The organism is Nocardia sp. NPDC051570, assembly GCF_044454005.1.
Taxonomy (GTDB): Bacteria; Actinomycetota; Actinomycetes; order Mycobacteriales; family Mycobacteriaceae; genus Nocardia.
Map to the genome: position 1 here is coordinate 1 of NZ_JBITDI010000027.1, position 57,492 is coordinate 57,492.

Genomic DNA, 57,492 nt, shown 5'->3' on the forward strand with positions numbered 1-57,492 from the left:
AATCCACCGCCTTGCGGATACCTCATCCAACAGGTGTACTCCACCCAGCCCGCAACAGCGTCAAGCCCGGCGACATCACGAATTCAGTCTCTGTAGTCACACTCATCCCAAGGGGCAGTGATCCAGCGCGTCTCGCTGGGGTATTCCCCCACTGCCTGATCAACGCGTACACTCGCATCTATCACGCGAGTGATGCTGGCGGTGGGACGCCGCTCCAACGACGCCCCACCTGATGGGTTACTTAGCCCGCATCAACCAGCGGACCAGCAAAAGCGCTCCGGCGACTACAGCAGCAGCTGCCAGGCAGATGCCGTAGTCGACCGGGGCCTTGCTCTTTTCCCGGCGATGATTCGCCATCCCCACCACCTCCTTCCTGGGCGCGGTGTGTGGACCAAGTCCACCGCCCCTCGGCCGGAGGTGTCACCACCTTACGCCAGGCCACCGACCGAAATCGTTGAACCGCAACCGATTCCGACGCACCGCGCAAGCAGGACGGCCGCTTCAATGAGCAGGCCTCCTCAGCAGCGCCGTCCCCGACTTCCAGCCATGCCCCACGAACAGCGCGGACCATTGCCGAATTCAGCCATACAGGATCAAGAGCGCCGCCTTGCGGCGGCGCGTGCGCGCCGCCGCCGCGCGGCGACACGCAACCGCAGCTGAAGGGGCGTCGCCGCGGCGCGTCGGCACGTCGGCACCGCGCACGCGCCACACGCAGGAAACGCCTGGATACTGATCGGCTCACCTCTGCAACGACCGAGCAGTGCTGGGCACGGCTGTAGTCGTGCCCAACCTGCTCTCCCGCAGCCTGATCACGAATCGGCCAGCCACAGCCAGTCGACTGGCTGTGGTCCCGGTCGGCGAAGGCGAGCATGCGATGGAAGCCCCGGTGAGGTAGTGGGCCTTTGGGTTGCGTAGATCCCTGCCTCCTCGTGGCCCAATTGTCTGACCTCACTCGGACGAGTCAAGGGAAAGAACGCCCTTGACACGCCCTCCCTCTGCTCAGGGATGGCCAGGACGAGGAAGCAGGGGGACGGAAGTCCCCAGACATGCGTAAGCGGCGGCTAGTGTGTCTCCCAATGATTCCGGGTCACATATAGCAACATGACACGTCTGTAGTTTCGGGCGGTTCGGACCGGTGGGGTCTAACAACCGAGACTGGCAATCCGAGCCAACTCCCTCGCTCGTCTGCACTGTTCCTGGACCAATCCGTACCGATCAGTAGAAACGAATATTCGTGGGTGTGTCCGCTGCTTTTGCCCGTCCGAGGCGGAACCGACGACCATAACTTCTGACAAGTAAGGAACACGACCATGGTGCACAGGTACAGCGGGGCGGTACTTCTTCCGTTCGCAACGGCGGTGCCAGCTGGTGCCACTCAAGCCCTGCCCGGCGGCAGCGGCCGACGTCGGCCCACCATCTCTATCCTGGCCACCGGATTCGCGGCGTTGACAGCAGTAGCATCCCTCACTCTCATCCCACCCCAGCGTGCCGCAGCTGAAACACCAACTTGTCGCCCAGGGGAATCACTTGCCAGGACCGAAGGCACGAACAAGACCGAGTGCATCGATACACAGAAACAACTTGACAGTTGCGGTGGCGTCCTTCTCCCGCCTCCCGGCAGCAACACGCCCTCCCAAGGCGTCGATGCAACGGCCATCCCCCATGTCAGCAGAGTCAGTTGTCGCAAGGGGAAGCCTTACGTCTCGGCATGCAAGGACGGGTACGTGGTATCCACAGACCACCAATCCTGCGTTTCGAAGACTGCCGCCCGCAGCAAGGAGAAGTGATCCCTGCGCCCGAGATCCACATAACGTCAAGTCATCGATCTTCCGAACGCCCCGAATGAGCGGGACCAGAACGGGACCACACGCTATACCCGCCGCCAAACAACCCCAGTCCACTTGACCGAACCGCACACAACGGAATGCCTCCTGACCTGCGATTACCCTTTCGTGCCCGTACTGGGGGTCAAGGGGTCGCAGGTTCGAATCCTGTCAGCCCGACCAGGTCAGAGGGGGTTTTACCCCTCTGCTGGTCACGTTTTGTGGACCAAATGTGGACCACGGGCGAGAGCCCGGGTCTGACGGGTCCTTCAGCTAGAGCGGTCGCAGTCGAGCACAGCGGGCGATCGGCTCTTCCTTCTCATCACCGCGTACTGCCGGTGCCGCCGCGTCGGTGCGGCGTTGACCGATTCCACGAGGACATACCGGGCGGTTGCGGGCACGCTGGGACCGCGGTTACCGTGGGGGAGCGCCCGCTTTGCCGGGCATTCCCGATAACCGCGCTGGCGGAGCCGGATGACGCCGCCAGCGGCGAACAACAATCGCGTTCAGCCGCAGCGGATTCCGCACACACCGTCGCGCACTCTCGGGCCCGATCGTTTCGGTTCCCTTGGCGCGACGGGTGTTCCGGACGGAAGGTTCGTCGTGCAACCAACCACCAGCACACACCAGCTACTCGATCAACGCATGTACACCACCGGCGAGGTAGCGAAAATCCTCGGCGTCGACCCCTCGACGGTGCGCAGATGGCGGCGAGCTACCCCCGCTCAGGGACCCGGTTTCATTCGCTTGTCCGACCGTGTCGCGCTGTATCCGCAGAGCGATCTGGAAGCGTTCCTGCAGTCGCGACATGTGGTCCCCGAAGCCTGAGCGGTATCTCGATGTTGTTGCTCCCGATTGTCCGGGGGGCGCGATGACCACGGCGTTGGATGTTCCGGTCGGGTTGAAGGTGACCTTCGATATCGAGGAGATCTCCCGGTGCCGATCTGGCAAGCCTTTTCGGTCTCGCGCACGATGGACCAATCCGCACACGCACACGCGTGACTCGAAGTCGGTCACGTTCGAGACGCGAGAACTGGCACAGGACTGGGTCGACCGACTGAGGCGGCTCGCCGACCGCGGAATCGACCCGGTGCGAGCCAATCTCACGCTGCTCGAGTACGCCGAGCTCGTTCCGCTGGACTCGGAGAAGTCCACGCTGGATCTCGCACTGCGCGGGCTCGAAGCCAAGACCCTGGATCCCTATCTGGCCGGGTGGCGCAGACGGGTCGTCCCCACGTTGGGACACGTCGCGATCACCTCGATCACCTACGGGATGATCGACCGGGCCGTGGTGAAGTGGATCGAAGAGCACGGCGGCCGCAGCAAGTCGACGGTCAAGAACACTCTCGCCGTTCTGGTCCGGGTCATGGAACAAGCCCGGCGCGACGGGCTCCGCGATGACAATCCGGCCCGGATCCGTGGCTGGCAAGATCTCTACAAAGAAATCGAAGACGAGCTGAAAGACCCCCGGGCACTGGCGATCCCGAACTGGGACGCACTGGTCGAGTTGTGCGACGCATTGGTCGAAGCATCGTTCGACCAGTATCGGGTCTGGGGCGATGTGGTGATGTTCGCCGCCTGCACCGCCGCGCGAATCGGAGAAGTGTCCGGTTGTCGGCTCCGTGACATCGATACCGAGTCCTGGGTCTGGACGGTGCGGCGCCAGACCACCATGGCTCGCGGCGGCCTCATCGACAAGGGCACCAAGGGCAACCGGGCCCGCAAAGTTCCCATCATCGAAGAGATCCGCCCGATGATCCTGGCCCGTATCGCCGCGTGTCGAGGAAATCCCGATGCCCGGTTGTTCCTGGGCCGGCGTGGCGGACGCATCGCGACCGCGAGTCTGCGCCGAGCCACCAACTGGGACAAGGTCGTCCACAACCTGGGCTACGACCATCTGGTGCGGCACACCCTGCGCCACACCGGGTTGACCTGGTTCGCCGATGCCGGTGTCCCGCTGCATCGGCTGCAGAAGATCGCCGGACACTCCGATCCACGGGTGACGGAGCTGTATCTGCGCGTCGACACGACCCAGCTGGAGAAGGACGCGAAGCGAATTTCGAAGTACCTCAAGAACTCTTCGCGTCAGGACTCGATCGATGGCGGTGTCGATTCGGCCCGTGAGGTGGCACCAGCCAAGCCGGCTTCGTCGTGTCTTCTGCTGACATCGGCAGACGGATTGGGGTTCTGAGCGGCGGGGGGGGGGGGGGGGGGGGGGTGGGGGGGGGGGGGGGGGGGGGGGGCGCCCCCCCCCCCCCCCCCCCCCCACCACCAGGTGCAGTGGCTGGGTGAGGTTTCTTGGTTACTATGCGTTCGAATTGCAGTATCGATCGAAGGGGGATTTCCCATGGCGCGCAAGGTTGTTGTCGAGCTCGTCGATGATTTCGACGGCACTTCACCAGCTGAGGAGACGGTGTCGTTCGCGCTCGACGGTGTCGAGTACGAGATCGACCTGTCGGTGCTCAATGCGGGCAAACTTCGCGAAACTTTCGAACAGTGGACCGAACACGGCCGCAAGGTAGGCCGCAGTTCACGGTCCAAGGCTCCGGCCCGGCCGACGACCAAATCGGAGAAGACCGCGGAGATCCGTGTCTGGGCTCGCAAGAACGGTTTCAGCGTCTCGGCTCGTGGACGGATCCAAGCCAACGTGGTGGCGGCGTACGAGAAGGCCGTCGCTTAACTCATCGGCGGCGTCCGTGCCGGGGTGCGATATCGATCAGGGCTTGGGGACGGGTACCGGGGCAGATCAGTGTCCAGTGCGCGCGGACGGTGATCCATTCGTCGTGGTCTCGGGTGATCCGGAATCGGCTTGTGATTCTCGAGTGTCCGGCAAGGAGTTGGCGGCATGTCGTAGTTGTTGTCGCTCGGTCCGCCGGATGTATCCAGGGTGGTTGGTGTCGTTGCGAGGACAGGTTGCGGCTGGGATCAACCCACTCATGGATGAGGGAAGATTTCAGATCCATGATCCCGATCGCATGGTCAGGCGCGAGAGGGAGTGACCGTAGAGCTGCGGAGAGGTAATCGGGCGCGGGGGCCGAGTCGGCGTCGGGCAAGTTCCAGACGATAGCTCGGACACTTGATTGGGTCGGTGACACCTTCGCGGCTATGCGCAGGAGTTGGCGGGCACCCGAGCGGGATTGCGTTGTCGCCGTACCGATCCAGTTCTTGGTGGGATTGTCGTGATCGAACAATGAGAGGAAGCCCGCTCGGTCATCCCAGCGATCGAAGCACGACATCAGCCTGGGAAGTGGTGTGAAGTAAAGATCTTCGGTCGATGTCAGTTCGAGTTGTCGGCCCAAGGTGGTGGATACCGCGGCTCGGCCGGTTACCCGATCCCACTCGATCACTCCGACCGTCGGTCGCTGGAGATCGTTCGCGTCCGGAGGACCAGCCCATAGGCTCACCCCGAACACTGTGCCCGCGGGTCCGAAGACTGGTACCGCGAGGATCCTGAGGGCCGCCCCGGAAGACAATGCGATCTCGTCGAATTGCGTGCTCCTGGAGATCGCGGAGCGCACGACAAGCGGACGAAGGCGTCGAGCGATGGCGGCACTGGTGGCGATGGTGACCCGATTGAGGTTGGCAAAGTTACGGCGATAGCCGCCATCGGCAATCACCGAGGCAGACTCGGTACCCCGAAGTGTCTCTACTATCACCCAGTGGCGGGATGCGCGTCGGATCGGCACCGGCAGTTTGCTGTCGACGTGATGTGGCATCGAGTTCGGCGAAGCAGGAAACGGTGTGGACGGCACGGTCATAGCCGGTCATCGTGGAATCTGGAGCCGAAAGATGTTCCGGGCGTGGTGAGTCGCGGGAAGACCGAGTGAGCCACGTCGCCTGGAAACGCTCGGTCGAGCGTTGCGATCTGGTGTGCCGTCATGGTTTCGATGTTCGTCAGCGGACGCCGCGATCTCCACCCAGGGCACTGTTGGAAAAGTCGAAGGAAACAAATCCAACACCCAACTCAACCCCGAGTCGGGCGCACCGCCACACTGGCAGTCAGGGGTTCGAGTCTCCTGAACCTCGGAGGGGATCATCGAGCTAGCTTTCGTCCTGAGGTGGCGTGGGGAGTTTCGCGCATGTGATCCCAGTTGTCGTCGGCGAAGACCTCGATGCTGATCACGGAGTCGATGTCGATGCGGGTCATGACCGCGCCCGGGCTGTTGAACGGGCTGAGGACCTCCAGCAGGTTACCGTCGATATTCCATGTCATGCCGGGCCCGGCGGTGCGAATCCTGCCCCGATCATCGCGATACCGCACGGTGACTCCGCGCGCCGCCGCCCAGGCGGCAACCAGGATCCCCCGGGGAGTCTCATGACCGTACCCGTCACCATTGCGCCGAGCCGCGTGAAGGTCGTGCCCACCATGGAAGCCCGTCCAGCCGTCGAGTATCGTGTACTGGCGATCGAACAGATCGCGATGGATCTCCTCGGCTGTCGCCTGCAGCAGGTAATCGTCATAGCTGAACTGGTACAAGGCTTCCGCGTGACCGCATGCCCAGTCCTGGGCGTCGTGCTGCAACCTGAAATCCTGGGTGAACCGCTCCCCATCGGTGTCGACGTACCAGGCACGCCAGTTGCCGCCACCATTGTTCTTCACCTTCCGGCGATCGAATATTCCCCAGCTCGGTAGCAGCCGACCGAATCGGTCGTACCTGTCCTCGTGGGGTTGATAGCCGTACTTGCTCGGTATCCCGTCATCGCCGGGCGGGGTGCCATCGCCTCCCGCAATCAGCGTCAGTGCAGGTCTGCTGTCCATTGGTTCGTTCATTCCTATTCTCTCTTCGGGTTTGAAGTGGCATCGCGAAGATCGGCCTGGGACCTAGCGGGATCTTGAGCATTGCCCCAGGGCAGCCGGACCGGTTGAGTCATCGCGGTGCGCGTCACGGCTCTTCAATGGTGAGGATTGGTAGAGATCGAGGGACGTCGATCCGTCGTCCAGTTCTGCCATCCCCCAAGTGCTTCCACCCCCGCCGTGCTGTAAAGCATTGATCACCATATGCCTGGGCGCTGAACGTCGATCAGTACCTGCCACCCGTCTGACGAGATCCGCTTGCTGGTGCGGTAAGTCGCAAACTCCGTCTCGCCGGCTTCGACAGAGGAAGCTTGGGCATCGGGCGACCCCGGCTTCCGGTGGGCAACGCAGGAGGATCCGTCACGGGGCGGCGGCGTACGTGACCGACTGGTGCTGCTGGTGTGGTTCCGATCCAGTCGGCGCGCGCCCGAGGCTTCCCTGAGGTTCTGCTCTCATACAGTCAATGCTCGACATCGAGGGTCGCGATCTCTACCCCGATTGGTGTTGGAAAAGTCGAAGGAAACAAATCCAACACCCAAACCGGCCCGATTCGGGCAGGCCCCCACACTGGCAGTGTGGGGGTCAGGGGTTCGAGTCCCCTTAGCTCCACAGTTTACGCAGGTCAGGACCGGTTTGCGTCGGGCCTGACCTGTTTCTGTTCGATCATCCCCCATGGTTTCCCCCATTGTTTGATCCCCCATGGTTCGCCTCGCATTCCTTGTTGTTCGATTCGGGGTTCGTTTTCTGAGCGTGGCCCGCTCGCGGAGGTACGCCGCAGCCGGATCGCGGCCGTACGGCTGCGGCGGGCTATCGCAGTTTCTCGAGAGCTGAGGTCGAGTCCGGTGCCTGCAGCGGTCTGTCCAGGTACCGGTTGGTGATGTCCGCGCCGGTGCTGATGACCGCGTGACCGCCCTGTCGGCTGGCCTGCTCGGTACCGTATTCCTCGGCGACGGCGGTGAGGTTGGTTCGACGCATCGTCCGCGCTGTGATCCAGGCATAGGCCGAACCCCGCGCGTCTCGCCAGGTTCGCGCGAAGTTGTGAGGATCGCGCCAACCGCCCGCGAGGGAGGGAAACAGAGGCGTCTCGTCGTCATCGGCCCAGTCCTTGGCACCCATGTCGATCAGGGTCATTGCCCGGTGCTGTCAGCGGCTGATGTTCGGCGCTCATCGCGCCCTCCTCGATTGGCCCTCGAACCTGTCGGCTCCGGGACAGACAGCCGATCGATGCTCACCCGAAAAAGGGTACGACCGCTGATTGGCTCGATATCTCCAGTATCCCCCGCGTGGCCGGTCGACAAACAGGGTCCAAGAACTCGCGATTGTCGACACCCTTGGCATCTGGGCATTCTCGCCGGTATATGTCACGTTCCCCGTCTGCGGTCGAGGGCAGCTGCTGCCATGGCCTGTAGACCTACAGTGTTGACATCAGTGGTTGGTCGGCGTGTACTGAGAGGGTCTACAGATCCGAGGGATCGTCATGATCGTCATCATCGGGCTCGTCGTCCTGGTCGCCGCCGCACTCGTCGGCTTCGCGGTCGTCTTCGCCAAAGTATTCGCCATCAGTGGCGGCCACGCCATGACCGACAACTTCGCGGTCTTCGGCTACCACGTCACGGGATCGGCCGGCGTGCTGTTCCTCTGCTGCATCGTCGTCGGCTGCATCGGAATCGCCGGGCTGGGCCTGGTGCTGGCCGGTGCCCGCCGCGAACTCGAAACCGCCGCCCGGGACACCCCTATCTATGAAGGCCAGACGGGCACCATCGATGTCGCCGCCGACACCCATGTCGCCACCGACGTACCCGGCACCGACGCACCCGGCACCGTGGCCGGGCAGGGAATCGGCAGCCAGCCCGCGCCCGGCATACCCAGTCTGGGCAACAAGCTGTTCGGTCACGCCTCAGCCGGTCGGTGACCGGCTGAGGTCCCCTCGTGCCGGCCACCGTTGGCCACCGCGCTCGCATCGGCAAACTCGCCCGATTGCCGCGTGACATTTCACGTCCATCCGAAATCCGGTAACCCGTCATGATCATTGTCGGAGTTGTACTGCTCGTCGCCGGATTCATCCTCGGCATCCCGCTGCTGATCACCGCCGGAATCATCGTTCTGCTCATCGGCCTGGCGCTGATGGTCGCGGGCCGCACCGGGCACGCCGTCGGCGGCCGACGCCATTACTACTGACCGGCACCCGGCACAGCGGCTCGACATCGACTGCGCCGTCACCCGCCGAGCGCCACCCTTCGCTCAGGAGCTGTCATATACACCATCATCATCGTCTTGATCGCGGGCATCGCGCTCTGCGTCATCGCTCTGGCCGTACTGAACCGCTTCTCGGCCGGCAATCAGCGACCCGCCCTCGGCAGCGCAGCGCGACGGCCGCGGCACCGATCACAGGCCGGGGAGACCGCGATCGGCCGTGATCGCGCCGAAAACGCAGGCGGCGCACGCCATATCCGCACCTACCCGAGCTGGCGAGACCGACTCGAGTAACCCGCACTACCTTCGACTACACGGAGACAGAGATGAGATCCTATCCAGGCGAGATCAGGCTTATACCCGGAGGTCACCGCACACTGGGCCAGCGTTGTCATGATCCTGGTGTTCGTGTGGCTGATCATCGGCGTCATCGCCGGTGGGCAGCGGCACTACTACTCCAGCGCACCGACCACCTGCGAGGACGGGAACGATCGCGGCGACCATTGTCGCCGGACCGCTCAATTACCTCGGCATGCACCCCACCGTCGGCAACTGCCAGGTCGACGTGCCCCGGCCCAGCAAGTAACCGCACAGGGGTCGAGCTCGAGCTGTCCGGGCACGAGTTCGATCGCGGCCCGCGAAACTGACAACGGCTACGCCTGGACCACCTGCGAATTACTCCATACTTCGAGCTGGTAGCGCCGGGCGGGGCATCGGGGTTGGTGCCGGCGGAGCCGAATCTCTGTTGGTCCACCCCCGATGGCTGAACGGGGGTGGATGTAGCCGGTCGTTGGGCGGGCGACCTGCCTCGGTGCCGAGTGGAACCTCCAGAGGGTGGCCGGGCGGTCGGCGCGACACCGAGAGGGGGTCATCGACGACAGCGGTGGCGCCCGTGAGGCCCGGTCACCGGCGGCCCGGCGCGTCGGGTTGGCCGCCGCGCCAGCGAGCCGGATCCAGCAGCCGCAGCCGGCCTTCGGCGGGAACCCACTCGCTCAATGTCCAGTCCGCCCCCTCGCGGGACACCCGGTTGACCCACGTGTACCGGCTGTCGGTCACCAGGCGACCGGTTGCCGTATCCGGCTCGATCACAGCGGGTGTGGCCACCAGATAGCAGGCACCGGCCTGCGCCTCGGGGACCGGCAGATGAGCGCACACCTGCTCGGCCGCCATATCCAGTTCGGGGGCCACCACTATCCCGGCCGGCAGGAGCCCGACACGATCGCTGTCCAGCACCGCGGCCACCACCGTCCACTGTCGAAGAGAGTCACCGCCCGCACCGGCACCGGCTGCCGGATCATTGTTTCCGCACATCATCGCCCCGCGACCACGAGTTCAGGAAACGATCGTGCCGCTCGGGCCCGCGACGATATGTCGACCGGCACCACCGCCCTCGGCGCCCTGCCACCGATTCGATGGGATCCGAGTAGTACCGATTCTATCGCCCCCTCGTGGTCCCGGCCGAGGGAAAGCAGTTGCGGGGCAACCGGTCTCATCTTGCGCGAGTCCGACTTCCCTACCACGGCAACGATCGTCACTGGCATAGGTGACGCTGACATCACGCGACGGGGTGTGAGAGAAGGGCGGCCATGATCTTGCCGATCGCCCAGTATCTTGTCATAGACGAGGACCTCAACCCGGTGGAAGGTGTTCGCGGCGGCACTTGGAGCTTGAGACTTCGCCTGCCGCACACGATGCAGATGTTGCGGAGGTAGGTAGAGCTGAACGGTCGCGGCCACACCAGCGACGATCGTGTCACCCGCGCTGTGAGCCTGCTGCGAAATCGGCACGAAGCCACTCGAGGCGGCTGATCGATCGACACCCTACCCCTGGCAACCGACAATACGATCTCGTGTCGCCCTTGACAGAAGCACACCAAGAGAACCGCGCAGCCGACTGACAGAACAACTTCCGACCGGTTTCTGAAATCCGACCCCCGAAGGGGCGGACTTCCGCGATCCAGCCAGCAGTCGGAACTCGCGAGTTGTCGACAGTCGTCGTTGCACATCGGCGCGCCGCACAGAGGATCGGTTGCTCACCGCCGAACTTCACCTACCGCAGCCGCTTGTCGATGACCTCACGCGGAAGCTGCTCGGGGGTCGGGTAAGTGACCAGCACGCGAATGCCGTCCGGGTCGACACTGTCGACGAAACTGATTCCGTTGACCGTATTCGAGTACGTACTGGGATAGTAGGCTCGCAGCCGCTGCTCGATCTGCTGCAGTTCGTCATCGCTGTCAACGGACCAGATGATCTGCTCGACGCCCACGTCGCCGATGCCGCGTGTGCTCGACGCCTCGTGCGAGCGCAAGTAGATCTGGAAGCCATCGGGCGTGATGAGAAGCGCCGCGTCCGATTCGTGAATTGCGATGCGGCATCCGAACACATCGCAGTAGAAATTGACGGAACGATCCAGGTCTGACACTCGCATCAAACACGACGCGACTCTCGCTTCGGTACCCATCGGTTCCCTTTCGCAAGCCTGGGAACAATGCTCACGGTACTGCGCCCAGTCGAGCAACGGGCTGCATAATCGGCGGCGCCACTCAGGCAATGGTGATCTCAGGTTCGAGGTGGACGTGCCACACCGCGTGCGGCAGCCCCTATTCGGCGGGTTTCTCGTTGTGGCCGCCGAATTGCTTACGCATCGCCGACAGTGCCTTGTCGGCGAACTCGTCCAGGTGCCGGGATACGAAGCGGGAGTCCAGTGCGGCGTTGAGCACCGGAGCGGGCACTCCTTCTTCGATCGCGGCAATCGCGGTCCAGCGGCCTTCTCCAGAGTCGGATACCCGGCCGCCGAAATCGCCCAGGTCCGGCGACTGCCACAACGCCGCGGCAGTGAGATCGACCAGCCACGAGCCGATCACGCTGCCGCGCCGCCATACTTCGGCGACCTCGGCGAGGTCGAGGTCGTAACGGTAGAACTCGGGGTCGGCCATCGGCGCGGTCTCGGCGTCCCCGGCCACCGCCGCGCGCGCTCCGGCGTCAGCGTTGTGCAGGATGTTCAATCCCTCGGCAAGAGCGGCCATCATGCCGTACTCGATCCCGTTATGGACCATTTTCACGAAATGCCCTGCACCGCTGGGCCCGCAGTGCAGATAGCCCTGCTCTGACGGCGCAACCGCACCGTCGCGGCCGGCGGTGCGCGCCGCGGACCGCATACCGGGAGCAAGTGCGGCGAAGACGGGTTCGACCTGCGCGACCGCGTCCGCTTGGCCGCCGATCATCAAGCTGTAGCCACGGTCCAGGCCCCACACACCGCCGCTGGTACCGCAGTCCAGCAACCGGATACCGTGCTCGGCCAGCTGTTTCGCATGCCGGATATCGTCACGGTAGTAGGTATTCCCGCCGTCGATAACCGTGTCACCGGACTGCAGCACAGCGGCGAGTTCGCCGATCACGGAATCGGTTGGCCCGCCCGAGGGCACCATCACCCACACCGCTCGCGGCGCGGTCAGCTCGTCGGCCAGCTCGCCGATCGAGGCGATACCGGTCGCCCCTTCCCCGGCCAGCGCCCGTATCGCGCTGGTGTCCCGGTCGTAGACGACGCATCCGTGGCCATCCCGCAGCAGCCGGCGCACCAGGTTGGTGCCCATGCGTCCCAGGCCGATCATTCCCAATTGCATGACGCCTTCCTAGCGTTGTCGTCGGACGAGTCGATGTCGTTCTTCAGTTGCCGGCCTGCCACGGAGGGCGCCAGCGCGGGGAGTTGTGCAGCAGCGTGTCTGCTTCTGCCGGTCCCCACGAGCCACGCCGGTACGACCGGACCGACGGAGGGGCGTCCAGCAGCGGTTGCATGATGCGCCAGGTTTGCTCGACACTGTCCTGTCGGGCGAACAGGCGAGGGTCGCCGATCAGCGCGTCGTGCAACAGTCGTTCGTAGGGTTCCAACGGCTCGCCGAGTTCGTCGGTGAACAGAGTGTCCAGATGCACCGCGCGCCACGAATCGCCCGCCCGCGCGGCGACCTGCACTCGCAGGCCCGGATCGGGGTCGATGCGCAGCACGATCTGGTTCGGTTCGACCTGTGTCGGCGTGGGGAGGAACGACAACCGCGGTGTGCGGTGCAGAACCAGCCGGACCTCGGTGGCACGCTCGGCCAGAGCCTTACCTGCTCGCAGGAAGATCGGGACCCCGGCCCATCGCCAATTGTCGATCTCCAGACGCAAGGCGACGAAGGTCTCGGTGCGCGACCGTGTCGCGACCCCGGGCACCTCGAGGTACCCGTCGTACTGCCCGCGGACGTAGTGCCGAGGATCAGCGTCGGGTATCGCCCGGAACACCTCGGCCTTCTTGTCACGCAGCTCCTCGCCGCCGGCTCGGGCCGGCGGCTCCATCGCGACCAGCGCAAGCACCTGCAGCAGGTGATTTTGCACGACGTCACGCAAGGCGCCCACCGCGTCGTAGAACTTGCCGCGGTCCTCGACGCCGAAGTCCTCGGCCATGGTGATCTGCACACAGGACACGCTGCGACGGTCCCAGATCTCAGCGAGCGCCAGATTGGCGAAGCGCAGATACTCCAAGCTCGATGACCGGCTCTTTGCCCAGAAAATGGTCCACCCGCAAGATCTGCCGCTCGGTGAGCACCTGATGCAGCTGAGCGTTGAGCTTGCGGGCGGAATCCAGGTCGTGCCCGAACGGCTTCTCCACCGCGACCCGTGCATCCTCGACGAGGCCGGCCTTGCCCAGGTGCTCGACAATCGGGCCGAACAGTGCCGGTGGTGTCTCCAAGTAATACAGCGGCCGCTGATGCCCCTTGACCTGTTCGGCCAGCCTCTCGTACAGCGCCTCGTCGGTGATGTCACCGGACAGATAGCTCAGGCGGGCTGCCAACCGGTCGAATACCGCGTCGTCGACGATCTCCTCCGCATCCCCTATCACCTCACGGACCCGCCTCACCAGTTGCTCGACCGTCATGTCGTCATCAGCGACGCCAACGATCGGACAGTCGAGCAGCCGGCGCCGCTCCAGCCGGTACAACGCCCTATATGTCATCTTGCGCGCCAGATCGCCGGTGACACCGAAAATCACCAGCAGGTCCGCCACGCCAGTGGTCGCATCAGACATCCGGATCACATCTCTTCCTCGGCGAAAACCTGCCGGGCATCGGTCGGCAATCGCAGCACATGCGACCTGTCTCAGCCGGGAAAGCCTCGAGGGCTATACCCGGGCGACCAGAATGGTGCATACCCGTAGTAGCCGTAGATGTCGGCGTGGTAGGTCTGATCGTTCACCAGTTCCGGGTCGTAACCGGGTGCTGCGGCGATGTGGTCACGAGTGTGGTTGATATCGACCTCGTCTTCGGTGATCCGAGTGATCGCCGCGACCGGAATGAACGACTTCGTCTCACCGAAACCGAGGAAGCCGCCGTGTTCAACGAGCAGGAAGCGGACCTTGCGGTCGCGATCATCGATCAGCAGGTCCGCAACCTTGCCCACAACCTCGCCGTCCTTGTCCTTCACTTGTCGCCCCCGGACGTCCTCGGCAGAATCTGCGACCGTCTTGCCGGTGTCGCTCAGTTTGCTCAAAGCGGACGTGTTCGGTGCCATCATCGAAAGCTCCTGTTTGCAGAGGTGTGCTTATGATTCGGTCGAGACGAGGCACATTCCGGCCGTATCGGCCACGTGCGCGCAGGACGCAACTGTGCCGCGAACTCGAACGAGCGGGAAGTCGGCGAACACCGGGAGGGCAGCCCGAACCAGATACGGTCGCTGTGCCAGCCACGGCCGCGTAACGTCACCGTCCGTAACGCAGCGAGTGCAACGTTCATGGTGATCCCGATGAGTCGCGGTCACATGTGTGCACGGCGCGGAGCGAATGCTCTGTGGGTCGGCAGCGGACGGCCGAACCTCATCCCGGACTGGCTGAAGGTCTCAGCATCAACCAATCTACGCTGCTGCGCCGCTCCGCGTCGACGTCGACATCACGCCGTCCGACCGGTCTTGTTCAGTTGACGATCTGCACCTCGAGATCTCCTTCGCCGGCGAGTACCTCGACGCCGTGACTACCGTCGGGTCGGCGGACGACGCGGACATCGATCGATGCGTCGCCCACCCGCAGCTGTCGAAGGGTCACCTGCGACATCCACGCGGGAAGTGCCGGGTGCAGGCGAACCACTCCGGCCTGGGCGTCGGCGTCGAGGCCGAGGAGGGTGGCGACGAGGTGGACGAGTGCGCCGGAGGACCACGCCTGGGGGACGTTGGCCCCGAGATACTGGACGGGGAACGAGCCGGCATCTCGGGTCAGTCCGGCGAAGAGCTCGGGCGGCCGCTGCAAGGCGAACTTCGAGGTGGCGTCGAAGATGCCGGCTGCCACCGTGGTCGCTTCGTCGTCGAAACCATAGGCTCGAAAGCCGGCGGCCGCGATAGCGTTGTCGTGTGGCCACACCGAACCGCGTTGGTAGGAGAACGGATCGTAGGCGGCATGGTCGGCCGACAGGGTGCGGATACCCCAGCCACTCCACATGTCCTGTGCCATGAGGCGTCTCACGACCTGTGCCGCCCTGTCGGGATCGACGACTCGTTGCCACAGGAGGTGGCCAGGGTTGGAGGACACCGACGCGATCGGGCGTTTATCGCCGTCGAGGCCGAGGTAATAGGTGCCTTGTTCCTCCCACCAGAACCGTTGTTCGATCACCTCGGCCAGCCGGTCGGCCTCCGAGCGAAGGCGAACGGCGAGGCGGCGGTCACCGTAGGCGATCTCGACGACCTCGGCCCAGGCGCGCTTCGCCGCGACGACGAGCCCCTGGTGCTCGCACAGAGCGATCGGTAGCGTGGCCGACGCCCCGGTGCTGGTGACGATGGCGTCACCGGCGTCCTTCCAGCCCTGGTTGTAGTAACCGTCCGGGGAACGCGTCCGGTACTCCTGTAACCCGTCGCCATCGGGGTCGCCGTCGCGATCGATCCAGGCGAGGGCCCGCTCGACGTGGGGCCGTACGGCATCGAGCGCCTCACGGTCCCCGTGCCAGCGCCAGGCCCACGCGGCGACGAGCACATAAAGAGTGGTCGCCTCGTGGGTGCCGTAGTAGGGGGTGTGGGGGATCAGGTGCAGCGCCGCGAGCTCACCGTGGCGCACTTCGTGCTCGATCTTGCCCGGCTGCATGTCTCTACGGTCGTCGTAGGAGTCGGCCTGCAATGCCGCCAAGGCGTGCAGGCTGCCGAGGGCGAAGCGCGGCGACACACTGAGGGTCTGGAACGAGACGGTGAGCGCGTCGCGGCCGAAGAGACCGACGAACCACGGAATGCCCGCCGCGGGCACCCAGGCGTCGAGGTCCTCGTTGCCGGGGTCGCCTGCGGCGAGCTTGTCGTGATGATGCAGGCGTAGTCCGGCCAGGTCGTCGATGGCTTGGCGCAGCGACCCGGTCACGCCCGGGTTGGAGGTCTCGAAGTTCGTCGCCTGTGAGACCCAGCGCCTGCGGGCGATCTCGGGTTCGGAGTCGGTCTCGAGGAGCTGGTGGCAGGGGCGGGTCACCCGGCGCTCCTCGCCGTCGATCACCGGCATCCACCAGACGCAGCAGTGCCACGAGCGGGCCGGGGCGAGTTCGATGCGGAACAGGATGCCGCCGTTGGCGAATGCGGGTGGCGAGTCGTTGTTCGCCACTTCGAGGACGAGCGAGCGTTCGAAGACACCGTTCACGTACCGGGTGGTGAGCCGTCCTTTGTCGTCGTCCCAGAAACTGTGGATGGAACCTCGCCTGACGCGTCGGCGAGCCTTCACGTCGAAGATGTCGGCGAAATCGGACTCGATACTCACCTCGAGGTCGAGCACGACATCCTCTCGACCCTGATTGGTGAGGTCGTAGTCCTCGTGGATCCCGGGACCGACGCTGCGATCGAGGCGAAGGTGGAGCGAGTGTTCGGTGATCGGGCGGCCGTCGCCGCCGATGAGCACCGGATTGGTGAACTCGAAGCGCGCGCAATGGTGCCCGGGCGCCGCCCCGTTGAACAGGATCGGTCGCTCACCGCCGAGCTTCAACCGGTAGCCGGACACGAGGCGGGTGTCGGCGGTGAAGTACCCCTGCTCCCTGGTGCTCGACATCTCCCCCGACGGCTCACACACCACGACCTCATCGTCGAAATGCGTGGACACCACCGGCGGCCCGACCGATACCTCCATACCGGGCTCCCTTCTCGAATCTATGTTCGTTGTCACAGAGCTGTCAGGGCGATTTCAGTCTTTTTCTGAACACTCGTCACTGGGGGTAACCGTGTCGAGGACCAGGTGCGCGGCGGTATGCCGGTCGGTTCCGTTGTCGGCTGCAAGGTTGTCGAGCTGCCAGCGGGCTTGTCGGGGTGTGTCACCGCGTCCGATAAGGACGCCGATAGCCTGGTTGATATCCGATGCCGCCTGTAGTCGATCGGTGGTGTCCGGTGCAGCGGGGAGGGTGAGGTGCTGGTCGAGGGTGATGTCGGTCAGTGGTTGTCCTATGAGCCAGGCCAGTTCCGCGGCGAGGTCGACGAAAGTTCCCGGTGCCCCCGCGTACAGGATGAGAGCCACAGGCGCCGGGGCGTCGCCGTCACCGATGCCCGGGAGCAGAACCCGCAGTGAGGTGCGGATGTCGCCGGTAACGACTCCGTCGGCGAGAGTGGTAAGGGTGATCGGGGGATCGCCTTGGGCCACAACCACACTCAGACCGAGGTAGGTGGGTACCGCAGCCGCGGCGTCGAGTGTCAATTGATGCAGGCTGTGTGCGATGTCGGTGCCGGGTTCATCGAGTGCTTCGGTGAGGGTGTTCAATGCGGCGGCCATCGCAGCGGTGATCTTCACGAGGTGGTTGCTCCGCTGGGCGCTCCCGAGCGCCGATCGAGCCGTGCCGAGTCCGAACAGGGCGCATTGCCGTGCACGGTGGGAGATCCGGGCCGCCGGGTCAGGACCCCGTTCCGGAACTGTCCCCCACAGCCAAACCTACGCTCGGCCCGGCCGGGCAGCCACTACCCGGCGCAGTGATGCGGCCTCAGGCCGGGGTGTGTCGGGCGCGGGCGCGGCGGACGGCTTCGTCGACGATGCGCTGGGCCACGTCGGCCAGCTTGCGGTGTTCGGTTTGGCTGATCGCGCGCAGCTGCGTGAACGCGTCTTCGGCGCTGCGCCCGCTGCGGCCCCGAAGTATGCCGATCGCTTGATCGATCACCGGTCGTGTCGACAGCGCGGTCTGTAACTGGGCGGTCAACGCCATCGCCCGGGACAGGACCTGAGCGTTGTGTACCGCTACCGCCGCCGGTTTGGCGAAAAGTTGTCCCAGTTCAGCCGCGTGCTCGTCGAAGACATCCTTACCGTGGGCATAGACGTTGATCGCCCCGACCACCTGGTCCGGCAGCAACAGCGGTAGCGACAACGCACTGTGCACGCCCAGCCTGCCCACTCGCGGACCGAACCGCGGCCACATCTTCTCCCCGCCCAACGACCCGGAACGCACCGTCCGGCGCTCCAATGCCGCAGTGATGCAGGGGCCCTCGTGAAGGGTGACGTACTGAATTTCGTCGATCTCTGCGACAAACGGCGCACTCGCCGCCAACGCTTCGACCATGTTGTCCATCCGGTCGACCCGTAACAGGGTCACTCCGGCACCGTCGGCGCCCGGTATCGCGTGCACCGCGAACGCCGCCACCTCGGCCAGCAACTCGGGCAACCCGAGACTGCCCGCGACCAGGCCCGCCAAGTCGGCGAGGGCGGCCTGCAAGTCGGAGAGGTCCGAGCTGGCCTGCCCCGGGGTCAGCGGCCCGGCTGAGGTGTTGCGGACGCCTCCGGTGAACTGCGTCAACTCTGTGTCCCTGCACTCGATAGTCCAGCCCGGAACCCGGCATCCAATAGCCGGAAACCGGCGACACACCCGCGGCGCAACCGCCACGGGAGGGTTTGTCACATTCAGCGTACTGGCGCCCGGTAGTTCTGGAGCACCTGCCGGAGCGGCGGCCACAACGGCGCGATCTCACCCCCTGGATCCGTGGACCACCAGCAACCTCGGCAAGCCTCGGGATCGTGGGCTGCCTCGAACGGCATTCGGCGCGGTTGATTCCCAAGGGGTGTAGCGTTGGAGCTGCTGAGAATCTCAGCTGGTTCGGGATGAGTTCGGCTGTCCGCCGCAGAACTCGAGGAGCGTCGGCTCCGAGGCCCTTACGTACCGGTGATCGTCTGCACTCCAGGATCACCATGACTGTCCTACACCCCTTCCCAGCCCGTCCGGCACCCTCGACACGTCCCCGACATACAGCGGTCCTCCATGACGTGCCCGTAGGCACTGATCGGCACGGCTCGCCAACCGACCCGGCGGGGGTAGCGCGATGAAGGCGCTGGTCATCGTCATCATTGTCCTGGTCATACTGGTGCTGCTGGTGCTACCGATGTCGGTTCGCATCGTGAAACAGTATGAGAACGGCGTGCTGTTCCGGCTGGGCCGCGTGGTCGGCGAACGCGAACCCGGGCTGCGGCTCATCATCCCGTTCGTCGATGTGCTGCACCGGATTTCGCTGCGGATCGTGACGATGCCGATCCAGTCGCAAGGGATCATCACCCGCGACAATGTCAGCGTCGATGTCTCGGCGGTGGCCTACTTCAAGGTCGTCGACGCGGTGAAGTCGGTTGTGGCGATCGAGAATGTCTACGCCGCGATCGATCAGATCGCGCAGACGACGTTGCGCAAGGTGGTCGGTCAGCACACCCTGGACGAGACGTTGTCGGAGACCGACAAGATTAACCTCGACATCCGCGCCGTCCTCGACGTCACCACCATCGAATGGGGCGTGCAGGTCACCCTGGTGGAGCTCAAAGATATCCAGCTGCCCGACAGCATGAAACGCGCCATGGCCCGCCAGGCCGAGGCCGAGCGGGAGAAACGAGCGAAAATTATTGCCGCCGAGGGTGAATCGCTGGCGGCGGCCGCGCTGGGTGACGCCTCGGACACCATGATGGCCCACCCGCTCGCGTTGCAGTTACGCAATCTGCAGACATTGGTCGAACTCGGCGTCGACAAGAACACCACTGTCGTCTTCCCGGCTCCGTTGATGTCGACGATCACCGAACTGGGAACCTTCCTGGCCCGTGAGGGCGTCGCTGCCGCCGGGCCGCAGCCACCGACCCCCGTCTCGGAGTCGACCGCATTGGTGGGCAACGGAACTCCCACTCCGGCGAGTCCGCTGTGATCATCGCTTTGCTGTGCATCCCACTGATTGGGTGGAGCACCTACTGGCTGATCCAACAAGCTGCGCAGGTGACGCCGATGGCCGCGACGGATCAGCACTCGGCCCGCGCAGCGGCTGCCATCGGACTCGAGGACGACCCCGACCAGTGGTGCGCCGTCCGCGGCGTCTGGACCGCGCTGGACGAGCGCCAGCTCATCAGGTTGCTGAAGGACTCAGCCCCATGACACAGACACGCTACGAACTCGATCGACAACGCACCCCATAGTGACAGCTCGCCCCTTCTATTCCAGCAGCGAGGCCGAATTGCAAATTTCCCAGACGAAACCGGTCCCTCACGAATCCGAGGAGTACATCATGCCTATTCATTCCGGACCCCCACTGAACGATCACATCCACGCGGCGCCGGTCGATGCCGGATATCAGATCATCGCCAGCTATCGTGATTATTCCGCCGCGCAAGGCGCCGTGGACTATCTGTCCGACTCCGGATTCGCGGTAGAGAATCTGCGGATCGTCGGGCACGACATCAGCACCGTCGAGGCCGTCACCGGCCGGATGACCACAGCGCGGGCCGCGGTCATCGGCATGGCCGCCGGAGCCTGGTGGGGATTGTTCATCGGACTGTTGCTGGGCATATTCACCCTCGGCACCGCATGGTTCGGCGTCATCATCGGCGCTGTGCTCATCGGCACGGTGTGGGGCGCGGTCTTCGGATACGTCGGGCACTGGGCCACCCGGGGCCGGCGCGACTTCTCCTCGGTCTCCACACTGGCCGCAGAGCACTACGACGTGGTGTGCACACCAGAATTCGGCAGCGAAGCCACCCGTCTCCTCGCGGCGATGCGATGAAACGGCAATCAGCCGTCAACACGTTCCAACACTGTGCGACCTCTGACTCATCGACGCGAAGAGGACCGGCGGTGTTCTTGATTCATGGCAGCAACCGCGATATGAATGTCAGTGCGATCCTTCGGCCGCTGCGCGGATACCACGAATGGCGACAGCGAGCATGCCGATGTTGTTGTGATGACCGCGAATTCCACCGCTGCGACCCTCCTTCGGAATGCGGTCCATTTTCTCGGTCTGCTGCGCATGCGGGGTGCACAGGCCGATGCTCGGAAGGAGTTTTGTCATGCGTATCGGTTTGATCGCACCGCCCTGGGTTCCTGTTCCACCGCCGGCTTACGGCGGCACCGAGGCCGTCGTGGACAACCTCGCACGCGGTCTGGCCCTCCTCGGTCACGACGTACGACTGTTCACCGTCGGTGAGTCCACATGTCCCGTCGACCGAGAGCACCTGTACGAGTACGCCTTCAGCCCGATCGGGATCACGGTGCCCGAGGCCGCACACGTGCTTGCCGCCTACGAGGCACTGACCGATGTGGACATCATTCACGACCACACAGCGCTGGGACCGCTGATCGGGCCGCACCTCGACGGACCACCGGTGGTATCGACCTGCCACGGGTCGTTCGATCCGATGAACTCACGCAATATCGCCTCGTTCGCCGATCACGTTGCGGTCGTGGCGATTTCACACGCGCAGAAGCGGTTCGCGGACCCGATCCCGATCGCGACGGTGATTCACCACGGCATAGACCTGGACACCTACCGCTACGGCCCGGGTGGGGGCGGGTACCTGATGTGGATCGGGCGGATGTGCGCGGCGAAGGGTCCGCACCGAGCCATGGAGTTCGCCCGCGCGGCGGGCCGCAAGCTGGTGATGGTATCCAAAATCCGGGAAGATGATGAGCGGGCGTTCTACGAGCAACACGTCCGGCCACTGCTGGGCCCCGATGATCCCGAACCGCAAGAACTTCCGCTGCAGGACCGAGTACGCCTGCTGCAGCACGCGGATGCGCTCCTCAATCCGATCGACTGGCCCGAACCGTTCGGCCTGGTAATGGCCGAGGCATTGGCATGTGGCACACCGGTTCTGGCCTTTCCCCGCGGTGCCGCGCCGGAGATCGTCGACCACGGCCGCACCGGATTCCTGTGCACCGGAACCCAGGACATGCTCGACGCGATCGAGCTGATCGACAGCATCGATCGCACAGACTGCCGAGCCGAGGCCGAACGGCGATTCGACATGCACCGGATGGCCCGCGACCACGTCGCACTGTATCGGCGGATCCTGGCCGGCCACGCAGGCGAGAGCTTGCTGAGTCTCGTACCAGCCGCAACCGAGGTGACCGTACGGCCGTCAACGCAGTCCTCGACCATGCTCGGCTCGAGGACGTAGCACTGGAGTAGGCGACCGATCATTCTCAGGAACCACCACAGACCCAACGCAACGCCATACGAGTGGATATCCGAAGCGTCGAACCGCGACCCACTGATCAACGCATCACAGTTCTGTTTTGGGCCCCCGCCTGGCGAGCCGACGACATCTTCGTGGTGCAACCACCACGAGATGGCTTGCCGGAGCGGCGGTCACAGCGGCGCCAGCTCGCGCTCGGTCCCGGCGACCACCGGCAACCCGGCAACCCTCGAGATAGCGGGCTCCCTCGAACGGTATGCGGCGCGGTGGGTTCCCCACTGGGTGTAAGGTGAATGGCGCTGAGAACCTCAGCTGGTTCGGGATGAGTTCGGCTGTCCGCCGCAGAACTCGAGGAGCGTCGGCTCCGAAACCCTTACACACCGGTGATCATCTGCACACCAGGATCACCATGACTGTCCCACACAGCTTCTCAGCCCGTTCAATGCCCCCGAAAACCCCCGGACATACGGCGATCGTTCATGACGCGCCCGTAGCTACCGAGCGGCTGAATCCGTCGGGCTGCGCAGGTGACGCGGGTCGCGACGGATCAGCACGTGGCCCGCGTAGCGGCAGCAGCCCCTGGATTCGAGGACGCCCCCGATCAGTGGTGCGCCTGGACCGCGCTGGACAAGTACCAGCCGATCAGGCTACGGAAGAACTCAGCATCGTGGCACAGGCAAGTCGAGGGTGACCCCACGATGACAACATCTGCGCTCCCGGCGCCGCTGAGCTCGCTTGGTGCGCCGAGCATGCCGCACCTGGTGAGCACGGCGAACGCGTTGGTCGCCGGCGACAAGGGCCTGCTCGCCATCGACGAGTCGATCCCCACCTGCAACCGCCGATTCGCCCGGCTCGGGATCGCTCAGACCGAGCAGAACCGCCGCGCCTACCGGGAACTGATCGTGACCACGCCCCGCCTCGCGGACAGCATCAGCGGTGTCATCCTGTGCGACGAGACGATCCGCCAACACACCACCGACGGTGACCCGTTCGCGACCGTCCTGATGAACGCGGGGATCGCCCCCGGTATCAAAGTGGACCGCGGTACCCAGCCGATGGCCGGTCACTCGGGTGAGAGAGTGACCGAGGGCCTCGACGGGCTGCGTGAACGCCTGACTCAATACGTCGCATTGGGGGCACGATTCGCCAAATGGCGGGCCGTGTTCACCATCGGCGAGACGCTACCGAGCCGCGGCTGCGTGCAGGCGAACGCGCACGCGCTGGCCCGCTACGCGGCGTTGTGCCAAGAGGCCGGCCTGGTTCCCGTCGTGGAGCCCGAAATCCTCATGACCGGCGAGCACACCGTCACCAGGTGCGGTGCGGTCACCGAAGATGTTCTCCGGGAAGTCTTTTCCCAGCTGCATACTCAAGGTGTCGCGTTGGAGGGCACGCTGCTCAAGGCCAATATGGTTCTTCCCGGCTCGGCCTGCCCGATCCAGCCGACCGTCGAGACGGTCGCTGAGGCCACGATCTCCTGCCTGCGCCGGGTCGTCCCCGCCGCGGTCGCCGGGATCGTGTTCCTGTCCGGTGGCCAATCCGGCGACCTCGCGACGACACGACTCAACGCCATCAACGCCGCAGACCGGCAACCACTGCCGTGGCCGGTGGGGTTCTCCTTCGGCCGAGCGATCCAGCAACCCGCCCTGACCATTTGGGGCGGCCAGGACACGAATGCGGACGGCGCCCAAAGCGCCATCCGGCACCGGGCCCAGAACAATCAGGACGCCCGTCGCGGTGAGTACGCGCGCACAACAGTCCTGGCTCCCACGTGATGGCCAGCCGTGGCCCGACACCGAACGACAATCCCACGTTTCGTCCCGCCCGAACGACCCGGCGCGGGCGTCACGCAACGACCGGCTCTACCAGGCCACAGCGCCGGGACGACGGTGAATAATGATGAAACTGGTCATCATTCGGCACGGAGAGACCGAATGGTCTCTGTCGGGCCGGTATACCGGCACCACTGATGTGCCTCTGACATCGAACGGTCATCGGCAGGCCGCGTCGCTGGCGTCGCTGGTCGAACGCATGCTGTCGGGCCGGAGCGCGCCGGTGTTTTCCAGCCCTCGCCGACGTGCCACCGCGACAGCCGCTCTCGCGTTCCCCGGCCGGCACATAACAGTGGATCCACTCGTCGCGGAATATCACTACGGCGACTACGAGGGCCTCACCGGCAACCAGATCCGCCTGCTGGCACCCGGCTGGGATATCTGGCGCGACGGATGCCCCCACGGTGAAACAACCGAGAGCGTCGGCGTGCGCGCCGACTCCTTTCTCGAGACAAACCTCGCCCATTCCACCGAGCCGGTCGTCGTCGTCACCCACGGGCACTTCTCCCGAATCCTGGCCGCGCGGGCGCTGGGGCTTGCTGCCGAGACCGGGCGCCTGTTCGCCAGCCTCACCGCCTCGATCTCGGTCATCGGGGACTACCACGGTGAACGCTGTATCGAGCGGTGGAACGTGGATGCCGCACTGCTCGACGGCAGCGGCAACCGGACTGCCTCCGGTGAAAACGTCGCGTCAACCGAGACACCGAGAGTGGGCCGACCGTGACGATCGAATCGACAACGAACAGCCACCACGACGATGCGACTGGGGCGAGACCTCCGATGCCGGTGGGTAATCCAGCGATGTCACAGGTGGCGCTGCCCGCCTCGATATCGGCGTGCCTGTTCGATCTCGACGGCGTTCTCACCGACACCGCACGAGCGCATGCGTCGGCATGGAAGCAGATGTTCGACGCCTATCTGCGGACACGCGCCGAGCGCGGCGACGCACCGTTCGTCGCATTCGACCTCCTCGGCGACTACGACGCATATGTCGACGGGAAACCCCGCGAGGACGGTGCGCGCGCCTTCTTGGCCTCCCGCGGCATCGAGTTGCCCGAGGGACACGAGCAGGATCCGCCCGGTGCCGAGACCGTGCAGGGTCTGGGAAACCGCAAGAACGCCATCATGCTTCGCCTGATCCGACGCGACGGGGTGGAGCCGTATCCAGGCTCGGTGGCGTATGTGCGGGCGGTTCGTGACGCCGGATTGCGGCGCGCGGTGGTGTCGTCGAGCACGAACTGCCGCGATGTCCTGGTCGCCGCACATATCGAAGACCTCTTCGAGGAGCGGGTCGACGGCCTCACCGCCCGGCGCGAGCATTTGGCCGGGAAACCGGCACCGGACACGTTTCTCGCCGCCGCACGGGCTCTGGGCGTCGAGCCATGCGCTGCCGTGGTGTTCGAAGACGCCCTTGCCGGGGTTGCCGCCGGTCGGGCGGGCGAATTCGGTTACGTGATCGGAGTCGACCGGGTCGGTCAGCGCGAGCAACTCATCGCGCACGGCGCGGACCGCGTAGTCACCGATCTGGCCGAGCTGTTGGACAGCCGATGATCAACCACCCCGACTTCACCGTCGAACCCTGGTGCCTGCGTGCGGTCGACCTCGACCTGACCGTGCTCGCACAAACCGAATCGATCTTCGCGTTGTCGAACGGTCACATCGGTTGGCGCGGAAACCTCGACGAGGGCGAACCACACGGCTTGCCCGGCACGTACCTCAATGGCGTCCACGAGTTGCAGACATTGCCGTACGCCGAGCGCGGCTACGGATATCCGGAGTCCGGGCAAACGATCATCAACGTGACCAACGGCAAGCTGATTCGGTTGCTCGTCGACGACGAACCGTTCGACGTGACCTACGGCGAGGTGCTGGCCCACGAGTGGCGCCTCGATTTCGCCGGCGGGGTGCTGCATCGGCGGACCGACTGGCGATCCCCCGCGGGATCGACAGTCCGCGTGTCCTCGACACGCCTGGTCTCGCTGACGCAACGCGCGATCGGCGCGATCCGTTACAGCGTCGAGGCTCTCGGCAGGCCGGTGCGTGTGGTGGTGCAGTCCGAACTCGTCGCCAACGAAGAACTGCCCGCATCCAACGGTGATCCGCGAGCCGCCGCGGATCAGGCGCCGCTGATCAGCCGAGACCACGCGGCCGAGGGCACCCGGGCCGGCCTGGTGCATGCCACCGCGCGCAGCGGGCTCTACATCGCAGCCACCATGGATCATGCCGTCGATGGACCTTCCGCGACCCTGGTGGAATCGGAAAGCTTCCCGGACCTGGGCCGGGTGACCGTCACCACGGAACTGCAACCGGGACAACGCCTTCGGCTGGACAAGTTCGCCGCCTACGGCTGGTCCCGAACTCGCTCCCTGCCCTCGGTGCACGCTCAGGCCGATGCCGCATTGACCGCCGCGCGCCAGACAGGATGGGATAGTTTGCTCGCCGAGCAGCGCACCTATCTCGACGAGTTCTGGACGCGTGCGGACATCGCACTCGACGGTGATCCCGAGATCCAGCAAGCGGTGCGGTTCTCCCTGTTTCATGTGCTTCAATCCAGCGCCAGGGCCGAGGGACGGGCGATTCCTTCGAAAGGTCTGACCGGACCGGGCTATAACGGACATTGCTTCTGGGACACCGAAGCCTATGTGTTGCCGGTCTTGACCCAGATTGCGCCCGAGGCCGCCGCCCACACGCTGCGCTGGCGACATTCCACCTTGCCGCTGGCGACCGCGCGGGCCGCCCAGCTCGGGTTGCGGGGGGCGGCGTTTCCGTGGCGCACGATCCACGGTGAGGAATGCTCGAGTTACTGGCCTGCGGGTGCTGCCGCGTTTCACATCAACGCCGACATCGCCGATGCCGTTGTCCGCTATGTGGACACCACCGCCGATCAGGAATTCGAACGCGCCGTCGGTTGCGAACTTCTCGCCGAAACCGCTCGCCTGTGGGCCTCACTCGGCCACGACAGCCCTGGCGGCCCCTTCCGCATCGATGGAGTCACCGGTCCCGACGAATACAGCGCCGTCGCCGACAACAACGTCTACACCAACCTGATGGCGCAGCAGAACCTGCGGGCCGCCGCCGACGCCCTCGGCCGTCACCCCGGCGTGGCCCGCGACCTGGGTATCGATGAGGAAGAAACCGCCCGCTGGCGAGACGCCGCCAAACGCATGTACATCCCTTACGACGAGGCCCTCGCCATCCACCCGCAGGCCGACGGCTTCACCGACCACCAGATCTGGGACTTCGACGCGACGGCGGCCGACCAGTATCCGCTGCTGCTGCACTTCCCGTATTTCGACCTGTACCGCAAACAGGTCGCCAAGCAGGCCGATCTGGTGCTGGCCATGCATCGACAGGGCGACGCATTCACCTCCGATCAGAAGGCCCGCAACTTCGCCTACTACGAACAGCTCACCGTCCGTGACTCGTCCCTGTCCGCCTGCACACAGGCGGTGATGGCCGCCGAGATCGGACACACGCGCTTGGCCTACGACTACCTCGCCGAGGCGGCTCTCATGGACCTCGAGAATCTCGAACACAACACCCGCGACGGCCTGCATATCGCGGCTTTGGCCGGCAGCTGGATCGCACTGATCGAAGGGCTGGCGGGCATGCGCAACCACCACGGCGCACTGACCTTCGCTCCCCGGCTACCCGATGCGTTGACCCGGCTCGCCTTCACCATCACGACGGGTGAACAACGGCTCAGCGTCGACATCTCGGCGACAGCGGCGACCTACACCCTGAAAGACGGTGCGCCCCTGCACATCACCCACCATGCCCAGCCGGTCACCTTGACAAGCGACAAACCGATCACTCGACCCATCACCACCGCGCCGCAGACCTTGCCCGCACCGACCCAACCGCACGGTCGCGCGCCGTCCCGACGAAGCCTGCCCAGGCGGCCGGAGAACAGAGAGCCGGTCTCGAACCGATGACCAATTCCTCTGCAAGCCATGGCATCTCGAAAAATACGGAGAGTGCATGGTCGCCGCAATCTGAAAAGCGTGAGCCCCGTTGTATCCAGTCGGCCGAGGAGCGCCGCATCATGACCCGAACGTTGGAACCGGAACTACTGCATCGCATGGATGCCTACTGGCGGGCGGCGAATTACCTGTCGGTCGGCCAGATCTACCTCTACGACAATCCGTTGTTGAAGCGCCCGTTGGCGTTGTCGGATGTGAAGCCGCTGGTGGTGGGGCATTGGGGCACCACACCGGGTCAGAACTTCATCTATGTGCACTTGAATCGGGCGATCACCACCTACGACCTGGATATGTTCTATGTCGCGGGTCCCGGTCACGGCGGACCCGCGCTGGTCGCCAACACCTACCTCGAAGGCACCTACAGCGAGATCTATCCCGACATCAGCCAAGACGAGGCCGGGTTGAAGAAGCTGTTCACCCAGTTCTCCTTCCCCGGCGGCATTTCCAGTCATGTCGCACCGACGACCCCGGGGTCCATCCACGAGGGCGGCGAGCTGGGGTATTCACTGAGCCATGCCTTCGGCGCGGTGTTCGACAATCCCGGCCTGATCGTGGCCTGCGTCATCGGCGACGGTGAGGCGGAAACCGGGCCGCTGGCCACGGCGTGGCAGTCCACCAAGTTCCTCGACCCGGTCGGTGACGGGGCGGTGCTGCCGATTCTGCATCTCAACGGCTACAAGATCAGCAACCCGACGGTGCTGGCCCGCATCGAGCCCGCCGAACTGGACCAGTTCCTGCGCGGCTGCGGCTGGGAGCCACACTATGTCGAAGGCGACGACCCACAGCAGATGCACGAATTGATGGCCACCACCATGGATCTGGTCGTGGCGGATATCCGCCGCATCCAGAGCGCGGCCCGCGGCACCGGTGACACCACCCGGCGCCGCTGGCCGATGATCGTGCTGCGTTCCCCCAAGGGCTGGACCGGACCGGCGATCGTCGACGGCCTGCAGATCGAGGGCACGTTCCGATCCCACCAGGTGCCACTGCTGGTCGACGAAGCCCATCCCGGTCACGTGGAACTTCTCGAAGCCTGGATGCGCGGTTACAAACCCGACGAACTGTTCGACGAATCCGGGCGTCTGCTCCCGGATCTGGCCGCACTGGCACCGGTGGGGCAGCGGCGGATGGGCGCCAACCCCCACACCAACGGCGGGATGCTGCTGCGTGATCTGCGGATGCCCGATTTCCGCACGCACGCGGTGGCGGTAGCGTCGCCCGGTGCGGTGATGGCGCAGGACACGCTGGTATTGGGTAGTTTTCTGCGCGATGTGGTCGCGCTCAACACCGAGCATCGCAACTTCCGGATCTTCGGCCCCGACGAAACTCTGTCGAACATGCTCGGCGCGGTGTTCGAGGTCACCGATCGGCAGTGGGACGCCCGCATCGTCGCGGGTGACGAATCACTGTCTCCCGCAGGGCGAGTGCTGGACTCGATGCTCAGCGAACATCAGAGCGAAGGCTGGCTCGAGGGCTACCTGCTCACCGGCCGGCACGGGCTGTTCAACTGCTACGAGGCGTTCATCCACATCATCGACTCGATGTTCAACCAGCACGCCAAGTGGCTGAAGGTGACCGCGGCCCTGCCGTGGCGGCGCGATATCGCCTCGCTGAATTATCTGCTCGCCTCCCATGTCTGGCAGCAGGACCACAACGGCTTCACTCATCAGGATCCCGGCTTCCTCGATCACGTGGTCAACAAGAAGGCCGATATCGTGCGCGTCTATCTGCCACCGGACGCCAACTGCCTGCTCTCCGTGGCCGATCACTGCCTGCGTAGCCGCCACTACGTCAACGTGATCGTCGCCGGAAAGCGCGCGATGCCGCAGTGGCTGAGCATGGAAGACGCGGTGGTGCACTGCACCGAGGGCATCGGTATCTGGGAATGGGCGAGCAACGACCGGGGCGCCGAACCGGACGTGGTCCTGGCCTGCTGCGGCGACACCCCCACCCTCGAGGTGCTGGCAGCAGTATCGATACTGCGAGAAAACCTGCCCGAGTTGAAGATTCGCGTGGTCAACGTCGTGGACCTGATGCGCTTGCAATCGGCGAGCGAGCACCCGCACGGACTCGACGACCGCGACTACGACGCCGTGTTCACCACCGGCAAGCACATCATCTTCGCTTTCCACGGCTACCCGACCCTGATCCACCGCCTCACCTACCGGCGCACCAACCACAATCTGCATGTCCGCGGCTACAACGAAGAAGGCACCATCACCACCCCCTTCGATATGCGGGTGCAGAACAAGCTGGACCGCTTCCACCTCGTCACCGACGTCATCGACCGGCTCCCGCAACTCGGCGCCACCGGCGACTACCTCAAACAGACGATGGCCGACAAGCTCGTCGAACACAACCACTACATCAACACCCACGGCCAGGACCTACCCGAAATACGCGACTGGACATGGGAACCCCACCGATGAGCACCCACACCGCCCCGCCCCCGACCGGTCAGCCCGACCTGAAGTCGCTGCCGATCCCGCAGGTGGAGGAACAACTCGACACCTCCACCGACGGGCTGAGCGAAGCCGAGGCCACACGGCGGCTGGCGCGCTACGGGCCGAACGAGATCGCCGAACACAAACCCAACCCGCTGCTGAAATTCCTCGGCTACTTCTGGGGTCCGATCCCCTGGATGATCGAGATCGCCGTCATTCTCTCCGGCGCAGTACGGCATTGGCCGGATTTCTTCATCATCCTGGTCTTGCTGCTGGCCAACGGTCTGGTCGGATTCACCGAGGAACGCCAGGCGGGCAACGCAATCGATGCCCTCAAAGCCAAGCTCGCGATCAACGCCCGTGTCGTGCGCGACGGCCAATGGGTTACCCCGCCCGCGCGCGAACTGGTGCCCGGTGATGTCATCCGGCTGCGGCTGGGAGACATCATCCCCGCGGACGCACGACTGCTCGACGGCGACGAGATCGAGGTCGATCAATCCGCATTGACCGGAGAATCATTGCCCGCCACCTGCGGACCCGGCGCCGCGGTCTTCTCCGGATCCATCGTCCGGCGCGGGGAGATCGGCGCCCTCGTGTATGCCACCGGCACCGAGACCTACTTCGGTGAAACCGCCGACCTGGTCCAGAGCGCGCACACGGTCAGCCATTTCCAACGCGCGGTCCTCAAGATCGGCAACTACCTGATCATCCTCGCCGTCGCGTTCGTCACGATGATCGTGATCGCTTCGATCCTGCGCGGCGACCCGATCCTGACCACCCTGCAATTCGCCCTCGTCCTCACCGTCGCCGCAATCCCGGTCGCGATGCCGACCGTGTTATCGGTGACCATGGCCGTAGGCGCGCGACTGCTCGCCAAGAAGCAGGCCATCGTGAGCAGGCTGGTCGCTATCGAGGAACTCGCCGGCGTGGACGTGCTGTGCGCAGACAAGACCGGCACTCTCACCCAGAACTCGCTGACGCTCGGCGACCCGTTCACCCTCGACACCACCGCCGCCGAAGTCGTTCTCGCCGGCGCGCTGGCCTCCCGCGCCGACAACGACGACCCCATCGACCTCGCCGTGCTCGGCGGGCTTCCCGACCGAGATGTGTTGCGGGACTACACGATCACCCACTTCCAGCCCTTCGACCCGGTCCACAAACGCACCGAGGCCACCGCCGCCGCCGCCGACGGCACCACCTTCACGGTCACCAAGGGCGCCCCGCAGGTCATCCTGGCGTTGGCAGGCAACGCCGTGCAGATCAAGCCTGCGGTCGACACAGCGGTCGATGACTTCGCCGCGCGCGGGTTCCGGTCGCTGGGCGTGGCTCGCGCCGACGGCGACGGCGACTGGCGATTGCTCGGGGTGCTGCCTCTGTTCGATCCGCCCCGCGACGACGCCGCAGCCACCATTTCCACCGCGCGAGCGATGGGGGTGGCGGTGAAGATGGTCACCGGCGACGCGTTGGCCATCGCGAAGGAAACCGCCGCCAAGATCGGTTTGGGCACCGGCATTCTCGACGCCGCGGGCTTGGGTGATGTGAAGAAGACCGAATCGGCGGCGGTGGCCGAATCCATCGAATCGGCCGACGGATTCGCCCAAGTGTTTCCCGAGCACAAATACCACATCGTGGACGTGCTGCAGAAACGCGGCCACATCGTCGGCATGACCGGTGACGGCGTCAACGACGCACCCGCGTTGAAGAAAGCCGACTGCGGAATCGCCGTCGACGGCGCCACCGATGCCGCCCGCGCGGCCGCCGACATCGTGCTGCTGACCCCAGGACTGTCGGTGATCATCGACGCGATCAAACAGAGCCGCAAGATATTTCAGCGGATGAACAGCTACGCGATATACCGCATCGCCGAAACACTGCGGGTGCTGCTGTTCATCACCGCTGCCATCCTGATCCTCAACTTCTACCCGCTCACCGCGATCATGATCGTCATGCTCGCGCTGCTCAACGACGGCGCGATCCTCTCGATCGCCTACGACAATGTCCGCTACCGCAACGAGCCCGAAGCCTGGAACATGCGCCTGGTGCTCGGTATCGCCACCGTCCTGGGCGTCATCGGCCCGATCGCCGCGTTCGGCCTGTTCTACCTCGGCGACCGCGTCTTCGACCTCGGTCATCCCCGCGTGCAGACCCTGATGTACCTCATGCTGTCCGTGGCGGGACATCTCACCATCTTCCTGACCCGCACCCGCGGACCGTTCTGGTCCATCCGCCCCGCCCGTATCCTGCTGCTCGCCGTACTCGGCACCCAAACTATCGCGACGCTGATCGCGGTCTACGGACTGTTCATGACACCCCTGGGCTGGGGATGGGCCGGGTTCGTCTGGGGCTACGCCATCATCTGGGCACTGGCCAGCGACCGCATCAAAATCCTCGCCTACCGCATCCTCGACCCCACCGGAAAGGCAACAACCCCGGCCGATACCGAAACACCCGCGCTGCTCCGCGCCGCACAGTGATCGAGAGTCACCGCACCACCCGGATCCCGACAGGCGGTTCACGTTGTGACAGCAGACAGAAGCAACGCGCGCCTGCGCGGCGCCAGCCAAGACCTCTCGCGTGGCACTGTCCAAGGTTTCGAAGACGGCGCCTCGGAAAGATCTTGGTTCGAGGCCGCATAGCAACTGGGTTGCCGCGCTGGCAACGGATTGGTCGGCACTCCTCCAGTTCGCCGCACAGTCGGCGCGGCCGAGCACAGATGGTCAGACCACTATCGGCGCACAACACCGTCGAGGCCTCACAGCCGACGCTCCCGACCGCTGCCATAACGCTGGACGGGCCGTGTTCGACCCGCGGCACCACGACAACGAGCCATGGCGGAAGGCGCCCCTACCCGACCGACGCCGCGGTCGATCGGGCTCGCCGAGCACTCGAGGCTCGGGCCGCATCTGGTGGCTGCGTGCCGGATTGCTCCGGGTATGCGGGTTTTGGATGTCGGCGCCGGGACCGGCAACACCGCCATTGCTGCCGCGCTGGCGGGTGCCGCGGTGGTCGCTTCCGATACCGCTGAGGAATCATCGCCGGTTTCATTACCGTGCTGAATGCCACGATCGCGTTGCCACCCACGCGGGCAGCTGCGCCTTTGCCAGAGCCAGCATTGCCAGGCCCGCATCGCGAATAACGGTGTCGAGGTCTGCGAAAACGGCGTCGTCGGCCGCCCGAACCTCCACCGGTATGGGGGCTTCCCGCCCATACTCCCGGCGCAGGCGATCCAGGCGCAGCCCGGCGTCGAACAGATGACGAACCAGTCGCTCGCTGTGCTCGACGAATTCGGCCTGGTGGACAGCGTTGTTCGCCGCGGCTAGCACTACCGCGGCATGCGCGGCGGTCAGTGAGATCGCTTGCAGCGTGCGCTGATCGAATTCGTGCGCTCGCACACCGTAGACATTCAGCGCCCCCATCGCCGTCTCGTTGACCACCAACGGCTGAGCGTGGACGCTGCGTATGCCGTGGGCGAGCATTCGCGCCGGGTACTCGCCCCAGCGTCGTTCGACGGTGAGATCAGGAATGTCCACCGCCCGTGACGTATTCACCGCCTCGCGAATCACCGCCAGTCCCTGACGCTGCTGGAATTCATCGATCAGTCGCGCGTGCGGGCCGGCAGAGGCGACGGTGACCGCGCCACCGTCCCGCCGTAACGCGACCGCCGCCGTTGGGCGCCCGGGCAGCATCCGAGAGGTGAGTTCCGCGACATCGTGGAGAGAACTCTCGATGTCAGGTGTCGAGGACACCAACGCCGTCAATTCCGACAAACCGGTGATCAACTCGTCCAGCAGGTCCAATCGGCCCGGCATTTGCCCTCGCTCGTCCACACGTTCTCCAGCACTCGGACGCCCGAATCACCGAACGGTCCGTTCCGTCCAGAACACCGAAACATAGTGGGCGACAAACTCGATCGTCGATCGGCCGACTCAGCCACGAAGTATACGTGCAGTGAGCAACTGTTGCGTACCGCGATTACGCACACGGGCGGCGCGCCGAGTCGATCACACCCACAGTCAGGACGAACCCTGCCCCGAGCGGATGTCAGCGTTCGGCTTCGATGCGGCGCAATGGTTTACCTGCCATCCGGTGGGCGCTTCCGTCGCGGCGGTGAATTGCGGTCGGGACTCGCGATATCGGCCAGTGCGATGAGCAGCATGGCGACCACGGCCGCCAGATCTGCCACACACAGGGCGCCGGCAAGAACGTCCAGAGGCATACGGTTACCTCCTGTCGTGCATCCCCCTCCGCCATCCATTATAGATGCACTATGCAATTGTTGCATAGTGCTATTCGGATATGGACAGACCGTTGAGTTCGGTCAATCCGGTCGGTTTCCTCAAGCCATCGGTGCCGCGGGCTTTACCCGCTGAATCCCCGTACTACAAGGCATTTCGAGCCGGCAGTCCCGAACACGCAGGCCATCGGCGGCAACCCCGACGGGCACGACGCGGGCACGAATGACCCACCTCACACTCGAGCACTCGACAACTGTTGCATACTGCCATTGTGTGGATGAGTGTCAGCAGTACCGCACCGACGCTCACCGGCGTTCTGACGACCTGGCGGTTGCCGGCCGTCGGCATCGCGGTGCTGCTCGTGGGCGCGGTTGTTTATCCGTGGCTGGCATTTCGGCTGCGACGGCACGGCCAACGGTGGCCCGTCGGCCGGATCATGTGCTGGTACCTCGGACTGATCTGCCTGGCAATCGGTCTCGGCAGCGCGTTGGCCGTGTATTCCCACAACCTGTTCAGCGTGCACATGATCGTGCACCTGTTGATGATCATGGTCGCGCCCGCGTTCTTCGTGTGGGCACAACCCGTCCGTCTCGTCCACGACACCGGTGGGCCACAGATCGCTCGGCTTGTCGATCGGCTGCGGCTGCGAAGCCCGTTGCGGTTCCTGGTGTCGCTGTGGTTCACCGTCCCGTTGTATGTCGCGGTGATCGTTCTGACCCATCTCACCGGGTTTCAACAGGCCATGGCCACTCACATGTGGATCCATGACACCGAGCTGCTGCTGTATTTCGTCAGCGGATATCTGTTGCTGCTGCCCCTGATCGGCGACGAACTGACAACCGATACCCCTCGTCCGTACTCCCTGCGCCTGGTCGTTCTGGCGCTGTGCACCGGCCCCGACACCCTCGTGGGTGTCACGCTGACGCTGGCAGCCGACAGTCTTCACCGACGGTGAGCAACCCACCGAACCACTGCGGTGCTACCGATACCAGCCATCAGCACCAACCTCGCCACCACCACACTCCCAGGTCGCGCGACCACGAGCGCTGATCAGTTTCGGCACCTTCATCACCGAACCGCCGCCAACGATGCTGAAGCAGGCCGTATCAGGGTTCATCGACGCCGGAATCGCGACCATCACGATCAAGATCCGCAACCCCACGTCGCGAGCGATATTGCACGATTGGGCCGAATATCTCAGCGCTTCAACGGGTTCCGTCATCGAGGTGTGTAGCGAGTTGAACCTGGGGCATCACTTGGCCCAGGCCGACATACTGCTGTGTCACGGTAGCGCCACTTCAACACTCGAAGCGCTGTACCACCGAGTCACGCCGGTGATCGCGCCCTCGCACAACGACACGTACTTCGTTGCACAGCGATGCGCCGACTCGAACACAGCCGTAACCATCGACTGGGCAACAGACTTCACCCGAGCGCACACCCGTGCCGCCGCGACCGAAGCTCTGCACTCGCCCCGCATCGCCAAGGGCATCGATCGATTCATCCTCGACAACGATGGCCTACCACCGGCAAGCACCCTGGCCGAACAGCTGAGGCGGTCGGACCGTCGTGGTTGGTGGGACTCCTGACCCCCAGATCACCACAATGGCATCGGCGACTGCCGAAGCGGGGCCTACCGGGACTGTGCATCGTGTTGCTGGCGACTCTCGTGGTAGGCGCATCGGATGTGGTTGGGTGTGTCGTCGGGGGTGGGGTTGTAGTCTGCTGCGGTGATGAGTTCGGTGATCCCTTCGGAGTTGGATCTCGACGCCATTATGGCTGCTCGTTGGGCGGATCCATCCACTTTTCCTGTGTCGGAATATGCTCGTGCTGAACAGTTTTGGCGCGAGCGACGCGCCCACGACGATCGTCTGCTGCGGCTACGCTGCCGGGCCGCAGAGTTGATCCGGCAGTGGACGGGGCGGGAGTCGCGGGATGTCGGCTCGTTCGGGCTGCGGCTGAATTTGGAGGCCAGTGACCTGGATCTGGGGATCGGTTACCCGGTGGATCAGCGGGACGGGTTGGTCGCCGCGTTGACGCCACACACGGCGTTCAAAGGTGAGCGGTATACCCGGTTCTCCACGACGCGCCTGGTGTTCGCGTTCGAGGTCGACGGTGTCGAGGTCGATTTGAGTGCGCTCACCGAGGAGGACTTCGCGGTGTCGTGCCGGATGCTGTCGGAGATCGAGGCGACGATGACCGAGCCGGAACAAGTCGCGCACACCTGGGTGAAGCATCTGTTGCGGTCGGCGCATCGCATGGATGATTACGCGACGTGGAAGCTGGTCACCTACGCGCGGTTCTGCCCGGAGTTCAACTGGGTACCGATCCCCGAGAAGGCGTAAGGGTCAGGGCTGTAGGTGCTTCGGGGGTGGATGTCTCGGTGCCGGCGTGATCGAGACTCTGCGTCGCTGGATTCTGTTGTGCGCCAGCGCTGGCCCGGCGTGTGGTGGCTGGGGGTGTTAGCGTCGGGGGCGCAGATCCTCGGCGATGGAAGTGGGCGATCTCGTGGCTTTCGATGAGGCGGACCGATCGTTTCGTACCCCTGACGGGTTGTGGCTGGCGGCGACGCTGACCACGCCGTCGGCCCCGGTCCAGGGCGGTGTGGTTCTGGTGCATGGGGGTGGGGTGACCCGGGACGAGGCCGGGTTCTTCACCCGCCTCGCGCACGGCCTGGCGCAACGAGGTGTCGCGGTTCTCCGCTTCGATCTTCCCGGGCACGGTGAGAGCCAGGGGCGCCAGGAGGACTTGGGGCTCGCCGCCCTGCTGAACGCGATGGACGCGGCCCTGGGCGCGTTGCGGTCCTGGACCGGGGTCGCCCGGCCGTCGTTGCTGGCGGCCAGTTTCTCCGGTGGCGCGGCGGCCTACTACGCGGCCCGGCGGCCCGCTGGTCTGGACAGGTTGGTGTTGTTCAATCCGCTGCTGGATTACAAGAAGCGGTTCGTCGACGAGAAGCCGTTCTGGGATAACGATTTCCTGACCGAAGACGCCGCGCAACGATTGTCCGAGCAGGGGTTCCTCGAGCATTCACCGACGTTCCGGTTGGGGCGGGCGATTCTGAACGAGGTGTTCTGGATCGTCCCGCGAGAGGTCCTCGCCGATATCGTCGCGCCCACCTTCATCGTGCACGGCACCGGGGACACCTTCATTCCGGTGGACTCGTCGCGCCGGGCGGTGGCGGAGCTGAAGTGTGAGCACCGGCTGCTCGAACTGGACGGCGCGCAGCACGGTCTGGCCGTGCACGACGATCCCACCTACGCCGATCCACAGACCCAGGCATGGCAGGCCGAAGTGATTGCGGCCGTGGGCGATTGGCTGGGCGCGTCCGGGCCGGTCAGTTAGCAAGTGCTTCTCGCAGCGTTGTCACGCTGGGGTGGTAGCGCCAGGGTTCGAGGATGGTCAGGAGCTCGCGCACGACGGTGAAGGTGCGCCGCGAGTTCGTCTCGGCTGCACGGCGCACGGCGTCGACGGCGAGGGTCGCGGCGTGGTCGGGTTCCCCGGACAGGGCCAGCGCTCGCGCTTTCCAGGCGAGGTGGAATCCGTAATCGCGGGGTGAGAACGCGGTGGTGGTCAGTGCCCGGTCGTAGAGTTGGACAGCGCGTTTGGGGTGTCCGGCTTCCAGGTAGCACAGGGCGGTTTGCATGGTGAGCAGTGCGCCGGTGTAGTGGCCGCCGAGGCGGGGGTCGGGGGTGGCGGTGGTTTCGAGGAGTTTCCAGGCTCGGTCGAGTCGGCGGTTGACGGTGTCGAGGCTGGTTCCGAGCATGGCTTCGGCGCGGGCGTGCTGTTGGGTGGCTTCGGCGCGGACCTGGTGGGGGAGTCCCCAGTCACGGGTGTGGGCGGCTTCGGCGAGGATGAGCATGTGGTGCGGATCGCGCCGGTCGTAAGCGAATTGGGCTTTGCGGAGCAGGATGTAGCCCTCGAGCACCGGGTCGGTGGCGGCTTGGGCATATTCGGTCGCGCGGTCGAGCCAGAAGAAGGCCCGGCCCGGCTGGTCGGCGTCGCGATACAGCCAGCTCGCGAACTCCGCGGCCTCGGCACCCACCGACAGCAACTGCTGGCGCTGCGAGGCCCCGACCGCACTGGCGCGCTGGTGAATGCGCGAGAGGACACCGAGAACCGTGACCAGAGCGGCAGCGGATCCGTGTTCACCGTCGTCTTCCTGACAACTGATGAGCCGCTGCCGCAGGCCATCGGGAGTCCGCGTATCGACCGGGTTGGCGGCGTCGGCAACCGTTGCGTTCGTCCCGATTTCGGGTGAGGGAACTCGGTCGTCGAGGCGCTCGTGCGCTGGGTGAGCCGCGATGAGCTGGTAGAAGGCTGCTTTCTCGTCGTCGCTGGCGCGGGACAGTTCGATATCGAGCAGTTGTTGGGTGTCGGGCCGCAGGCGGATTGTGCGGCCGCGGTTGCGCCATTTGGTGACGGCGGTGGGGTTGATGCCCAGGCGCGCGGCGAATTCACGAACCGAGCTGCGGGTCACGCTCTGCAACGCGGTCGCTTCGAACCCGGTCCACTCCTGTCCCAGCATCGTGTGCTCTCCTGTGCGAGCCGCCCTAGCCACGCTAGGCACACGGTAGCCGCACGCTGGTCACACGGCAGGATGTTCCGTCGAATCCTTCCGTGCGAGAGAGTCGAACGAACAGTTTCCACGGACCGGAAGGGCGGGCGATGATCAGCAGGGTTCTGGGGTCCAGCGGTATCGAGGTGTCCGGGATCGGTCTCGGATGCTGGGCGATCGGCGGACCCGATAGCAATCTCGGTCTGCCGATGGGGTGGGGACCGGTCGCCGACCGTGACGCCATCGCGGGGTTGGAACACGCGTGGGAGTCCGGCGTGACGTTGTTCGACACCGCGGACGTCTACGGGCACGGCCGCTCCGAACGGCTGCTCGGCGAACTGGTGGCGCAGGTGCCGCGGCATCGGATCCGGTTGGTGTCCAAGGTCGGGTACTTCGCCGGCACCGCACCCCACGGTTACGACGCCGGGCACATGCGCCGCCAGCTCGAGCAGTCCCTCGCCAACCTCGACACCGACCACTTGGATGTGTATTTCTTCCACCACAGCGAGTTCGGGACGGGCAATGAACGCCTGGAGCTGGCGTTGGAAGCGATGAACGGCTTCCGGGAAGAGGGGTTGATCCGTGCGATCGGCATGCGCGGTCCGCACCGCTACGCACCGGACCGGGTCAGTGGCGCACCGAAAACCGACAAGGAGAAGCGGTTTCGGGAGTTGTTCGACCGGATCGGCCCGCAGGTGCTGGCCGTGCGCGACAACCTGCTCACCCCCTCGGATCGCTCGCACGGCATCTTCTCCTTCGCCGAGGCCCACGGGTGCGGGGTGCTGATCAACAAACCGTTGTCACAGGGCTTGCTCACCGGCACCTACGACCCGACCCGGCCACGCGTCTTCGGTGAGGGAGATCATCGGTCGCGCAAACGCTGGTTCACCGCAGAAGCGATCGCGGTGATCAACGAGGGCCTGGACCAGGTCCGCGCTCTTGTCGGCCCGGAGCCGGGGAATCTGGTGCGAATCGCGTTGTGGGCGTGTTTGTCCCGCTCGGACAACGCGGCGGTGCTGGTCGGGTTCAGCAACCCGGCGCAGGTGGATGCCAACCTGTTCTGTCTCGGTGCACGCCCCGAGCAGGAGCTGATCGAGCAGGCGCGGCTGATCATGGCGGGGGTGCAGCAACGGTTGGATGCCGATGGTGAGGTGTTCGTCGATGAGACGGCGGGGGCGTCGCGATGAGTCCGGTGGGGTCGACGGTGCAGGTGATGACCTGGAATGTGCAGAACGCCAGCATGTTCCGCGCGCAGAACCAGCTGGGCTGGCTGCGGCGGGTCGCACCGGATGTGGTGGTGCTCACCGAGGTATCGGCCGGTCCCACCGGCGATCGCATGGCCCGCGACCTGACCGACGCCGGATACAGCATCCAGCTTCCCGACCCCGCCCCCGGCGCCGACCGATACCGGGTCCTTTTGGCCGCGCGGGGTTTCCTCACTCCGGTCGATACCGGGCTCACCGTCATGCCGCACCGGCTCACCGCCGCCCGCGTGCTGCACGCCGATGGTGGCGAATTCGTGGTCGCGGGACTGTATGTGCCCTCGCGTGGCCCGGCCGAGCACCGTAACGTCGCCAAACGGGAATTCCAGCAGGCCGTGACCGATCTGCTGCCGAAACTGGCCCAGCAAGCGAGCGCCACGGTCCCCTGCATCGTGACCGGTGACCTGAATGTGGTTGAACCCAATCATGTTCCGCGCTACTCGGTGTACAGGGCGTGGGAATACGACTTCTATCGGTCGTTCGCGGCCAGCGGGTTCGTCGACACCTACCGGCTGCAGTCCCCTCACCGGGTCGAGCATTCCTGGTACGGGCGGCCCGCGAAAGACGGCTCCCGCAACGGGTATCGCTTCGACCACTGCTTCGTCACCGCCGAGCACCGTGACCTCGTCCACGCCTGCACCTATCAGCACCGGCCGCGGCAGAACGAGCTGAGCGATCACTCCGCCCTCACGCTGACCATCCGCATCTAACCCCTTCGCTTCCAAAGCATTTCAGCGCCCGACACGCCAGGTCGGCACGCGCTGCGATCCAGTGCTGCCGAAAACAGGCGCGTCCACTCTTCGAACGGCACCACCATGCATACCGACAGCCCCCTCGCCCACCGCCTACTCACCGTAGTCACCGAAACCGGCGGCGACACCGACAAAGCCCGCGCACTCCTGGCCGATCTGCATGCCAGCGAACCCAACCCGCTGCGGGAGGGCCTCGCCCGCGTCCTGCCCGGCCGGGTCCTGCTCACCGGCACCCTCGACCACCGCCTGATCCTCACCGAGCACCCAGACCACCACGCCTGGACAATCGCCGACCTCGCCGGACAACCACTGGCACAACGGAACTGGCCCGACTGGGTCCGCGAAGGCGTCGAGTTCCACACGCCCCGTTCCTGGCTCAGCACCGCGGTCCTGGCCCCGGCCGCCGAGTTCCGGTTCACCCGCCCGAGGACGCTGCTCACCGCGCTCTATCACCCGGAGAACTTCCCCCTGCCCAGGTTCCCGCTGGCCATCAGCGATCTCGCGCGGGCGGCCCGCGCCACCCTGACCGGGCAGGTGGCGTTGACGGATATGCAACTCGGCGTCACCCTCGGCGACATCCTCACCACCATCGGCACCGATGTCCCCGACATCCTCGGTGTCTCGGCTACCTTCGGCCAGCACGACCTGCTCGTGGCGCTACTGGAGGCCATCGAGCCGATGCCGGACCGGCCCCTGGTCATCGCGGGCGGCAGCCTCACCGCCCGCAACGAACACCTCCTGCTGGAGAGGTGGCCGTGGCTGCTGCTGGCCCGGGGCGCGGGCGAACCCACCCTCGCCGACGCGGTCGCGTTCTGGCACAAAGATCTCCGCCTCCAGGAGATCCGCGGGCTCGGCTACACCGGCGCGGCCCGCGGGGAAGGCACCCTGTCGATCGGCCGCTACCGCCGCACCGCGACCGTCCCGAACCGCACCCGCACCGACATCTTTCCCGAACTCGACTTACTGGCAGCGACATTCGATCGCCACGGCGTCGCCCAGCTCGAATCCTCCCGCGGCTGCACCAACTTCTGCAGCTTCTGCCCCCGCGGGCACAAAGGCACCTGGTCCGGCGTGCCAGCGCACGAACTACCGGGGGTCGTCACCGCGATGAGCGAGGTGTTCGACCGCTACCCCCACATCCCGCGCACCCTGTATCTGGTCGACGAGGAGTTCATCGGCCGCGGCCCCGACGCCGTCGCTCGCGCGGTCGCCGTCGCGGACACCTTGCATCAGCGAGGGTTCTCCTGGGAAACGTCCTGCCGCATCGACCAAGTCGTGCGCCTGGACGCCGACCGGGAATGGCACCTCGACCGCGCCCGGATGTGGCGGCGCCTCTGCGAGCACGGACTGCGTCGCTGCCTGTTCGGCGTGGAATCCGGGGTCACCTCCGTCCTCACCCGCTTCAACAAGGAAACCACCGCCGACCAGAACGCCCTCGCGATCCGCACCCTGTCCGCCCTCGGCGTCCCGACCCGCTACACCTACATCACCTTCGACCACCTGATGACCGCCGCCGAACTACACGCCACCCGCGACTTCCAGGCCCGCACCGATCTGATCCTGCGCCCGCTGCCGGATCTGCCGGTCGCCGAGATCGTCGACGGTGTCCGTGACGAGAGCTTCGTCGCCGCCCACAGCGTCGGGCGGGCGTTCTACAGCGCCATCTCCTACATGCTCGTGTCGATGGAATGCCTGATCGGCGCCGCCTACACCAAACAGGTCCAGGCCGCCGGTCTCGCCGGCCCGGCGCGGCCGTCGATGGGGCGACTCGACGCCGACTATGCCGACCCCCGCATCGGGGTGCTGTCGGAGCACGCGCAACTGTGGGTCGACCGCAACTTCGCCCTCGACTACACCCTCAAATCCCTGGAAAAGATCCTCGACGGACCACCGTATCGCGACGTCCGGGCCGCCCGCGTTGTCCTCAAGGACTCCGCTTTCGCCTTGCTCGACGATATGCTCGCCCTCCTCGACCGAACCCCTGCCGCATCCGCGGATCTGCCCGATGCGGTGACTGCGCTCATGGACGTCCGGCTCGGTGAACTGCGGACGCGCATGTCGGGCACCATCGCCCAGCTGAGGAAGGTGCTCGCCCCGGCCGACCGGGACCTGCTCACGACCGAATGGACCAGGTGGCACACCCGTACCGAGTGGACACTGATCAACGCCGCCGATCCCTGCGGCACCTGACACGGCAGCCCACACCGTGTCACCGCCAAACAGCACTGCCGAACCGCAGGACGGGACTACGGTCATGCGGGGGTCGCCAAGTGGGGATATCAGGTCAGTTCATCGCGATCGGCCTCCCCGGGGAAGACCGCATGATCGTTACATGGCACACCAATATCGCACCGCCGCAACAACTTCGAAAGGATGGAGCATGCACGAGGGTGGTTGCCTGTGTGGACACATCCGCTACCGCGCCACGGGCGCACCGGATTTCCCGCACTTGTGCAGTTGTACACATTGCCAGAAATTGTCTGGTGGCCCTGTGATGTCGTGGGTCGACTTCCCTCGGGAGGGGTTCGAGTGGACCGGATCAGGCGGAGAACCGGTGTGGTACAACACGTTTCCCGATTCGCAGCGTGGCTTCTGTGGTATCTGCGGGAGTTCTGTCGCTGCCCAGGACGATGGTGACGCGAAACTGGTCGGTGTCACGATGATGAGCCTCGATGATCACACGGGTCTGGTGCCCGAGCGGCAGAGTTTCCGGCCCAATGCTGTCCCGTGGCTTCCGATCGTCGGTGCCCAAGACTGATGGTGCTTTCGCCGCGGTCACCGCGTCCGGGCGTGTTGGTGAGCGCGTCGCTGACGCGCCAGCTGATTCGTGTTCGACAAGCAGTGACTTTCGCGTAGAAAGGTCCCCATGGTCTCGGCATTCGATCGGCACTTGGATGCATTCCGGAGCTACCAGGAGACCCCGTGGGGCCGACTGCGCTACGAGCAAGTCACCACCAACCTCGCCCGCCACCTACCGGACCGTCCACTGAAAGTCCTTGACGTGGGCGGCGGCAACGGCCTCGACGCGCTCCAATTGGCTGGCCAGGGCCACCAGGTCACCATCGTCGACCCATCGCAGGCATCCCTGGACGAAGCCGCAACGCTGGCCGCGAGCCACGGTTGCGCGGAACGGATCCAGACCTGTCTCGCCGACATCGAGGCCCTGCCCGATGTGGCCGCAGGAGACTCCTTCGACCTGGTCATGGCCCACAATGTGCTCCAATACGTGCCGGACCAGGCTGAAGCGCTCGCGGCGACAGTGCGGGTACTGGCACCCGGCGGTGTGCTGTCGGTGCTCGTACCCAATCCCGTCAGCGACCCGTTGATCGCCGCCGTGCGGCGCGGGGAACTCGCCGAGGCGATCCGGCTTCTGGATGCTCCGACGCGGGCCTCGCTCACCTACGACGTCGAGGTCGAGGTGGTCACCGCAACCGAGCTGGCCGCCGACATGGTCACCGCCGGCATGGGCCGACCGGCCCGCTACGGGGTGCGCGCTGTGTGCGATCTGATCAGCGACGACGAGGCTAAACACGACCCGCGGTTTTTCGCCGAACTGCTGCGGCTGGAGAACCTGCTCGCCGATCGACACCCTTACCTCGAAACGGCTCGTTTCGCCCATCTGATCGCGGAGAAACCCCCAGCGGCACCGCAGATCAGCGCTCGCCTCGACCGGCGCCGGGTTCCGATGGATATGGCCGACTACGACCGGCGGGTGCGCTCGCAGCAGTGTTTCGTGTGTTCCTTCCTGGCAGGCGAGCCCGGCTACGCCCACCACACGGTCTTCGACGACGGCGAACATGTCGGGTTCCTGAACCGGTACCCCACGTTGCCCGGCGCTGTGCTGGTGGTCCCGCGCCGCCACGTCGAAGACGTGGTCAGCGACCTTACGACCGAGCAGTACCTGCGCTTGCAGTCGGCTGTGCACCGGGTCGCCCGTGCTGTTGCCGCGGTGATGGATCCGGAGCGTACCTACGTGATGTCGATGGGTGCCAAGCTCGGCAATGCCCACGTCCACTGGCACATTGCCCCGCTGCCGCCCGGAATCCCTTATGCCCACCAACAGTTTCACGCCGTCGACGCGGCCAACGGCATCCTCGACTACGACGACACGGAGATGACGCAGTTCGCGACGCAGATCCGTGCTGCGTTGGCGAAGGCTGCTGAGTAGTAATTCGATCGAAGGATCCGCCATGGACGAGACAGACCCATTCGACGACCTCGAACCAGGTGAGCAGCAGCGCCTGTTCGAACTCGGAGCAGCCGAGATGCGAGGCGAAACCGCCGAGGCCGGATGGAAGATGTACCAGGAGTACGAAACACCGCTGGGGATCCGTCGCTTCAGCAACGTGCGGACTCTCGAGGACGGGCGCGTGCAAGCACGCGAGTACCGAGTAGATCGGAACGATCCGCAGACGATTTTCGACCTCGAGATGGACCGCTACCTGCTCGAGAACAACATAGTCCATGAGATCCACTGGATCACCGCCGAGTGAAAACCGCCCTGCCAGTACGGGACCTGTTGGCCATCGCCCTGGCCGCGCCAGCTGATCCCGGGTAGCTCGTACGACTGATCGACGAAGGAGTTCTGCCGTGGGTCCGCATCAGAACACGTTCGCCCGAGTAATCGTGACGAATCCCGTGGGTCACGTCTTGCTGGTCCGTGACCACTTCGGATATTGGAATCTGCCCGGCGGCAAAGTCGAGCCAGGTGAGAAGCCCGCAGCGGCCGCAGCCCGAGAATTACAGGAGGAGACGGGCCTGACGATCGTGGAAATCGAGGAAATCCATCACGGTGACTACGAGTTCGACGGCGTTTTCTGGACCGGTCACTTCTACCGGGCACCGTGCGTCTCCGGTCAGCCTGAGCTGCAAGAACCCGACAAGGCGACCGAACTTGCTTACCGCGACCCCGCCGAGGTCGCGTTCCATCCGGCGGTTTCAGCGGCGATGACGGCCCTGCTGAGCAGTAGCCCTGTGCTCAGGCCGACCGTGAACAGGACCTCGGTCGACTTGGACAGAAACACATAGCTGACTCAGCGTCGAACTCTCGATAGAGGCGAAGCCGATGAACGAACCACAGATTCCGCCAACCGCACGCGACGCCGACGAACAAGTACGGGAAGCTGTCGCTGCGGAGATGCAACTACTCGACCCGGCTGTCCGACGATCACGCGAACTTGCCGAAGCGCTGCTGGATCCAGAGTTCATGGAGGTTGGCGCATCTGGTCGACGATGGGATCGGCACCGAATGCTCGCGGAGTTACCAACGATGTCGGGTTCGGCGGATAATCAGCGGATCGAGGTCTCCGACGTTCGCGGAGTACTACTGGCGCCAGGCGTGGTGCATCTGACATATCAGACCAACCGTGATGGGCGGCAAGTACTTCAAATCGAACGCACACAATGGGCTGCTCCATTGGCGGCCCTGGACAAAGAGACCGCCTAGTACCTGAGGCACTTGGGTCTATCGCGTCGATCCGATGGGCTAGCCAGTACTGCTGAACATAAGAAGTTTAGGCGCTTGTGGTTTCGGCTCGACTGCGGAGAGCCGGTGCCGTACCATCATCGAAAAGCGGTGAGTGGAGCCACGATTCGTGTGGGGTCGGTTGGTTTCCGCACCGGACCCCACCTGTACCCCTTGCAGGTGGGTTCACCACATTGTGGCCGGTACATGGCCAGCTATCGATCAGCCGGTTGGACGTCCGGGGTGGCTTCGGGCGTGGGGATCGAGGCTGGATCGCTGCGAAGTTGCAACCCACCCCTGTAAGTCTCTCGCCATTGCGTCCAGCAATGCAAACAGTTTTTCAGCCTCGGGCCCAACGCTGGGACGGTTCTCTTCTTCCCCGGAATGGTTCCCCTCCGTGTGCCCAATCATCAAATGCGCCGATCAATCTCACTGACGTCACAACTTGTGTGAGTTCGCTCTTCTTCTGTGCTCACCCAAACCCCCTTGGGGGAATGCAACGGCTTTCAACATCTGGTTACCGGTTCTTCCAGTGGGTTAGCGATCCACGTCCATAGGCGTTGGTGCCAATGCGCCGACGCCTGCACGCTGACCTCATATCGACTGAGAATGCTTGTTTCCCAGTTCTTCATTCGAACAATGTTGGGCTCGGTGCGACCCGAAGGCGACGGTATTGGGTATTTGACCCGTTCGGTTGCAGAGCATCTCGCTCTTCATCTGATCCTCGAGCTGGGCATGGTCAGTGCCGAAACCGCCAACTCCTCGGCTGCCGAGGACTGGGACGAGTGGGAATACGAGCTGAACGGCGAAGACGACCAGGTGATACCGGCGCTGTTCTCGACGTCCTATGTGGAGCAAGGCAGTCGACTCCATTTCGATGGATGGTTCGAGACGGCGTACTACGGGTCCGGCGACGAGGCTGATGAACCGGACTGATCGAGATCTGTGTCCCGTCGACGTCCGCAAAGCGTGCTGATTACCCAGTGCAGCGATGGTGGGTTCACCGTCTGGTCCACTCAGCAATCAGTTCCGCGGCCAAGCGCTCGTTGTCCTTGTCCGCGGCAGTCTTGGTCGGCTTCGGCCCGGAAGGCTTGGCGGACAGGGCATCAACGCCCCCGCATCCCGAGCACGGCGCCACTCGATCAGATGCGAGTGATACAAGCCCTCCCGCCGCAACAGCGCACCCCGAGCACCCGGCTCGGTCAACTGGTCGTACTCGGCCACGATCGCGAGTTTACTCCGGGCTGAACCGGCGCCGCTTCGGTCGATCACTACCCCTACCTGCGAGGATGCAGCATCCGTGCGCGGATCTGCCCGACTGGCTCGGTACCGCCGACCTCGACCGGACCCTGGCCTCGCTGGCCGACCCGGCGATACGACTGCGGTTCGCAGAGGAGACCAACCCCACGCGGTGGCGGTAACTCACCCTCGCCCATGTGCTGGGCAGTGAGTACGAGTGGGCGGTCGGGATGCGGCTGTCGGAGGCCGCGCACGAGGCGGGCGCTGATCCGGCGGTGATCTGCGCCGACCAACACGATAGTGTTATGCAACAATTGCTTTGTGCATGCATCGGGGGCTCTGGGCTATCAAACAATCGGGCGCCCCCCAGTCCGCGTGATCTGTTGTGGCCGTGCTGCGACAGCAGTGATGAAGCCTGCTCAGCTGGAGCGGCGCGCGGGGCCGGGTGGCTTCGGTTGCGCCGCACGAGGCCACGCGGCTCGGTTGGCGAATTCGTTTGCCGGCCACTTGATCACCAGGGGATCAGCGGCCGGGATCTGGGCGATCGTGTGATGACGATCGGCGGGGTTACGGCGATCGTGGTGGGCGCGTGTGGTTGTGCGGTGTTCCTCGTGCCCGTGGCAATCCTCATTGCGGATGCTGTCGAGCAGTTTCACGACAAGGAGCACCGCGCCGACCGTGATCGGGGTGCGCGCGGGGATCGGTTCAGGCATGAGTTCCATGACCGTCGAGGCGCGAGCAGACCATCGGATTCCGATGCCTGCGAGGGGCCGCGATCGGGCTGGGGTCGTATCGCGGCCGATCTCGTGATCATCGCGTTGTATGCGGGTTTGGCAGTAGCGCTGCTGAGTTCGCTCGGACCGCCGGCCGACTGACCGGTGAAGCAACCGTCACGAAGGCCGAGGAGGCCAGCTCGATTCAGGCGGCCACCGTGTCGATCAGAGTGGTTGTCTGTGCGGTGCTCGGTGTCCTGATCGCGACGAAGCCGACCTACCGATCCGTGGATACCGGATCCGAGTCCACGCGATCGTTGTTCGGATAGCGCCTGAGTCCCCGTCCACGCGTGAGTCGACCCGACCTTGCCCCGGCTGGCTGCGACCTGAACACGTTGTTCGGCACCGTGGTCGTGGGGTGAGTCGCTCTGCGCGGCGCGCACCGGCCCAGGCTGACGGCCGGGGCGGTTACCGCAGGCGCGTGGTCTGATCGGTGCGAGCTTTCGTGAGTTGTTCTGTGGTGAGTCCCACCGCCTCGCGCAGATCCGCCCCACGCAGATCCGCGTCGATGAGTACCGCATCGCTGAGATCCGCGCCGCGCAGGTCCGCTGCCTTCAGGTGCGCGGCGATAAACCGCGCGCCGTTCAATGTCGCCCCGCGCAGATCGGCCCCGGTGAGGTCGGCCCGGACGAATTCGGCGTCTACGGCGACTGTTTCGGTGAGAACGGCGCCTCGGAGTCGAGCGTGACCGAAGTCCGCGCCCGTGACGTCCGCGCGGGAAAGGACAACCCGGTCCCAACGGGCATGTGGAATTCTGATGTGGGCGAGGCGGAGCGGAGGTTCTCCGGAAATTGCCTTACGTCGCTGGAACGCAGCAAGTACTGCCGCGATGTCATCTGCGGGCGGCTGATCGGGATCGATCGAGATTCCAGGTGTCGCGGTGTGCTCACGCAGGAAGTCGGCCCAAATCTCGATCACTCGGATATGATCGCTCGGCGAGAAGGACATGATCCGTTCGAGCCCGAGGATCCCGCCCGCGCGTACCGTCGAACTCTCGGAAACGAGTTGGCCGATCGCTGCGCTGAAGCTGTCGGTGTACTGCTTCTCCTTGTCCAGAGAGTATTTCTTGATGCCGTACAGTGCGACGGCAAGAGCTATTCCGTAGCCGATGAGTTGGACGAATGCGCCGCGAAACGAGTCGGCGCCCTTGGTATCTCGGACCAACCAGAGCGGTACCTGATAGGTCAGCCAGACCACCGCCGCGAATGCGACCAGGACCATGCCGGCCGCGGGCCAGCTCTTCGGTGACAACATGGCTGCAATTGCACCACCGGATACGGTCGGTCGCAGCGCGCTCTCCGGAAATGCTGAGGCAGAGGTGTTCTCGTGTGGGAGCCTGGCCTGGCCGTCCTTCGGAGCGGTGATCGTTTGTGCGCGCTGGTATTCCGTGTGGAGTCGCGGTCGGGTATCCTGCGGACGGTGCAGGGGAGGTGTGGTGTCCGTACCGAGTCAGATCCCGCCGCGCAACGGTAATTTCGTCGACCGTGAAACCGTGTTCGCGGCGGTGCGCGACTATGTGACCGCTACCACCGGAAACGTAACGGTGGTAGTCAAAGGTATGCCCAGGGTGGGTAAGACTGCCGCGGTCACCGAGTGGATGCATCGCTTTCACGGGAACTACCGTGACGGCCAGCTGTTCTGCCAGCTCACGGAGTCCACCGTCATGGCTGATGTGCTCCTGGATGTGCTTGTGGCGCTGGGGGATCCGCGTGACGGTGTCCCGGATCGGGCGGAGGCCCGGCGCAATCGCTATCTGACATTGACCCGTGGTCGTCGATTGCTGGTGGTGATCGACGGCGCCGTCACCGCCGCGCAGGTGGCCTGGTTGGAGCCTGCGGACGGCAGCTCCCTGGTCATCGTGACCGGTCGCAATTCAGCGTCGGATCTGAGTAGAGGAGGTCGCGTGTTCGAGCTGGGTCCGCTGCCGTCGGCCGACGCTCGGGACCTGTTCGTCCGGATCGTCGGCGTGGATCGCGCCGCGGCGGAACCCGAAGCGGTCGAACGGATCCGCATACTCTGCGGCAACATGCCCTTCGCACTCTGTGTGGTCGGCAGTATGCTGGCACAGCGCTGCGAGCAGCGGATCGGCCAGCTCGCGGATCTGCTCAGCGATGACGACCGCCGGTCGGCGGTGTTGTCGCTGCCGGAGATCTTCGGCGCCGCGTACGACTCGCTGTCGGAAACCGCACAGCGGTGCTATCGCGTTCTTGGGTTGCGAGCACACGACGGGACGGTATCGACCGCGGCATTGTCGGCGATCCTGGACCTGCCCGCCGCTGACATCGCCTGGTCCATGCTGGAATTGGCCAATCTGCATCTGGTGACCGAACGCGCGAACTGCTACGCCGTGATCGACCTCGTGCGGGTGCACGCCCGCGGTATCCAGGACGATGACGCGACCAGGAATCGTCGGGAGACCCACCTCCTCGCCTACTACGACTGCGGGCTGGCCGCCGCCGACACGCTGATCGCCCCGAACCGCCCCTGGCGAAATCTGCTGTGGCCCAGTTCCGTGTTCCCGGGTCCAGGCACGGGTGAATTCGCCGAGACGGATGCCGAGGGTGCGCGTGAATGGCTGCGTCGCGAACACGACAATATCCTCGCCGCCGCGAAGTACGCCTTCGACATCGGTCGGTACCAGCTCGTCGTTCGGTGGTGCGTCCTGCTGTGGCCGTTTCAGGAACAGGACAAGCGGATCGACGCGATGCTCACCATGCACGATTTCGGCGTTCCCGCGGTCGAGCGGTCGGGCATGACGGCGGCGGCGAGCTTTCTGCAGACACAACGCGGTTTTCCGCACTATTGGCGCCGCGCCGCGGCACAGGCGGCCGCGGCGTTCGAACGCGGTCTCCAGGCAGCCCGGTCCTGTCCATCATCGCCGCTCAGCCTGCAGTTGGAGGCGTCGGCGCTGGAAGGCCTCGGGCTGGCGTTGTTGGTGGGTGGGTTGGTGTCCGAGGCGCGAATCACCCTGCGGCACAATTTCGAACTCGCTCGCCGCATCGATGACGAGCGTCGCCTCGCGATAGCGGCTCTGCATCTGGCCAAGGTCGAACCGCCGCAGTGCGCGTTGGAATTGCTGGCGCTGACCGATGCCTATCTCGAGCATGCCGACGAACCCGACAACCGGGCGAAGGCGCTCGCGTGGCGGGGACGCAAACTGCTCGAACTGGGTCCCGGCGCCGAGGCGGAGCGCCTGCTCACCGAAGCGCTGGCGATCATGCGGCACAGGCGCCGGCGGTTCGACGAGGCGGAAATCCTTGTCACGTTGAGCGAATGCGCGGCGGCTACCGGAGATAGCGCTCGCGCATTGGAACACTATCGTGCGGCCCGGAATATCTACGCGGAGTGGGGATTCCACGATCTCGTCGCCACGGTGGACGCGGCGATCAGGGCCGCGGGGCTGGAATAGAGTGATCGGCGGGTGCCGCGGTAACCGTGAACATGTCAGCGCCACAGCGGATTGTCCACTCGCCGACGAGTTCGACCAGGCCACTGTGCTCGCACAGCAAACGATAGGCGAGTGAGGCGAACAAGCGGGGAGCGGGCATCCGGGCGGTGAGTCGCAGAACAGTCGCGCGATCACCGAGCAGCCAGTCCCCGGAGGGCGTCGGCGCCGCGGCGAGAGCACAGCCGGGCAATCGTGACAACGTGTCGGAGATCCACTGATCAGTGTCCGGTCCGGACGTTCCGATCACGACATCAGCCCTGTCCAGCCAGTGCCGCAGCGGTTCTCGCATACCGACGGACAGATGCGTCTCCGGACCGTTGTCGAGCGACGCGTGCAGGCGCTCCGCGGGAAAACGGGTGATGTCGGCAGAGCGGTCGGCACCGAGTCGGACACGGACCAGATGCGAATCCGGCCCGTCGAGCGTCTGGGCGGGAAGAGGAAGCACTGTGATATCGACCGCCTCTGCGGGCTCGGGTAAATTCAATGTGCGATACATCACTGTCCGCAACAATGCCGCACCCTCATCCGGCGCCGACGTGGTGAGTCTCGCGATATCGGTGTAATGATCGGGCCGATGTTCGGATATTGTTCGTTCGATCTGCTGCCGGATGTCCGCATCGATATCGAGTCTCGGTGCGGTGCCCAATAGTTGGGCGGACGGTGAATCCGGCGCTACGGACTGTACGGGAGCCGTCGCGAGCAGGAGGGGGATTCCGAGGGCGGCGCCGTAGAACGGAATCGAACCGTGGTCGCCCACGATCAGATCGGCTGCCACGACCGCGGTACGCCAGTCCTGGACGTCGTCGAGGACCTCGACTCCGGCTCGTGCCGAATCGGAGAGATATTCCGAAACCTGCCATCGTGAATGAAAGGAACGGATATTCGGATGTAGCGCAAGTGCGATACGGTACTCATCGACGGGCAATTCGGCGGCCAGTTTCCGCGGCAGATCGGAGATCGTGCCCAGAATGGAATCCGGCCCCCAGGTGGTCGAGATGACGATCAACCGCTGTGCGGTGCGTAATCCGTATGCCCGGCGATAGCTCGGCCTGAACGGCCGGCTGGCCCGCAGTCGGTCATAGCAGATATCACCGGCGATCAGCGTTCTGGATACAGCCTGTGGACAGGATCGACGTAGTCGCTCGCGTTGTTCAGTATGTGACAGGACGATGACCGACGGAACGACTTTCCCATCATGCAGCAGCCAATCCGGAGATAAGCCGAAGACGCTTTGTTCTTTGTTCTTTGTTCTTTGTTCTTTGTTCTTTGTTCTTTGTTCTTTGTTCTGATATTTATTGTATCCCATTCCGTGGGGTATAACAATAAGGGGAGCTTGTAATCGATGTAGTTCGCCGCCGTAGCTCGCCGAAATCGTCATATCGAAGTCCAGCGCTACGGCGTCCTGCCACTCGATTTCGGTGGCGCCGTGGGTGGCGAGGAACTCGCGTGTATCGGTGTCGAATGGCGACGACTGCGGTCGGGTGAAATAGATACGGATACGCGGATCGCGGGCAAGTATCCCCAACGTATCGAACAATCGGGTTGTCGCCGTCGTGTTGTGCGCCACCGCCAGTACTCGATGGCTGTTCGGGTAGGTTGACCATCGAGACGAGGGGTCGTGATGTTGGTGCTGAACGGCTGACACGGGACCAGATCCTAACTAGACCTCGAAGAAGTAAGCAATCGGAGGATGGACGTTCCTCGATCCACGACGCTCGCCTTACTGTTGCGGATCGGTCAGGGTGCGCTCGATCTCGTCCGCCCGTGGATCGCCCACACTACGGAAATAGTCGAGTGCGGCCCGGAACAGGGTTTCGGCCTTATCATGGTGCCCCGCAAGGAGGTGTGCGTCGCCGAGTATGCGCTGTGTCGTCACGAGATGGCCGCGGGCATTCTCGCTCGCGAATTCGCGGACGGCGTCAGTGAGGACGGCGATGGCCTCGGTGTTCCGGCGAGCATATCGTCTTCTCCTACTTCGCCGCATTCGGAGCAGCCGATCTGGACGCCATCCTTTCGTACCATGCCGATGAGGCGGCTTATCTGCCTGCCGGATTGCCGACGGTGCCGGGTAAGGAGGCGAACGCTGATGTCTATCGGCAGACGCTGGCGAGTATCCGCATCCTGCCGGGCGCACGGTCGACTGCCGAGGACGTGATCGGCATCGGTGGGTTCGCGTGGGTGCGGACCGACAGCCATGCCGATGTGGTCGATCTGTCGACCGGTGAACAGTCGGCACAGCGTATTCGTGAAATCGTCTTGTTGCGCAACTCTTCTCAGAGCTGGAAGATTTGGCGATACATGTTCAACACTGTCGATGGCAACGAGAACCGACCTACGCCTTTGCGCGATGGTGCCCCGGCTTGGGAGTGTGCTGGCGGTGGAGTGGCTGCCTACGTCGATATCGCGTGCACGGCGGCGTAGCCGAGGAGTGCGGCGCCCAGTCCGGCGATGACGCTGACGAGAACGTTCATGGCGGCGTAGAAATGGGCGCGTTGTTCGAGTAGTCGCAGTGTCTCGTAGCTGAAGGTGCTGTAGGTGGTGAGCGCGCCGCAGAATCCGGTGCCGAGCAGGGTGAGTGCGGGTGTGGTGGCTGCGGCGCCGGTGAGGCCGCCGAGGATGAGGCAGCCTACGAGGTTGACGGTGAAGGTGCCCCAGGGGAACAGGCTGTCGTGGCGGGTTTGGATGGCCCGGTCGGTGAGGTAGCGGGCAGGGGCGCCGAGTGCGGCGCCGAGGAAGACGAGCGCGACTGTCATGACGGTGTTTTCGCGCGGTAGTGGATGATCTCGACTTCGTCGATCAAAACTGTGCCTTCGCCGATGACTTCGTCCAGGTGAGGGAGGAAAGCGCGGATGTTGTCGTCGGTGTCGACGATGACGATGAGGACGGGGAGGTTTTCGGCCATGTCGAGCAGTCGGGTGGTGTGGACGACGGAATGACTGCCGTAGCCTTCGCAGCCACGCAGCGCGGTGGCGCCCGCGAGGCCGGCTTCGCGGGCCCGGCGCACGATTTCGTGGTAGGCGGGTTTGTGGTGCCAGGTGTCGCCTTCGCCGATGAAGATCTGCAGGCGGGTGGCGTAGCCGGTGAGTTTCATCGCTGGTCTCCTCGAACGGTGCGGCGCAGGAACGTGATTCGGGCCAGGGTTACACCGGTGAGGACGGTGAGCATGGCGCACACCAGAGTTCCGGACAGGTAGGCGAAAGCGATTGTGGCGGTGCCTGGTTGGAGAAGGCCGCGGATTTCGAGGGTGTAGGTGGAGAACGTGGTGAAGCCGCCGAGGAAGCCGACACCGAGGAACGGGCGCACCAGCCGATGGGCGGACCAGATCTCGGTGATGAGCACCATGAGGATGCCGATGGCGAAGCAGTCGGACACGTTGGTGACGAAGGTTCCCCAGGGGAACTGTCCGGGCCGGGTCGGCAGTAGCTGGGTGATGCCGTACCGGGCCAGCGCGCCGAGTCCGCCACCGAGGGAGATCACCGCCAGCACGGCGCCGTGCTGGCGGATCAGTTCACGGCGTTGGCCGGGGATATGGAGGTCGACATCGGGATCGATCGCTTCGGCGATGTGCACTTCGGACAAAACAGACTCCTACTCGATCGGCACAGGTGCAGGTCAAGTAGGGACTGTTGGCGATCGAGCGATCACGGTTTTCCGGGAACCCGGGTGGCGAGCCCCACCGCCACATCACTTCACAGTAGCGGGGTCCGAGCGTAGATCATTTCCGGTGTGCGGATTCTCACGAGCATGTCAGCGGCGTCGGGTGCGGTATTGGATGGTCTCGACGTCGTCGAGCATGATCAGCCCGGACAGCTCGAGCTCTTCGAGTTGGGGGAGGAATCCGCGAATGCGGTCCTCGGTGTCGGCGATGACGATGACCATGGGCAGGTCCTGGCTGAGTCGGAGCAGGTGCGTGGTGTGGATGCGGGAGCTGGCGCCGTATCCCTCGACGCCGCGTAGCACGGTGGCGCCGGTGAGTCCGGCTTTGTGTGCGCGGTGGACTATCTCGCTGTAGACGGGCCGGTGATGCCAGATGTCGTTCTCGCCGACGAAGATCGACAGTCGTATTTGCCTGCCGGACGTTTTCACCGGGCCGCCCTTCCTGGTGTCGCTGGCTTCGTGCATGCCGCGATAGACCAGGACCCATCAGCCCGGTGCGGGCGGTTCGGAGGTTCCAGGCGGGATCCATCGCCACTTCCAGTAGATCGCTGCCCGGTTGGAAGGTCAAGCATCGGCGGTTGGTCCGTTGTGTCGGCTTGCGCGCGGAGTGTGTCTGTGATCACATAGGTAATCGTGTAGGCGATGGAGCTCGCCTCAACCGCACGAGCCCGGGTCCTGACTCCCGGCAGGCCGAATCGCTGGCTTGTGCTGATGGCTCCTACCGACCCCCGATGCCCGTGCGCGGGCCCGGCCGGTAGAGGAGCATTTATGGGTGAGATCGCCGAGCCTGTCGAACACTGCTGTACCGCAAGCGCATTGGGATCGCGCTGATGATGCTTCCCATTCCGCTGGTGCAGACATTGCAGTCGCTCACGGTCCTGGTGGCCGCACCGGGGGTGTCGGGTGTGATCGCCCGGGTGGAGGCGCGACTGCAGGGTCGGCGCGGGCCGCGGGTGCTGCAGCCGTATTACGACCTGGGCAAGTTCTTTCGTAAGGAGGCGCTGGCACCATACGGCGCGTCGTGGGTGTTTCTCGTCGCTCCGCTGCTGGCGGTGGCGTGCTATCTGACTGTGCCGCTGTTGATTCCGGTTTTGACGACCTATCCGTTGCCGCTGGGCTATATGGGCGACATCCTCGGGGGCGGGTTCATCTTGGCGCTGGCGAGCTTCGTGATCGCGGTGGCGGCGGCGGAGACCGGGTCGCCGTATGCGCAGATGGGTGCGAGTCGGGCCAAGACGTTCGCGGCGATCACCGAGCCGGTGGTGCTGTTCGTGGTGTTCACCGTGGCGCTGGTGACCGGTACGGATCTGCCGTACGCCCTGGGGGAGACGGTGCGGTCGTCGGCCGAGCAGATCGTGCGCCCGGCTCATTTGCTCGGTGCGGCAGCGCTTTTCATGGTGATCCTGTACGAGACCGGTCGTATTCCGGTCGAGACGCACACGGGCACCAATGAATTCGGGATGATCGAGGAGGCGCGTGGATTCGAGCATTCCGGCCCGTATTTCGCGATGCTGCGGTGGGGTTCGGCGATGAAGCAGATGGTCCTGTTCGTCATCCTGCTCAACGTCTTCATCGCACCCTGGGGGATGGCGTCGACCGCGCGCGCCGGGCAGGTCGGGATCGCGATCGTCGCGCTGCTGGTCAAGTGTGT

53 protein-coding genes, 3 pseudogenes and 2 riboswitches (1 of these 58 only partly in view) are annotated in these 57,492 nt (G+C 64.7%); of the genes and pseudogenes, 36 read left to right on the forward strand and 20 right to left on the reverse strand.

Going from position 1 to position 57,492, the window contains the following annotated elements; genetic code table 11:
* Positions 1-2,426 precede the first annotated feature (2,426 nt).
* From ACIA76_RS39695 to ACIA76_RS39705, 3 genes are all read left to right on the forward strand, one after another.
* Positions 2,427-2,651, forward strand: coding sequence for a helix-turn-helix domain-containing protein (locus ACIA76_RS39695; protein WP_397160052.1), 225 nt, complete (start codon positions 2,427-2,429; stop codon positions 2,649-2,651).
* 43 nt (positions 2,652-2,694) lie between these two features.
* On the forward strand, positions 2,695-4,014 hold the full coding sequence (locus ACIA76_RS39700) for a tyrosine-type recombinase/integrase (protein WP_397160054.1): 1,320 nt from the start codon (positions 2,695-2,697) through the stop codon (positions 4,012-4,014).
* A gap of 156 nt (positions 4,015-4,170) precedes the next feature.
* Positions 4,171-4,503 carry an Lsr2 family protein gene (locus tag ACIA76_RS39705; RefSeq protein WP_397160056.1) on the forward strand — a complete coding sequence of 111 codons (333 nt, stop codon included), beginning with the start codon at positions 4,171-4,173 and terminating at the stop codon, positions 4,501-4,503.
* A gap of 1 nt (position 4,504) precedes the next feature.
* Here ACIA76_RS39705 and ACIA76_RS39710 read toward each other — a convergent pair whose 3' ends face one another.
* From ACIA76_RS39710 to ACIA76_RS39720, 3 genes are all read right to left on the reverse strand, one after another.
* Positions 4,505-5,581: a GAF domain-containing protein gene (locus ACIA76_RS39710; RefSeq protein ID WP_397160058.1), complete on the reverse strand. Its 1,077-nt coding sequence runs from the start codon at positions 5,579-5,581 to the stop codon at positions 4,505-4,507.
* Between the two features lie 275 nt (positions 5,582-5,856).
* Complete coding sequence (locus ACIA76_RS39715) at positions 5,857-6,582, reverse strand: hypothetical protein (protein WP_397160060.1); 726 nt, start codon at positions 6,580-6,582, stop codon at positions 5,857-5,859.
* Positions 6,583-7,425: 843 nt separating this feature from the next.
* On the reverse strand, positions 7,426-7,749 hold the full coding sequence (locus ACIA76_RS39720; RefSeq protein WP_397160062.1) for a hypothetical protein: 324 nt from the start codon (positions 7,747-7,749) through the stop codon (positions 7,426-7,428).
* Positions 7,750-8,095: 346 nt separating this feature from the next.
* Between ACIA76_RS39720 and ACIA76_RS39725 the strand changes: the two genes are divergently transcribed.
* The 4 genes and pseudogenes from ACIA76_RS39725 (at position 8,096) to ACIA76_RS39740 (ending at position 9,397) form a co-directional block, all read left to right on the forward strand.
* Positions 8,096-8,530 carry a hypothetical protein gene (locus ACIA76_RS39725; RefSeq protein WP_397160063.1) on the forward strand — a complete coding sequence of 145 codons (435 nt, stop codon included), beginning with the start codon at positions 8,096-8,098 and terminating at the stop codon, positions 8,528-8,530.
* 110 nt (positions 8,531-8,640) lie between these two features.
* Positions 8,641-8,796 (forward strand): DUF6131 family protein, encoded by a 156-nt coding sequence (locus tag ACIA76_RS39730; RefSeq protein ID WP_397160065.1) that lies wholly within the window; start codon positions 8,641-8,643, stop codon positions 8,794-8,796.
* A gap of 96 nt (positions 8,797-8,892) precedes the next feature.
* The gene (locus ACIA76_RS39735; protein ID WP_397160067.1) at positions 8,893-9,105 is read left to right on the forward strand and encodes a hypothetical protein; all 213 of its coding nucleotides are present in this window, start codon (positions 8,893-8,895) and stop codon (positions 9,103-9,105) included.
* 99 nt (positions 9,106-9,204) lie between these two features.
* Positions 9,205-9,397, forward strand: a pseudogene (locus tag ACIA76_RS39740) (hypothetical protein).
* A 317-nt stretch (positions 9,398-9,714) separates the two neighbouring features.
* Here the strand turns inward: ACIA76_RS39740 and ACIA76_RS39745 are convergent.
* The 8 genes and pseudogenes from ACIA76_RS39745 to ACIA76_RS39780 form a co-directional block, all read right to left on the reverse strand.
* The gene (locus ACIA76_RS39745) at positions 9,715-10,053 is read right to left on the reverse strand and encodes a hypothetical protein (protein ID WP_397160069.1); all 339 of its coding nucleotides are present in this window, start codon (positions 10,051-10,053) and stop codon (positions 9,715-9,717) included.
* 807 nt (positions 10,054-10,860) lie between these two features.
* On the reverse strand, positions 10,861-11,271 hold the full coding sequence (locus ACIA76_RS39750) for a VOC family protein (protein ID WP_397160071.1): 411 nt from the start codon (positions 11,269-11,271) through the stop codon (positions 10,861-10,863).
* A gap of 139 nt (positions 11,272-11,410) precedes the next feature.
* Positions 11,411-12,433, reverse strand: coding sequence for a phosphogluconate dehydrogenase (NAD(+)-dependent, decarboxylating) (gene gnd, locus ACIA76_RS39755; RefSeq protein ID WP_397160073.1), 1,023 nt, complete (start codon positions 12,431-12,433; stop codon positions 11,411-11,413).
* Between the two features lie 43 nt (positions 12,434-12,476).
* Positions 12,477-13,872: pseudogene (locus ACIA76_RS39760) on the reverse strand (glucose-6-phosphate dehydrogenase).
* 71 nt (positions 13,873-13,943) lie between these two features.
* A complete protein-coding gene (locus tag ACIA76_RS39765) occupies positions 13,944-14,357 on the reverse strand; it encodes a PRC-barrel domain-containing protein (RefSeq protein ID WP_397160075.1) in 414 nt (137 codons plus the stop codon).
* 394 nt (positions 14,358-14,751) lie between these two features.
* Positions 14,752-16,920, reverse strand: a complete 2,169-nt coding sequence (locus tag ACIA76_RS39770; protein ID WP_397160077.1) for a glycogen debranching N-terminal domain-containing protein — start codon at positions 16,918-16,920, stop codon at positions 14,752-14,754.
* 54 nt (positions 16,921-16,974) lie between these two features.
* On the reverse strand, positions 16,975-17,553 hold the full coding sequence (locus ACIA76_RS39775; protein WP_397160079.1) for a hypothetical protein: 579 nt from the start codon (positions 17,551-17,553) through the stop codon (positions 16,975-16,977).
* A gap of 205 nt (positions 17,554-17,758) precedes the next feature.
* Positions 17,759-18,517: an ANTAR domain-containing protein gene (locus tag ACIA76_RS39780; RefSeq protein WP_397160191.1), complete on the reverse strand. Its 759-nt coding sequence runs from the start codon at positions 18,515-18,517 to the stop codon at positions 17,759-17,761.
* Positions 18,518-19,082: 565 nt separating this feature from the next.
* On the opposite strand from ACIA76_RS39780, the gene ACIA76_RS39785 reads away from it, so the two are divergent.
* The 11 genes and pseudogenes from ACIA76_RS39785 to ACIA76_RS39835 form a co-directional block, all read left to right on the forward strand.
* Positions 19,083-19,940, forward strand: coding sequence for an SPFH domain-containing protein (locus tag ACIA76_RS39785; RefSeq protein WP_397160081.1), 858 nt, complete (start codon positions 19,083-19,085; stop codon positions 19,938-19,940).
* The gene (locus ACIA76_RS39790; RefSeq protein WP_397160083.1) at positions 19,937-20,164 is read left to right on the forward strand and encodes a hypothetical protein; all 228 of its coding nucleotides are present in this window, start codon (positions 19,937-19,939) and stop codon (positions 20,162-20,164) included. Before ACIA76_RS39785 ends, ACIA76_RS39790 begins: the two co-directional genes overlap by 4 nt.
* A 130-nt stretch (positions 20,165-20,294) precedes the next feature.
* Entirely contained in the window at positions 20,295-20,789 is a 495-nt protein-coding gene (locus ACIA76_RS39795; protein WP_397160085.1) for a general stress protein, read from the forward strand.
* Between the two features lie 283 nt (positions 20,790-21,072).
* Positions 21,073-22,182 (forward strand): glycosyltransferase family 4 protein, encoded by a 1,110-nt coding sequence (locus ACIA76_RS39800; protein WP_397160087.1) that lies wholly within the window; start codon positions 21,073-21,075, stop codon positions 22,180-22,182.
* Positions 22,183-22,898: 716 nt separating this feature from the next.
* Entirely contained in the window at positions 22,899-23,972 is a 1,074-nt protein-coding gene (locus ACIA76_RS39805; protein WP_397160088.1) for a class I fructose-bisphosphate aldolase, read from the forward strand.
* A gap of 124 nt (positions 23,973-24,096) precedes the next feature.
* Entirely contained in the window at positions 24,097-24,753 is a 657-nt protein-coding gene (locus ACIA76_RS39810; protein WP_397160090.1) for a histidine phosphatase family protein, read from the forward strand.
* Between the two features lie 77 nt (positions 24,754-24,830).
* Entirely contained in the window at positions 24,831-25,580 is a 750-nt protein-coding gene (locus ACIA76_RS39815) for an HAD family hydrolase (RefSeq protein ID WP_397160092.1), read from the forward strand.
* Positions 25,577-27,964, forward strand: coding sequence for a glycoside hydrolase family 65 protein (locus tag ACIA76_RS39820; RefSeq protein ID WP_397160094.1), 2,388 nt, complete (start codon positions 25,577-25,579; stop codon positions 27,962-27,964). Before ACIA76_RS39815 ends, ACIA76_RS39820 begins: the two co-directional genes overlap by 4 nt.
* 110 nt (positions 27,965-28,074) lie before the next feature.
* Entirely contained in the window at positions 28,075-30,441 is a 2,367-nt protein-coding gene (locus tag ACIA76_RS39825; protein ID WP_397160096.1) for a phosphoketolase, read from the forward strand.
* Entirely contained in the window at positions 30,438-32,930 is a 2,493-nt protein-coding gene (locus tag ACIA76_RS39830) for a plasma-membrane proton-efflux P-type ATPase (protein ID WP_397160098.1), read from the forward strand. Before ACIA76_RS39825 ends, ACIA76_RS39830 begins: the two co-directional genes overlap by 4 nt.
* A gap of 417 nt (positions 32,931-33,347) precedes the next feature.
* Positions 33,348-33,485, forward strand: a pseudogene (locus ACIA76_RS39835) (SAM-dependent methyltransferase); the annotation flags it as partial.
* 15 nt (positions 33,486-33,500) lie between these two features.
* On the opposite strand, the gene ACIA76_RS39840 reads toward ACIA76_RS39835, so the two are convergent.
* Together ACIA76_RS39840 and ACIA76_RS39845 are read right to left on the reverse strand one after the other, a co-directional pair.
* A complete protein-coding gene (locus ACIA76_RS39840) occupies positions 33,501-34,265 on the reverse strand; it encodes a GAF domain-containing protein (protein ID WP_397160100.1) in 765 nt (254 codons plus the stop codon).
* Positions 34,266-34,528: 263 nt separating this feature from the next.
* Positions 34,529-34,672: a hypothetical protein gene (locus ACIA76_RS39845; protein ID WP_397160102.1), complete on the reverse strand. Its 144-nt coding sequence runs from the start codon at positions 34,670-34,672 to the stop codon at positions 34,529-34,531.
* 296 nt (positions 34,673-34,968) lie between these two features.
* On the opposite strand from ACIA76_RS39845, the gene ACIA76_RS39850 reads away from it, so the two are divergent.
* The 4 genes from ACIA76_RS39850 (at position 34,969) to ACIA76_RS39865 (ending at position 38,033) form a co-directional block, all read left to right on the forward strand.
* On the forward strand, positions 34,969-35,646 hold the full coding sequence (locus ACIA76_RS39850) for a cytochrome c oxidase assembly protein (protein WP_397160104.1): 678 nt from the start codon (positions 34,969-34,971) through the stop codon (positions 35,644-35,646).
* A 133-nt stretch (positions 35,647-35,779) separates the two neighbouring features.
* On the forward strand, positions 35,780-36,280 hold the full coding sequence (locus ACIA76_RS39855) for a glycosyltransferase (RefSeq protein WP_397160106.1): 501 nt from the start codon (positions 35,780-35,782) through the stop codon (positions 36,278-36,280).
* Between the two features lie 144 nt (positions 36,281-36,424).
* Positions 36,425-37,036, forward strand: coding sequence for a hypothetical protein (locus ACIA76_RS39860; protein WP_397160108.1), 612 nt, complete (start codon positions 36,425-36,427; stop codon positions 37,034-37,036).
* 163 nt (positions 37,037-37,199) lie between these two features.
* Entirely contained in the window at positions 37,200-38,033 is an 834-nt protein-coding gene (locus tag ACIA76_RS39865; protein ID WP_397160110.1) for an alpha/beta hydrolase, read from the forward strand.
* Here the strand turns inward: ACIA76_RS39865 and ACIA76_RS39870 are convergent.
* Entirely contained in the window at positions 38,026-39,216 is a 1,191-nt protein-coding gene (locus tag ACIA76_RS39870; RefSeq protein WP_397160112.1) for a hypothetical protein, read from the reverse strand. The genes ACIA76_RS39865 and ACIA76_RS39870 overlap by 8 nt on opposite strands.
* A gap of 140 nt (positions 39,217-39,356) precedes the next feature.
* On the opposite strand from ACIA76_RS39870, the gene ACIA76_RS39875 reads away from it, so the two are divergent.
* The 11 genes from ACIA76_RS39875 to ACIA76_RS39925 all read left to right on the forward strand — a co-directional run bounded on the left by ACIA76_RS39875 (position 39,357) and on the right by ACIA76_RS39925 (position 48,838).
* Positions 39,357-40,433: an aldo/keto reductase gene (locus ACIA76_RS39875; RefSeq protein ID WP_397160114.1), complete on the forward strand. Its 1,077-nt coding sequence runs from the start codon at positions 39,357-39,359 to the stop codon at positions 40,431-40,433.
* Entirely contained in the window at positions 40,430-41,218 is a 789-nt protein-coding gene (locus ACIA76_RS39880; protein WP_397160116.1) for an endonuclease/exonuclease/phosphatase family protein, read from the forward strand. The genes ACIA76_RS39875 and ACIA76_RS39880 overlap by 4 nt, the downstream gene beginning before the upstream one ends.
* A gap of 105 nt (positions 41,219-41,323) precedes the next feature.
* Entirely contained in the window at positions 41,324-43,450 is a 2,127-nt protein-coding gene (locus ACIA76_RS39885) for a B12-binding domain-containing radical SAM protein (protein ID WP_397160118.1), read from the forward strand.
* Positions 43,451-43,640: 190 nt separating this feature from the next.
* Entirely contained in the window at positions 43,641-44,018 is a 378-nt protein-coding gene (locus tag ACIA76_RS39890) for a GFA family protein (RefSeq protein ID WP_397160120.1), read from the forward strand.
* A gap of 108 nt (positions 44,019-44,126) precedes the next feature.
* Complete coding sequence (locus ACIA76_RS39895) at positions 44,127-45,428, forward strand: methyltransferase domain-containing protein (protein WP_397160122.1); 1,302 nt, start codon at positions 44,127-44,129, stop codon at positions 45,426-45,428.
* A gap of 22 nt (positions 45,429-45,450) precedes the next feature.
* On the forward strand, positions 45,451-45,753 hold the full coding sequence (locus ACIA76_RS39900; protein ID WP_397160124.1) for a hypothetical protein: 303 nt from the start codon (positions 45,451-45,453) through the stop codon (positions 45,751-45,753).
* A 97-nt stretch (positions 45,754-45,850) separates the two neighbouring features.
* On the forward strand, positions 45,851-46,288 hold the full coding sequence (locus ACIA76_RS39905) for an NUDIX hydrolase (RefSeq protein WP_397160126.1): 438 nt from the start codon (positions 45,851-45,853) through the stop codon (positions 46,286-46,288).
* A gap of 37 nt (positions 46,289-46,325) precedes the next feature.
* Positions 46,326-46,706, forward strand: coding sequence for a DUF4440 domain-containing protein (locus ACIA76_RS39910; RefSeq protein ID WP_397160128.1), 381 nt, complete (start codon positions 46,326-46,328; stop codon positions 46,704-46,706).
* A 627-nt stretch (positions 46,707-47,333) separates the two neighbouring features.
* The gene (locus ACIA76_RS39915; RefSeq protein WP_397160130.1) at positions 47,334-47,660 is read left to right on the forward strand and encodes a hypothetical protein; all 327 of its coding nucleotides are present in this window, start codon (positions 47,334-47,336) and stop codon (positions 47,658-47,660) included.
* Positions 47,661-48,013: 353 nt separating this feature from the next.
* A complete protein-coding gene (locus ACIA76_RS39920) occupies positions 48,014-48,145 on the forward strand; it encodes a hypothetical protein (protein WP_397160131.1) in 132 nt (43 codons plus the stop codon).
* 273 nt (positions 48,146-48,418) lie between these two features.
* Positions 48,419-48,838: a hypothetical protein gene (locus tag ACIA76_RS39925; RefSeq protein ID WP_397160133.1), complete on the forward strand. Its 420-nt coding sequence runs from the start codon at positions 48,419-48,421 to the stop codon at positions 48,836-48,838.
* A gap of 306 nt (positions 48,839-49,144) precedes the next feature.
* Here ACIA76_RS39925 and ACIA76_RS39930 read toward each other — a convergent pair whose 3' ends face one another.
* Positions 49,145-49,990: a pentapeptide repeat-containing protein gene (locus tag ACIA76_RS39930; protein ID WP_397160135.1), complete on the reverse strand. Its 846-nt coding sequence runs from the start codon at positions 49,988-49,990 to the stop codon at positions 49,145-49,147.
* A 181-nt stretch (positions 49,991-50,171) separates the two neighbouring features.
* Here ACIA76_RS39930 and ACIA76_RS39935 point away from each other — a divergent pair, with 181 nt between their 5' ends.
* Positions 50,172-52,145 (forward strand): NB-ARC domain-containing protein, encoded by a 1,974-nt coding sequence (locus ACIA76_RS39935; RefSeq protein WP_397160137.1) that lies wholly within the window; start codon positions 50,172-50,174, stop codon positions 52,143-52,145.
* Here ACIA76_RS39935 and ACIA76_RS39940 read toward each other — a convergent pair.
* Positions 52,123-53,751: a hypothetical protein gene (locus ACIA76_RS39940; protein ID WP_397160139.1), complete on the reverse strand. Its 1,629-nt coding sequence runs from the start codon at positions 53,749-53,751 to the stop codon at positions 52,123-52,125. The two genes, ACIA76_RS39935 and ACIA76_RS39940, sit on opposite strands and share 23 nt — an antisense overlap.
* Before the next feature lie 392 nt (positions 53,752-54,143).
* Between ACIA76_RS39940 and ACIA76_RS39945 the strand changes: the two genes are divergently transcribed.
* Complete coding sequence (locus ACIA76_RS39945) at positions 54,144-54,605, forward strand: YybH family protein (protein ID WP_397160192.1); 462 nt, start codon at positions 54,144-54,146, stop codon at positions 54,603-54,605.
* Here ACIA76_RS39945 and crcB (ACIA76_RS39950) read toward each other — a convergent pair.
* The 4 genes from crcB (ACIA76_RS39950) to ACIA76_RS39965 form a co-directional block, all read right to left on the reverse strand.
* Entirely contained in the window at positions 54,575-54,937 is a 363-nt protein-coding gene (gene crcB, locus ACIA76_RS39950; protein WP_397160141.1) for a fluoride efflux transporter CrcB, read from the reverse strand. The genes ACIA76_RS39945 and crcB (ACIA76_RS39950) overlap by 31 nt on opposite strands.
* Positions 54,934-55,275, reverse strand: a complete 342-nt coding sequence (locus ACIA76_RS39955; RefSeq protein ID WP_397160142.1) for a DUF190 domain-containing protein — start codon at positions 55,273-55,275, stop codon at positions 54,934-54,936. Before ACIA76_RS39955 ends, crcB (ACIA76_RS39950) begins: the two co-directional genes overlap by 4 nt.
* Positions 55,272-55,754: a fluoride efflux transporter CrcB gene (crcB, locus tag ACIA76_RS39960; RefSeq protein ID WP_397160193.1), complete on the reverse strand. Its 483-nt coding sequence runs from the start codon at positions 55,752-55,754 to the stop codon at positions 55,272-55,274. The genes ACIA76_RS39955 and crcB (ACIA76_RS39960) overlap by 4 nt, the downstream gene beginning before the upstream one ends.
* Positions 55,755-55,931: 177 nt before the next feature.
* Positions 55,932-56,306, reverse strand: a complete 375-nt coding sequence (locus ACIA76_RS39965) for a DUF190 domain-containing protein (RefSeq protein ID WP_397160144.1) — start codon at positions 56,304-56,306, stop codon at positions 55,932-55,934.
* Positions 56,307-56,311: 5 nt separating this feature from the next.
* Positions 56,312-56,383, reverse strand: a riboswitch (Fluoride riboswitch).
* 87 nt (positions 56,384-56,470) lie between these two features.
* Positions 56,471-56,569, forward strand: a riboswitch (Fluoride riboswitch).
* A gap of 102 nt (positions 56,570-56,671) precedes the next feature.
* Here ACIA76_RS39965 and ACIA76_RS39970 point away from each other — a divergent pair.
* Positions 56,672-57,492, forward strand: the 5' portion of a protein-coding gene (locus ACIA76_RS39970) for a respiratory chain complex I subunit 1 family protein (RefSeq protein WP_397160146.1). The gene runs 136 nt beyond the window's last position; only the first 821 of its 957 coding nucleotides appear in the window; the start codon lies at positions 56,672-56,674; its stop codon lies off the right edge, out of view.

Bases quoted from the DNA above. Each gene is read 5' to 3' on its own strand.
- ACIA76_RS39700 (WP_397160054.1), top strand. From the start codon at position 2,695: ATGACCACGGCGTTGGATGTTCCGGTCGGGTTGAAGGTGACCTTCGAT.
- ACIA76_RS39705 (WP_397160056.1), top strand. From the start codon at position 4,171: ATGGCGCGCAAGGTTGTTGTCGAGCTCGTCGATGATTTCGACGGCACT.
- ACIA76_RS39710 (WP_397160058.1), bottom strand. From the start codon at position 5,581: ATGACCGTGCCGTCCACACCGTTTCCTGCTTCGCCGAACTCGATGCCA.
- ACIA76_RS39715 (WP_397160060.1), bottom strand. From the start codon at position 6,582: ATGGACAGCAGACCTGCACTGACGCTGATTGCGGGAGGCGATGGCACC.
- ACIA76_RS39720 (WP_397160062.1), bottom strand. From the start codon at position 7,749: ATGACCCTGATCGACATGGGTGCCAAGGACTGGGCCGATGACGACGAG.
- ACIA76_RS39725 (WP_397160063.1), top strand. From the start codon at position 8,096: ATGATCGTCATCATCGGGCTCGTCGTCCTGGTCGCCGCCGCACTCGTC.
- ACIA76_RS39730 (WP_397160065.1), top strand. From the start codon at position 8,641: ATGATCATTGTCGGAGTTGTACTGCTCGTCGCCGGATTCATCCTCGGC.
- ACIA76_RS39750 (WP_397160071.1), bottom strand. From the start codon at position 11,271: ATGGGTACCGAAGCGAGAGTCGCGTCGTGTTTGATGCGAGTGTCAGAC.
- gnd (WP_397160073.1), bottom strand. From the start codon at position 12,433: ATGCAATTGGGAATGATCGGCCTGGGACGCATGGGCACCAACCTGGTG.
- ACIA76_RS39765 (WP_397160075.1), bottom strand. From the start codon at position 14,357: ATGATGGCACCGAACACGTCCGCTTTGAGCAAACTGAGCGACACCGGC.
- ACIA76_RS39770 (WP_397160077.1), bottom strand. From the start codon at position 16,920: ATGGAGGTATCGGTCGGGCCGCCGGTGGTGTCCACGCATTTCGACGAT.
- ACIA76_RS39775 (WP_397160079.1), bottom strand. From the start codon at position 17,553: ATGGCCGCCGCATTGAACACCCTCACCGAAGCACTCGATGAACCCGGC.
- ACIA76_RS39785 (WP_397160081.1), top strand. From the start codon at position 19,083: ATGAAGGCGCTGGTCATCGTCATCATTGTCCTGGTCATACTGGTGCTG.
- ACIA76_RS39795 (WP_397160085.1), top strand. From the start codon at position 20,295: ATGCCTATTCATTCCGGACCCCCACTGAACGATCACATCCACGCGGCG.
- ACIA76_RS39800 (WP_397160087.1), top strand. From the start codon at position 21,073: ATGCGTATCGGTTTGATCGCACCGCCCTGGGTTCCTGTTCCACCGCCG.
- ACIA76_RS39805 (WP_397160088.1), top strand. From the start codon at position 22,899: ATGACAACATCTGCGCTCCCGGCGCCGCTGAGCTCGCTTGGTGCGCCG.
- ACIA76_RS39810 (WP_397160090.1), top strand. From the start codon at position 24,097: ATGAAACTGGTCATCATTCGGCACGGAGAGACCGAATGGTCTCTGTCG.
- ACIA76_RS39815 (WP_397160092.1), top strand. From the start codon at position 24,831: ATGTCACAGGTGGCGCTGCCCGCCTCGATATCGGCGTGCCTGTTCGAT.
- ACIA76_RS39820 (WP_397160094.1), top strand. From the start codon at position 25,577: ATGATCAACCACCCCGACTTCACCGTCGAACCCTGGTGCCTGCGTGCG.
- ACIA76_RS39825 (WP_397160096.1), top strand. From the start codon at position 28,075: ATGACCCGAACGTTGGAACCGGAACTACTGCATCGCATGGATGCCTAC.
- ACIA76_RS39830 (WP_397160098.1), top strand. From the start codon at position 30,438: ATGAGCACCCACACCGCCCCGCCCCCGACCGGTCAGCCCGACCTGAAG.
- ACIA76_RS39840 (WP_397160100.1), bottom strand. From the start codon at position 34,265: ATGCCGGGCCGATTGGACCTGCTGGACGAGTTGATCACCGGTTTGTCG.
- ACIA76_RS39845 (WP_397160102.1), bottom strand. From the start codon at position 34,672: ATGCCTCTGGACGTTCTTGCCGGCGCCCTGTGTGTGGCAGATCTGGCG.
- ACIA76_RS39850 (WP_397160104.1), top strand. From the start codon at position 34,969: ATGAGTGTCAGCAGTACCGCACCGACGCTCACCGGCGTTCTGACGACC.
- ACIA76_RS39855 (WP_397160106.1), top strand. From the start codon at position 35,780: ATGCTGAAGCAGGCCGTATCAGGGTTCATCGACGCCGGAATCGCGACC.
- ACIA76_RS39860 (WP_397160108.1), top strand. From the start codon at position 36,425: ATGAGTTCGGTGATCCCTTCGGAGTTGGATCTCGACGCCATTATGGCT.
- ACIA76_RS39870 (WP_397160112.1), bottom strand. From the start codon at position 39,216: ATGCTGGGACAGGAGTGGACCGGGTTCGAAGCGACCGCGTTGCAGAGC.
- ACIA76_RS39875 (WP_397160114.1), top strand. From the start codon at position 39,357: ATGATCAGCAGGGTTCTGGGGTCCAGCGGTATCGAGGTGTCCGGGATC.
- ACIA76_RS39880 (WP_397160116.1), top strand. From the start codon at position 40,430: ATGAGTCCGGTGGGGTCGACGGTGCAGGTGATGACCTGGAATGTGCAG.
- ACIA76_RS39885 (WP_397160118.1), top strand. From the start codon at position 41,324: ATGCATACCGACAGCCCCCTCGCCCACCGCCTACTCACCGTAGTCACC.
- ACIA76_RS39890 (WP_397160120.1), top strand. From the start codon at position 43,641: ATGCACGAGGGTGGTTGCCTGTGTGGACACATCCGCTACCGCGCCACG.
- ACIA76_RS39895 (WP_397160122.1), top strand. From the start codon at position 44,127: ATGGTCTCGGCATTCGATCGGCACTTGGATGCATTCCGGAGCTACCAG.
- ACIA76_RS39900 (WP_397160124.1), top strand. From the start codon at position 45,451: ATGGACGAGACAGACCCATTCGACGACCTCGAACCAGGTGAGCAGCAG.
- ACIA76_RS39910 (WP_397160128.1), top strand. From the start codon at position 46,326: ATGAACGAACCACAGATTCCGCCAACCGCACGCGACGCCGACGAACAA.
- ACIA76_RS39915 (WP_397160130.1), top strand. From the start codon at position 47,334: ATGCTTGTTTCCCAGTTCTTCATTCGAACAATGTTGGGCTCGGTGCGA.
- ACIA76_RS39920 (WP_397160131.1), top strand. From the start codon at position 48,014: ATGCAGCATCCGTGCGCGGATCTGCCCGACTGGCTCGGTACCGCCGAC.
- ACIA76_RS39930 (WP_397160135.1), bottom strand. From the start codon at position 49,990: ATGTTGTCACCGAAGAGCTGGCCCGCGGCCGGCATGGTCCTGGTCGCA.
- crcB (WP_397160141.1), bottom strand. From the start codon at position 54,937: ATGACAGTCGCGCTCGTCTTCCTCGGCGCCGCACTCGGCGCCCCTGCC.
- ACIA76_RS39955 (WP_397160142.1), bottom strand. From the start codon at position 55,275: ATGAAACTCACCGGCTACGCCACCCGCCTGCAGATCTTCATCGGCGAA.
- ACIA76_RS39965 (WP_397160144.1), bottom strand. From the start codon at position 56,306: ATGCACGAAGCCAGCGACACCAGGAAGGGCGGCCCGGTGAAAACGTCC.